At 71.9% G+C, this 56,027-nt stretch carries 54 protein-coding genes and 1 pseudogene (1 of these 55 running past the window's edge); 20 read left to right on the top strand and 35 right to left on the bottom strand.

Annotated features, from left to right (window positions below):
* The 4 genes in view from KBX34_RS15530 to KBX34_RS15515 are tightly spaced (at most 56 nt apart) and all read right to left on the bottom strand, a layout consistent with a single transcriptional unit that may run on beyond the window.
* Window positions 1-652, bottom strand: partial view of a tetratricopeptide repeat protein gene (locus KBX34_RS15530; RefSeq protein WP_210925556.1) — the 5' portion only. Its footprint begins 377 nt before the window's first position; 652 of the gene's 1,029 nt are visible here — the first part of the coding sequence; it begins with the start codon at window positions 650-652; its stop codon lies off the left edge, out of view.
* A 10-nt stretch (window positions 653-662) separates the two neighbouring features.
* A complete protein-coding gene (gene ispF, locus KBX34_RS15525) occupies window positions 663-1,148 on the bottom strand; it encodes a 2-C-methyl-D-erythritol 2,4-cyclodiphosphate synthase (RefSeq protein WP_210925588.1) in 486 nt (161 codons plus the stop codon).
* A 13-nt stretch (window positions 1,149-1,161) separates the two neighbouring features.
* Window positions 1,162-1,857: a 2-C-methyl-D-erythritol 4-phosphate cytidylyltransferase gene (ispD, locus tag KBX34_RS15520; protein ID WP_210925554.1), complete on the bottom strand. Its 696-nt coding sequence runs from the start codon at window positions 1,855-1,857 to the stop codon at window positions 1,162-1,164.
* A 56-nt stretch (window positions 1,858-1,913) separates the two neighbouring features.
* Window positions 1,914-2,399 (bottom strand): CarD family transcriptional regulator, encoded by a 486-nt coding sequence (locus KBX34_RS15515; RefSeq protein WP_088950500.1) that lies wholly within the window; start codon window positions 2,397-2,399, stop codon window positions 1,914-1,916.
* Between the two features lie 328 nt (window positions 2,400-2,727).
* On the opposite strand from KBX34_RS15515, the gene KBX34_RS15510 reads away from it, so the two are divergent.
* Complete coding sequence (locus KBX34_RS15510) at window positions 2,728-3,414, top strand: hypothetical protein (protein ID WP_210791268.1); 687 nt, start codon at window positions 2,728-2,730, stop codon at window positions 3,412-3,414.
* An 81-nt stretch (window positions 3,415-3,495) separates the two neighbouring features.
* Here KBX34_RS15510 and KBX34_RS15505 read toward each other — a convergent pair whose 3' ends face one another.
* The 4 genes from KBX34_RS15505 to KBX34_RS15490 form a co-directional block, all read right to left on the bottom strand.
* Complete coding sequence (locus KBX34_RS15505; RefSeq protein WP_210925552.1) at window positions 3,496-4,140, bottom strand: hypothetical protein; 645 nt, start codon at window positions 4,138-4,140, stop codon at window positions 3,496-3,498.
* Window positions 4,141-4,172: 32 nt separating this feature from the next.
* Window positions 4,173-5,222 carry a type III polyketide synthase gene (locus KBX34_RS15500; RefSeq protein ID WP_210791279.1) on the bottom strand — a complete coding sequence of 350 codons (1,050 nt, stop codon included), beginning with the start codon at window positions 5,220-5,222 and terminating at the stop codon, window positions 4,173-4,175.
* Window positions 5,223-5,316: 94 nt separating this feature from the next.
* Window positions 5,317-6,483 (bottom strand): acyl-CoA dehydrogenase family protein, encoded by a 1,167-nt coding sequence (locus KBX34_RS15495; RefSeq protein ID WP_210791282.1) that lies wholly within the window; start codon window positions 6,481-6,483, stop codon window positions 5,317-5,319.
* A 42-nt stretch (window positions 6,484-6,525) separates the two neighbouring features.
* Window positions 6,526-7,299, bottom strand: coding sequence for a bifunctional 2-polyprenyl-6-hydroxyphenol methylase/3-demethylubiquinol 3-O-methyltransferase UbiG (locus KBX34_RS15490; RefSeq protein WP_099849091.1), 774 nt, complete (start codon window positions 7,297-7,299; stop codon window positions 6,526-6,528).
* 46 nt (window positions 7,300-7,345) lie between these two features.
* On the opposite strand from KBX34_RS15490, the gene KBX34_RS15485 reads away from it, so the two are divergent.
* The 4 genes from KBX34_RS15485 to disA all read left to right on the top strand — a co-directional run bounded on the left by KBX34_RS15485 (window position 7,346) and on the right by disA (window position 11,963).
* Window positions 7,346-8,185: a UbiA family prenyltransferase gene (locus KBX34_RS15485; RefSeq protein ID WP_088950505.1), complete on the top strand. Its 840-nt coding sequence runs from the start codon at window positions 7,346-7,348 to the stop codon at window positions 8,183-8,185.
* Window positions 8,186-8,325: 140 nt separating this feature from the next.
* The gene (locus KBX34_RS15480; RefSeq protein ID WP_210791284.1) at window positions 8,326-9,105 is read left to right on the top strand and encodes a hypothetical protein; all 780 of its coding nucleotides are present in this window, start codon (window positions 8,326-8,328) and stop codon (window positions 9,103-9,105) included.
* A gap of 84 nt (window positions 9,106-9,189) precedes the next feature.
* Window positions 9,190-10,647, top strand: coding sequence for a DNA repair protein RadA (gene radA / locus KBX34_RS15475; protein ID WP_210791293.1), 1,458 nt, complete (start codon window positions 9,190-9,192; stop codon window positions 10,645-10,647).
* Window positions 10,648-10,778: 131 nt separating this feature from the next.
* Complete coding sequence (gene disA / locus KBX34_RS15470) at window positions 10,779-11,963, top strand: DNA integrity scanning diadenylate cyclase DisA (RefSeq protein ID WP_088952067.1); 1,185 nt, start codon at window positions 10,779-10,781, stop codon at window positions 11,961-11,963.
* Between the two features lie 7 nt (window positions 11,964-11,970).
* Here the strand turns inward: disA and KBX34_RS15465 are convergent, their stop codons facing one another.
* The 3 genes from KBX34_RS15465 to KBX34_RS15455 all read right to left on the bottom strand — a co-directional run bounded on the left by KBX34_RS15465 (window position 11,971) and on the right by KBX34_RS15455 (window position 13,896).
* Window positions 11,971-12,684: a hypothetical protein gene (locus tag KBX34_RS15465; protein WP_210791295.1), complete on the bottom strand. Its 714-nt coding sequence runs from the start codon at window positions 12,682-12,684 to the stop codon at window positions 11,971-11,973.
* 118 nt (window positions 12,685-12,802) lie between these two features.
* A complete protein-coding gene (locus KBX34_RS15460; protein WP_210925551.1) occupies window positions 12,803-13,387 on the bottom strand; it encodes a peptide deformylase in 585 nt (194 codons plus the stop codon).
* Window positions 13,384-13,896 carry a glycine cleavage system protein R gene (locus tag KBX34_RS15455; protein ID WP_088950510.1) on the bottom strand — a complete coding sequence of 171 codons (513 nt, stop codon included), beginning with the start codon at window positions 13,894-13,896 and terminating at the stop codon, window positions 13,384-13,386. The genes KBX34_RS15460 and KBX34_RS15455 overlap by 4 nt, the downstream gene beginning before the upstream one ends.
* Before the next feature lie 96 nt (window positions 13,897-13,992).
* On the opposite strand from KBX34_RS15455, the gene KBX34_RS15450 reads away from it, so the two are divergent.
* Window positions 13,993-14,904: an A/G-specific adenine glycosylase gene (locus tag KBX34_RS15450; protein ID WP_210925549.1), complete on the top strand. Its 912-nt coding sequence runs from the start codon at window positions 13,993-13,995 to the stop codon at window positions 14,902-14,904.
* 305 nt (window positions 14,905-15,209) lie between these two features.
* Here the strand turns inward: KBX34_RS15450 and KBX34_RS15445 are convergent, their stop codons facing one another.
* The 3 genes from KBX34_RS15445 to lysS all read right to left on the bottom strand — a co-directional run bounded on the left by KBX34_RS15445 (window position 15,210) and on the right by lysS (window position 20,241).
* Entirely contained in the window at window positions 15,210-17,759 is a 2,550-nt protein-coding gene (locus KBX34_RS15445; protein ID WP_088950512.1) for an ATP-dependent Clp protease ATP-binding subunit, read from the bottom strand.
* 517 nt (window positions 17,760-18,276) lie between these two features.
* Window positions 18,277-18,621, bottom strand: coding sequence for an Lsr2 family protein (locus KBX34_RS15440; protein ID WP_088952068.1), 345 nt, complete (start codon window positions 18,619-18,621; stop codon window positions 18,277-18,279).
* Window positions 18,622-18,732: 111 nt separating this feature from the next.
* Window positions 18,733-20,241, bottom strand: a complete 1,509-nt coding sequence (gene lysS, locus KBX34_RS15435) for a lysine--tRNA ligase (protein ID WP_210925547.1) — start codon at window positions 20,239-20,241, stop codon at window positions 18,733-18,735.
* Window positions 20,242-20,329: 88 nt separating this feature from the next.
* Here lysS and KBX34_RS15430 point away from each other — a divergent pair, with 88 nt between their 5' ends.
* Window positions 20,330-21,070 (top strand): class I SAM-dependent methyltransferase, encoded by a 741-nt coding sequence (locus tag KBX34_RS15430; protein ID WP_210925545.1) that lies wholly within the window; start codon window positions 20,330-20,332, stop codon window positions 21,068-21,070.
* Between the two features lie 33 nt (window positions 21,071-21,103).
* Here KBX34_RS15430 and KBX34_RS15425 read toward each other — a convergent pair whose 3' ends face one another.
* Window positions 21,104-21,862 carry a type III pantothenate kinase gene (locus tag KBX34_RS15425; RefSeq protein WP_088950515.1) on the bottom strand — a complete coding sequence of 253 codons (759 nt, stop codon included), beginning with the start codon at window positions 21,860-21,862 and terminating at the stop codon, window positions 21,104-21,106.
* A 118-nt stretch (window positions 21,863-21,980) separates the two neighbouring features.
* Here KBX34_RS15425 and KBX34_RS15420 point away from each other — a divergent pair, with 118 nt between their 5' ends.
* A complete protein-coding gene (locus KBX34_RS15420) occupies window positions 21,981-23,072 on the top strand; it encodes a hypothetical protein (RefSeq protein WP_141911562.1) in 1,092 nt (363 codons plus the stop codon).
* Between the two features lie 17 nt (window positions 23,073-23,089).
* Here KBX34_RS15420 and nadC read toward each other — a convergent pair whose 3' ends face one another.
* From nadC to KBX34_RS15390, 6 genes are all read right to left on the bottom strand, one after another.
* Window positions 23,090-23,986, bottom strand: a complete 897-nt coding sequence (gene nadC, locus KBX34_RS15415; RefSeq protein ID WP_210925544.1) for a carboxylating nicotinate-nucleotide diphosphorylase — start codon at window positions 23,984-23,986, stop codon at window positions 23,090-23,092.
* Complete coding sequence (locus KBX34_RS15410) at window positions 23,983-25,677, bottom strand: L-aspartate oxidase (protein ID WP_210925543.1); 1,695 nt, start codon at window positions 25,675-25,677, stop codon at window positions 23,983-23,985. The genes nadC and KBX34_RS15410 overlap by 4 nt, the downstream gene beginning before the upstream one ends.
* Before the next feature lie 108 nt (window positions 25,678-25,785).
* Complete coding sequence (locus KBX34_RS15405; protein ID WP_210925542.1) at window positions 25,786-26,679, bottom strand: septum formation family protein; 894 nt, start codon at window positions 26,677-26,679, stop codon at window positions 25,786-25,788.
* 98 nt (window positions 26,680-26,777) lie between these two features.
* The gene (gene panD, locus KBX34_RS15400) at window positions 26,778-27,206 is read right to left on the bottom strand and encodes an aspartate 1-decarboxylase (RefSeq protein WP_088950520.1); all 429 of its coding nucleotides are present in this window, start codon (window positions 27,204-27,206) and stop codon (window positions 26,778-26,780) included.
* Window positions 27,207-27,247: 41 nt separating this feature from the next.
* Entirely contained in the window at window positions 27,248-28,096 is an 849-nt protein-coding gene (gene panC, locus KBX34_RS15395; protein ID WP_141911571.1) for a pantoate--beta-alanine ligase, read from the bottom strand.
* Window positions 28,097-28,151: 55 nt separating this feature from the next.
* Entirely contained in the window at window positions 28,152-29,126 is a 975-nt protein-coding gene (locus KBX34_RS15390) for a Rossmann-like and DUF2520 domain-containing protein (RefSeq protein ID WP_210925541.1), read from the bottom strand.
* Window positions 29,127-29,380: 254 nt separating this feature from the next.
* Between KBX34_RS15390 and KBX34_RS15380 the strand changes: the two genes are divergently transcribed.
* Together KBX34_RS15380 and KBX34_RS15375 are read left to right on the top strand one after the other, a co-directional pair.
* Window positions 29,381-30,682, top strand: coding sequence for an SAM-dependent methyltransferase (locus KBX34_RS15380; RefSeq protein WP_247671856.1), 1,302 nt, complete (start codon window positions 29,381-29,383; stop codon window positions 30,680-30,682).
* Entirely contained in the window at window positions 30,679-31,866 is a 1,188-nt protein-coding gene (locus tag KBX34_RS15375) for an NADH-quinone oxidoreductase subunit D (RefSeq protein WP_172862124.1), read from the top strand. The genes KBX34_RS15380 and KBX34_RS15375 overlap by 4 nt, the downstream gene beginning before the upstream one ends.
* Before the next feature lie 18 nt (window positions 31,867-31,884).
* On the opposite strand, the gene KBX34_RS15370 is transcribed toward KBX34_RS15375, so the two are convergent.
* The 4 genes from KBX34_RS15370 to KBX34_RS15355 form a co-directional block, all read right to left on the bottom strand.
* Window positions 31,885-33,480, bottom strand: a complete 1,596-nt coding sequence (locus KBX34_RS15370; protein WP_210925540.1) for a hypothetical protein — start codon at window positions 33,478-33,480, stop codon at window positions 31,885-31,887.
* A gap of 108 nt (window positions 33,481-33,588) precedes the next feature.
* The gene (locus KBX34_RS15365) at window positions 33,589-34,593 is read right to left on the bottom strand and encodes a glycine betaine ABC transporter substrate-binding protein (RefSeq protein WP_210925539.1); all 1,005 of its coding nucleotides are present in this window, start codon (window positions 34,591-34,593) and stop codon (window positions 33,589-33,591) included.
* Window positions 34,594-34,794: 201 nt separating this feature from the next.
* Window positions 34,795-35,535, bottom strand: coding sequence for an ABC transporter permease (locus KBX34_RS15360; RefSeq protein ID WP_088950526.1), 741 nt, complete (start codon window positions 35,533-35,535; stop codon window positions 34,795-34,797).
* Window positions 35,532-36,218 carry an ABC transporter permease gene (locus KBX34_RS15355; RefSeq protein ID WP_099849114.1) on the bottom strand — a complete coding sequence of 229 codons (687 nt, stop codon included), beginning with the start codon at window positions 36,216-36,218 and terminating at the stop codon, window positions 35,532-35,534. The genes KBX34_RS15360 and KBX34_RS15355 overlap by 4 nt, the downstream gene beginning before the upstream one ends.
* Window positions 36,219-36,220: 2 nt before the next feature.
* Here KBX34_RS15355 and KBX34_RS15350 point away from each other — a divergent pair, with 2 nt between their 5' ends.
* Window positions 36,221-37,225, top strand: coding sequence for an ABC transporter ATP-binding protein (locus KBX34_RS15350; protein ID WP_210791309.1), 1,005 nt, complete (start codon window positions 36,221-36,223; stop codon window positions 37,223-37,225).
* Window positions 37,226-37,318: 93 nt separating this feature from the next.
* Here the strand turns inward: KBX34_RS15350 and KBX34_RS15345 are convergent, their stop codons facing one another.
* The 7 genes from KBX34_RS15345 to folP all read right to left on the bottom strand — a co-directional run bounded on the left by KBX34_RS15345 (window position 37,319) and on the right by folP (window position 41,920).
* Window positions 37,319-37,810 (bottom strand): hypothetical protein, encoded by a 492-nt coding sequence (locus KBX34_RS15345; RefSeq protein WP_141911579.1) that lies wholly within the window; start codon window positions 37,808-37,810, stop codon window positions 37,319-37,321.
* Window positions 37,811-37,875: 65 nt separating this feature from the next.
* Entirely contained in the window at window positions 37,876-38,184 is a 309-nt protein-coding gene (locus KBX34_RS15340; RefSeq protein WP_088952069.1) for a hypothetical protein, read from the bottom strand.
* A gap of 53 nt (window positions 38,185-38,237) precedes the next feature.
* The gene (locus KBX34_RS15335) at window positions 38,238-39,452 is read right to left on the bottom strand and encodes an ABC transporter permease (RefSeq protein WP_210925537.1); all 1,215 of its coding nucleotides are present in this window, start codon (window positions 39,450-39,452) and stop codon (window positions 38,238-38,240) included.
* A 117-nt stretch (window positions 39,453-39,569) separates the two neighbouring features.
* Complete coding sequence (locus KBX34_RS15330) at window positions 39,570-40,109, bottom strand: DUF3180 domain-containing protein (RefSeq protein WP_088950531.1); 540 nt, start codon at window positions 40,107-40,109, stop codon at window positions 39,570-39,572.
* A 19-nt stretch (window positions 40,110-40,128) separates the two neighbouring features.
* Window positions 40,129-40,656, bottom strand: coding sequence for a 2-amino-4-hydroxy-6-hydroxymethyldihydropteridine diphosphokinase (gene folK / locus KBX34_RS15325; protein ID WP_088950532.1), 528 nt, complete (start codon window positions 40,654-40,656; stop codon window positions 40,129-40,131).
* A complete protein-coding gene (folB, locus tag KBX34_RS15320) occupies window positions 40,653-41,021 on the bottom strand; it encodes a dihydroneopterin aldolase (RefSeq protein WP_099849121.1) in 369 nt (122 codons plus the stop codon). The genes folK and folB overlap by 4 nt, the downstream gene beginning before the upstream one ends.
* Entirely contained in the window at window positions 41,018-41,920 is a 903-nt protein-coding gene (gene folP, locus KBX34_RS15315; protein WP_210925535.1) for a dihydropteroate synthase, read from the bottom strand. The genes folB and folP overlap by 4 nt, the downstream gene beginning before the upstream one ends.
* A 356-nt stretch (window positions 41,921-42,276) precedes the next feature.
* Here folP and KBX34_RS15310 point away from each other — a divergent pair, with 356 nt between their 5' ends.
* From KBX34_RS15310 to KBX34_RS15280, 7 genes are all read left to right on the top strand, one after another.
* Window positions 42,277-42,591, top strand: coding sequence for a hypothetical protein (locus tag KBX34_RS15310; protein ID WP_074315118.1), 315 nt, complete (start codon window positions 42,277-42,279; stop codon window positions 42,589-42,591).
* 13 nt (window positions 42,592-42,604) lie between these two features.
* Window positions 42,605-42,967 carry a hypothetical protein gene (locus KBX34_RS15305; protein ID WP_007466101.1) on the top strand — a complete coding sequence of 121 codons (363 nt, stop codon included), beginning with the start codon at window positions 42,605-42,607 and terminating at the stop codon, window positions 42,965-42,967.
* A 70-nt stretch (window positions 42,968-43,037) separates the two neighbouring features.
* Window positions 43,038-46,427, top strand: coding sequence for an ATP-binding protein (locus tag KBX34_RS15300; protein WP_210925533.1), 3,390 nt, complete (start codon window positions 43,038-43,040; stop codon window positions 46,425-46,427).
* 1 nt (window position 46,428) lies between these two features.
* Window positions 46,429-48,384, top strand: coding sequence for an MFS transporter (locus KBX34_RS15295; protein WP_210925531.1), 1,956 nt, complete (start codon window positions 46,429-46,431; stop codon window positions 48,382-48,384).
* On the top strand, window positions 48,381-48,938 hold the full coding sequence (locus KBX34_RS15290) for a hypothetical protein (protein WP_210925529.1): 558 nt from the start codon (window positions 48,381-48,383) through the stop codon (window positions 48,936-48,938). The genes KBX34_RS15295 and KBX34_RS15290 overlap by 4 nt, the downstream gene beginning before the upstream one ends.
* A complete protein-coding gene (locus tag KBX34_RS15285; RefSeq protein ID WP_210925526.1) occupies window positions 48,935-50,095 on the top strand; it encodes a M23 family metallopeptidase in 1,161 nt (386 codons plus the stop codon). Before KBX34_RS15290 ends, KBX34_RS15285 begins: the two co-directional genes overlap by 4 nt.
* 13 nt (window positions 50,096-50,108) lie before the next feature.
* On the top strand, window positions 50,109-50,708 hold the full coding sequence (locus tag KBX34_RS15280) for a hypothetical protein (protein WP_088952070.1): 600 nt from the start codon (window positions 50,109-50,111) through the stop codon (window positions 50,706-50,708).
* Between the two features lie 3 nt (window positions 50,709-50,711).
* On the opposite strand, the gene KBX34_RS15275 is transcribed toward KBX34_RS15280, so the two are convergent.
* Entirely contained in the window at window positions 50,712-51,266 is a 555-nt protein-coding gene (locus tag KBX34_RS15275) for a hypothetical protein (RefSeq protein WP_210925585.1), read from the bottom strand.
* 195 nt (window positions 51,267-51,461) lie between these two features.
* On the opposite strand from KBX34_RS15275, the gene KBX34_RS15270 reads away from it, so the two are divergent.
* Window positions 51,462-54,023, top strand: coding sequence for an FtsK/SpoIIIE domain-containing protein (locus tag KBX34_RS15270; RefSeq protein WP_210925524.1), 2,562 nt, complete (start codon window positions 51,462-51,464; stop codon window positions 54,021-54,023).
* A 28-nt stretch (window positions 54,024-54,051) separates the two neighbouring features.
* The gene (locus KBX34_RS15265; RefSeq protein ID WP_088950541.1) at window positions 54,052-54,771 is read left to right on the top strand and encodes a hypothetical protein; all 720 of its coding nucleotides are present in this window, start codon (window positions 54,052-54,054) and stop codon (window positions 54,769-54,771) included.
* A gap of 90 nt (window positions 54,772-54,861) precedes the next feature.
* Here KBX34_RS15265 and folE read toward each other — a convergent pair whose 3' ends face one another.
* Together folE and KBX34_RS15255 are read right to left on the bottom strand one after the other, a co-directional pair.
* Window positions 54,862-55,521: a GTP cyclohydrolase I FolE gene (folE, locus tag KBX34_RS15260; protein WP_088950542.1), complete on the bottom strand. Its 660-nt coding sequence runs from the start codon at window positions 55,519-55,521 to the stop codon at window positions 54,862-54,864.
* 35 nt (window positions 55,522-55,556) lie between these two features.
* Window positions 55,557-56,027, bottom strand: a pseudogene (locus KBX34_RS15255) (cell division protein FtsH); the annotation flags it as partial.

Genomic DNA, 56,027 nt, shown 5'->3' with positions numbered 1-56,027 from the left:
AGTCGACTCGGCTCGGGCTGATCGACACCGCGTCCGCCACGTGCGCCAACGCCTCCGACCAGCGGCGCTGCTCCAGACGCATGACACCGACCTCGTGCCCGGCCTCGGCGAGGCGCGGGTCGAGCCGCAACGCCTCCCGGTAGGCCCGCTCGGCCAGGTCGAACAGGTCCAGCCGGGCGGCGACCAGGCTGAGCACCAGATGAGCCTGCGGCTCCTCCGGGGCAAGCTCGACCCCGCGCCAGGCCGCGTTCAGCGCCGGCTGCCCGTTACGGGCGCCGGCCAGGATCGCCGCCGCGCTGCGCTGGGCGTACGCGTCGGCCGGGCCGAGGGCGAGGATCCGGTCTGCGGTGGCAGCCGACTCGGCGTAGCGCTCCAGATCGGCCAGGGCCATGCCCCGGGCGACCAGCGGCGGGAGCGCCTCCGGTGCGGCGGCCACGGCCGTGTCCGCGGCGGTGAGCGCCTCGGCCGGACGGTCGGCGGCCAGGTGCACCCGGGCCAGCATGGTGAGGGCATCCACGTCGTCCGGCTGGAGGGCCAGCCCGTAGGTCAGCTCGCCGGCCGCCTCGTCGTGGCGGCCGAGCTCGGCGAGGAGTTGGGCGCGCTGGACGTAGCCGTCGGCGGCGGACTGGTCGGGAGCGGGATCGCTGGACATCGCGGCGAGCTTAGGCGGCCGGCGCGTTGTACACCAGAGCCACCGCGATGCCGGTGAGCCCTTCCTCGCGGCCGGTGAAACCGAGCCCGTCGGTGGTCGCGGCGGACAGGGTGACCGGGGCGCCGACGGCGGAGGAGAGCACCTCCTGCGCCTCCGCACGACGCTTGCCGATCTTGGGACGGTTGCCGATGACCTGCACGGACACGTTGCCGATCTCCAGGCCGGCGGCCCGCACCCGGCGGGCCGTCTCGGTCAGCAGCGCCACACCGGACGCGCCGGCCCACTCTGGTTGACCCACCCCGAAGACGGAGCCGAGATCACCGAGGCCGGCGGCGGAGAGCAGCGCGTTGCAGGCGGCGTGCGCGACCACGTCGGCGTCCGAGTGCCCGGCAAGGCCGTCCTGGTCGGGCCAGAGCAGCCCGGCCACCCAGCAGGGCCGACCCGGCTCGAACGCGTGCACGTCGGTGCCGATGGCCACCCGGGGAACGATCATGATCAGAGCGTACGCGTCAACCGCCGGCGGCAAGCAGATGCTCCGCCAGAGCCAGGTCGAACGGGCGGGTGATTTTCACTGCGTACTCCGAGCCCGGCACGCAGGTCACCGTCACGCCCTGCTTCTCGACGAGACCGGCGTCGTCGGTGAGGGAGTCACCGGCTGCGGCGTGCGCGGCGCTGAGCACCGCCCGGCGGAAACCCTGCGGGGTCTGCACCGCGCGCAGGGCGGAACGGTCGACGGTGCCGAGCACCACCTCGTCGGCGCCGACCTCCTTGATCGTGTCGACGACCGGCAGGACCGGGATCACCGCGTCACGCCCGTCCCGGACTGCCGCGGCGACGGATTCGACCAGCTCGGGCGGCGTGAGCGCGCGGGCGGCGTCGTGCACCAGGATGATCGTCGGGCCAGCGGGCACCGCGGCCAGCGCGGCGGCCACCGACGCCTGTCGCTCCGCGCCGCCGGCCACCACGATCACCGGCGCGACCGGGGCCAGCAGCTCACGGACGGCCGCCACCTCGGCGACCGGCGCGGCCACCACGATCGTGTGCACCGACGGTGCGGCGGCCAGCCGTCGCACGGCGTGCACGAGGAGCGGCTCGCCGCCGAGCAGGCGCAGTGCCTTGGGTCGGCCGGGGCCGAGACGTACGCCCGCACCCGCCGCAGGCACGAGGACCGCGACGTCACCGCGCGGATTGAGCTGCGCGGTCACGTCACGGTCCTCGGTGGTTTCTTTGCTACGAAGTGGGTACGACGATGCTGTGCGGACTAGGCCTCGGTGAGGACCTTGTCGAGCAGCGTCTCCGCCTCGTCCTTGGTGCTCTTCTCAGCCAGCGCGACCTCACCGACGAGAATGTCGCGGGCCTTGGCCAGCATCCGCTTCTCACCAGCGGAAAGGCCCCGCTCCCGCTCCCGGCGCCACAGGTCGCGAACGACCTCGGCGACCTTCAGCGGGTTGCCGGAGGCCAGCTTTTCCAGGTTGGCCTTGTAACGCCGCGACCAGTTGGTCGGCTCCTCGGTGTGCGGAGCCCGGAGAACGTCGAAGACCTTGCCCAGGCCCTCTTCGCCGACCACCTCGCGCACACCCACGATCTCGGCATTCTCGGCGGGCACCCGGACCGTCAGGTCACCCTGCGCGACCCTCAGGACGAGGTATTTCTTAGGCTCGCCCTTGATGATCCGAGTCTCGATTGCCTCGATGAGTGCGGCCCCGTGGTGGGGGTAAACAACGGTCTCGCCGACACTGAAAACCATAGGTTCGAAACCCCTTTCGCTGTGTCTAGGGTAACACGGTCAGGCACTGATGTCTCTCCGATGTCCTGACCATTGGCGCAGCTCAGGGGCCCTGTGAGAGGTCTTGCTTCAGCTTGACAGGCGGTCAAACCAATGGTTCGAACACGCTCCGTAACGAACGAATGACTGCCCGGTACGGGTGAACGGAACGTCGAGATCAAGGGCTACGCGCTCCTCCCATGGTAGCCCGGCCAGCGGGACTGCGCCCAGGTGTAGCGGGAGGAGCCCCTGGTGCGCGACCCTGGAGACCTAGCCGCACTCCGCTCTCGAGACGCTTCCAGGAGGTCCGATGGGCAAGCCGGACGCAGAGGGCCACGGGCCGACCGACGGCCTGCCCGGTCTGCCGCCCGAGTGGGGCCGTGTCGTGGTTCCCGACGACGCCTCCGCGCTCGCCGCCGAGGCCGCCCAGATCCGCCGTGAACTCCGCAGGGCCACCGGCCTGCCCCGCAGCCGCGCTCTGGGCCTACCGCTGCTGGTCCTGCTGGTGGCGGTCCTCACCACGCTGACCGGCCTGGTCGCGGTCACCTGGCCACGCGCCAGCCGCAGCGACCGTCCGACCCCGGCGCCCTACTCGCCACCCGCGACTCTCGCCGGGCGGGCCCTGCCCGCACTGGACCTGGTCGACGCGGGCCAGGCGCCGGTGCCACTGCGCGGCCTGCTGCCCGCCATGATCATCCTGCTGGACGGCTGCCCCTGCCCGGACCGCGTCGCCGACGCCCTGACGGCTGCGCCCGCCGGGGTTTCCGTGGTGACCGTCAGCGGCGGCCGGACGGCGCCAGCCCCACCGACCAACCGACCGCAGGTCCGGGCGCTGGCCGACCCAGCCGGAGGGCTGCGCTCGTTCCTGGGCCAACCGGCCCGCCCCGGCGTCGCCACCGCCCTGCTGGTCGACCGCGCCGGCACGGTGACCCTGGTGCTGCCCGACCTGGGGCCGGTGGACACCTACCGAGGTGAGCTGACCGCCCTCGGCGCCTGAGCGCAGCTCACCGCCTGGGCGGCCTGGTCGCGGCTCAGCGCGTTGAGTGCGGCGCGACGCGCCCGAGCGCAGCCTGGCGGCCTAGCGGGGCAGGAAGACGAGCTGCGCCTGCACGTCGATCTCCCGCTCACCCGTCGCCGACAGCGACACCCGGAACGGCCTGCCGTGCGCCAGCACCTCGGCGCTGGCGACCGTGCCGTCGCAGTCGATCTGGGACGGCCCGGCGAGCCCGGCCCCGGAGACGCTCACCAGCATGGCGCCCGGCCTGGTGCACCGGTATTGCAGGAGGTGACGGCCACTGTCGCCCGCTGCCTGCCGGACCACGCTCTGCCCCGGAGCGAGTGTCGCCCGCTCCTGCCAAACGGTGTCGCGGAACGAGGGCAGATCATCCCCGAAGAAGAGGGCAGCGAGATTGCCGTCGATGTCGACGATCTTGCCGGTCTCCGGGTCGATCTCCGTCCGTACGCCCTCCGGGATGCTGACGACCTCGCCGCTCGCGTCCACCCGCATCGTCAGCCGTTCACCGGGCGCCCCGGTGACCAGGGCGCGTTCCAGCGCCGTGCTCACACTCGGCCCGGTGGACGGGACGGTCTCCGAAGGAGCAGCCGACCTGGCCGTCGAGGCGGGCGCGGCGGCCTGCCACCACCAGCCACCAACGGCCAGCACGGCCACCGCGGCACCCACCAGGACGGCCGAGCGCAGTCGGTCGTCCGCCGTCGTATCCATTCAGCGAGCGTACCGGCCGGAGGAGGAGGTGATCAGTCCTGTCGATCGAGCAGAGCGGCGTACAGGGTGAGGCCGGGACCGAACGCCAACATGACGACACGTCGAGCCGCAGGAGTCGCACGGCCCAGCCGGTCCAGGATCAGCAGCACGGTCGGGGACGAGCAGTTGCCGTGCTCGTCGAGCGTCGCCCGGGACGCCGCCAGACCCTGCGGCGGCAACGCCAACTCACGCTCCACCACGTTGAGGATCCGCGGCCCGCCCGGATGCACCGCCCAGCCGTCCACCTCGGAACTGGTGAGACCGTGCCGGGCCAGCAGATCGTCGACCAGCGCACGGACGTGCCTCGACAGCACCTGCGGCACCTTCGGTGACAGCCCCATCCGGAAACCGGCGTCGGTGACGTCCCACGTCATGTGGTCCGCTGTCGAGGTGTCGGTGACGGACGTGACCTCGCGCAACGCGTACCCCGGGCCACTCGGCGTGACCACGGCGGCGACCGCCGCATCCGAGAAGAGCGCGTGGGAGACGATCTGCTGGGTGTCCACCCTGGCACTCGACGGTTGGATGTGCAGGCTGGTCAGCTCCGCGCAGAGCAGCAGCGCCGGTCGTCCTCGCGCGGTGACGAAGTCACTCGCCGCACCGAGGCCCGGCATCGCCGCGTAACAGCCCATGTGGCCGATGAACATCCGCTGGGTGTCCGCGGCCATGCCGAGGTCCCGGGCGAGCAGGATGTCCAGCCCGGGGGTGGCGTAGCCCGTGCAGGAGCAGACGATGAACAGCCCGATGTCGCCGGCGTCCAAGCCGGCTGCGGTCAACGCGCGGCCCACCGCCTCCTTGCCCAACGGCAGCGCCTCGACCTGATAGCGACGCATCCGGCGCTCGGTCGGCCAGTCCGACACGTCCTCCAACAGCGGGTTGACCGCAGCCTGACGCCGGGTCACCCCGGAGTGCGCGAAGATCCGCTGGGCCAACGACCTGGTGGTGCCGGTGAAGTGCCGGGAGAAGTAGCCCTCCCACAACTCGTCCTGCGAAGCGGACGGCGGCTGTGCAATCCCGAGCCCCGCGATCACTGGTACGGACACGATCCCCACCTCTCGTCAAATGCTGTCCTCCCCCTGGCCGTCCCACCAGCCGCCTCGGCTGGCCTATCTTGCGTGCGAGCCCCGCAGGGCCGGCTCACCAACGCGGTGCCGATCCGTCGCGGTCCGGGTCGCCGCCCAGGGCGGCGATGCCCAGCCAGTCGGCGCAGACATCCGAGGTGGCCGGGTGCAGCGAGCCGCAGCGGGCATCGCGGTAGAGCCGCTCCAACGGATGACCACGTCGGGTCGCCGAGGTGCCCGCCGCCTCCAACACCGACGCCGCGACCTCGGCGGCCGTGGTGCCGGCGAGCAGCTTCGCCCGCCACACCCAACGGTTGGTCTCCTCGTCACCCGGCGCCTCGTCCACCCGACGGGCCGCCTCGGCGACCACCAGCTGGGCGGCCGCCGTGGCCGCGTCCGCCCGGCCCAGTCGGGCCCGCACCGCCGGCAGACCGGCCAGGTTGCGGGCGTTGAGGTGCTCGGCCGCCGCGTCGATCGCCGCCCGGGCCACCCCCACGTACACCGCCGCGTAGCTGGCCACCAGCCAGTGCGGCATCAGTTGGGCGACCACCAGCGCCAGCCCTTCCACACCGCCGAGCAGCCGGTCCGCCGGAACCGTCACGTCCAGGTGCAGGTCGTGCGAGGAGGTGGCACGCATGCCGAGCGCATCCCAGGTCGGCTCCACTGTCAACCCGTCACCGGCCGGCACCAGGAACTGCGAGACCACCGACTGGTCGGCCGCGCTGCGCGCCGCCACCAGGTAACCGTCGGCATGCCCGGCGCCGGAGCAGAAGGTCTTGCTGCCCTTGAGATGCCAACCCTCGTCGGTCGTCTCGTACGCCGTGGTCAGCTGGGACAGCCGGGCACCGGCGCCACGCTCGCTCATCGCGACCGCGTACCAGGAGCCCTGAGCCGCAGCGGTGAGCAGCCGGTCCCGGGCGACCAGCGCCTCGTCCGGCACACCCAACGCCTCGGCCAACTCCTCGGTGACCGCGCCCAGGGCACCGGTCACCGAGGCGTGCATGTTGAACACCAGGGCCGTCGCGCCGTTGCCCCGGGCAAGCTCAGTGGCCACCGCGGCGTACTCGGCGAAGCTGGCCTCCATGCCGCCCAGTGCCCGGGGCACCATCAACCCGAAAAGGCCAGCCTCCCGCAGGTCACGGAAGTCCTCGACGGGGAAGGAACCGTCCCGGTCGTGGTCCGCCGCACGCGCGGCGAACCGCGGCGCCAACCGGCGGGCCGCCTCAAGCGCCTGCACCGTCATATCGTCTCCTCCTCGGCGTCCCATACCCCCGCCAGGCCCGGACTATCCTTTGCGGACCCCCCGGCCCTGATAGAGCACGGCGGTGGACCGGGTCGGCACGATGCGTGGCGCGCGGCCCGTGGACGTCGCACCGGACGTCCGGGTCGCGCGGGCCCGGCGCAGCAACCAGGCAAGCATGCCCCCGACCTGCGGACGGATGCCTCGCAGCCGCAGGTCGACACCGTGCCGGGCACACTCGGCCACCAGTGCCCGGGCGTCCACGAACAACCGTGGATCGTGGATGCCGCGTGGCACGGTCGGCAGCCGCTCGGCGATCCGTACCGCGACGAGCCGGGCCAGCGCCGTGTCGTTCAGGGTGTCCAACACCAGCAGACCGCCCGGACGCAGCAGACGGCACGCCTCGGCCACCGCACGCGGCCAGGCCGGCACATGCTCCAGCAGCTCACCTGCGGAGACCACGTCGGCGCAACCGCTCGGCAGCGGGACGGCGGTGACGTCGCCCTGGACCACGCGCACCCCGTGCTCGGCCGCCTGGACCAGCGCCGAGCGAGTCAGATCCACCCCGACATGGCGGTAACCCTTGCCGGCCAGGTGCGGCGCGAGCAGACCGGCGCCGCAACCCAGATCGACCAGCAGCGCGCCCGGACGGGTGGCCGGCGGCACCAGCGCCGCGCGGGCCTCCGCCAGCCAGTGCAGCATCGCGAACGCGCCATCGGGCCGCCACCACTCACCGGCCAGGTCGTCGTACTGGCGCGGATCGTTACGCGGCAGCACCCGGGGGCCGGTGGACGCCGCGGACGCAGCCACGTCTCGCATGGCACCGAGCGTGGCACGACTGCTCGGTAACGACCAGACTTCCCTTATGTCGTCGAGGGTGTTAGGGCTGGTCAGAGCGAGCCATCCGGAACCGGCCGCAGCGGTGACCGCGGTTTCCGGCCTGTTGGCCTGGGGAGTGGGTCACCGGCCGACCGGAATCGTGTCCGTCGTGCTCGCCGTTCTTGCCAGCCAGCTCGCCGTCGGCTGGACCAACGACGCGCTGGACGCCGAGCGGGACGCCACTGTGGGGCGTACCGACAAACCGGTCGCCGCCGGCGCTGTCGGTCGGCGCACCACGGCCTGGGCCGCGGCGGTGGCCGCGGTGGCCTGTCCGTTGCTGGCGCTGACCACGAACCCCACTGCGGCGTTCTGGTTGACCGTCGCACTGGTCTCGGCGCTGCTCTACGACTGGCCGCTCAAGGCCACCGCGTTCTCGGTGCTGCCGTACGCCGTCTCGTTCGGCGCGCTGCCCGCCTTCGTGGTGCTGGCGCTGCCCGGGCAGCCGACCCCACCCGCCTGGCTGCTGGTCGCGGCGGCCTGCCTGGGGGCCGGGGCGCACTTCGCCAACGTGCTGCCCGACCTGGCCGACGACGCACGGACCGGGGTGCGCGGCCTGCCGCACCGGCTGGGCGCCGCCGGCAGCCGGATCGCGGCCGCCGGCCTGCTCCTCGCGGCGACCGCGGCCCTGGTCCTCGGGCCACCCGGGCCGCCGTCGGCGATCGGGGTGGCGGCGGTCGTCACGGCCGCCGTGGTGCCACCGCTGAGCTGGTACGCCGGGCGCTCGGCGGTCCGGGCCGGCCGGCGGCCGGTGTCGGCCTTCCGGGCGGTGATGCTGGTGGCCCTCATCGACGTGGTCCTGCTGGTCGCGAGCGGTCGGGTGGTGTGAACGGCACCCGGGCAGGTGGCATTGCCGGGTCCGCGTGCGGGCCTCGATCAGTCCCAACTACCCTGGAGCGCGGTCTGCGCGGGTATGGCCACCGTGCCCGGCGTGCGGCCCGGGTGGGGATTGTGACGAGGAGGACCGACGTGACGCGCTCGATCAGGGGATCCCGGCGTGCGGCCCTGTTGCTGTCCGGAATTGCGGCGGCCAGTCTGCTGACGTCCGGCTGCGGCACCGGACAGATCGCCGAGACCGCCACCAAGGAGGCGTCGGTCCAGGGCGTCAGCCTCACCACCAACAACGGTTCCTTCTCCGTGCGTGGCCTGCTCGTGGACTACCCGGGCACCGAGGGCTACAAGGCCGGCCAGGACGCTGGGCTCAGCGCCGTGATCTACAACGACTCGAAGGAGACGGTGACGGTCACCGTCACCACCGAGAGCGCCCGTGAGCTGGTGATCAGCGGCGGCTCGGCGAGCCCGTCGCCGTCCGCCTCGGAGTCCGCCTCCACGAGCCCGTCTCCCTCCGGCTCGGCCAGCCCGTCGACCTCCGGGTCCGGCTCGGCCAGCCCATCGGCGACCCCCTCCGAGACCGGGTCGTCCTCGGCCACCCCGTCCGCCCCGGAGTCGGCGCGGGCGTCCGGTTCGGCCAGCCCCTCCGCTCCGGGCACGCCGGCCCGGATCGAGCTGGCCCCGCTGAGCTACGTGCAGTTCAACTCCGAGGCCACCACCCAGCTCCGGCTGGTCGGTCTGACCGAGGCGCTGCGCTCCGGGCAGAACGTCCTGGTGACCTTCGACTTCGGCAACGGCAACACGGTCACCGGCCAGGCGCCGATCGCGGTGCCGCTCACTCCGGCCGCACCCCCCTCGCCGATCATCGAGCGCGAGGGCGGCTACGAGGGCGACGAGGGTGGCACCACCCACGAGTGACCCGAACCCACATCGACAAACGCCCCGGCGTGGTGACCACCACGCCGGGGTGTTTTCGTCGTACGCGAGGGCTAGCGTCCTGATGTGACCACCTCCCGATCGACCCCTTCGCGCGGCGGCACCGCCGGCGCCGCCCGTGGCCGGTCCGCCGCCCGCGAGCCGCGTCCGGCCTACCAGTGCGACGCCTGCGGGCACCAGCCACCCAAGTGGGTGGGGCGCTGCCCGGAGTGCGGCGAGTGGGGCGCGGTGGTCGAGAGCACGGTGACCGGCCCGACCGTCTCCGGTCGCGTGGTCAGCTCCCGGATGCCGACCGAGCCGGCCCGGCCGATCGCCACCATCAGCGCCGCTCCGGCCCGCGCCGTGCCCACCGGGGTGAGCGAACTCGACCGGGTGCTCGGCGGCGGCCTGGTCCCCGGTGCCGTGGTGCTGCTCGCTGGCGAGCCCGGTGTCGGCAAGTCGACCCTCCTGCTCGATGTGGCGCAGCATTGGGCGATCGGTGCCGGCAGCCCCTCACTGGTGGTCAGTGGCGAAGAGTCGGTCAGCCAGGTGCGCCTGCGCGCCGAACGGATGGGCACCCTGCACGAGCAGCTCTACCTCGCTGCGGAGAGCGACCTGGCGTCGGTGCTCGGTCACCTCGACGCGGTCAAGCCGGGCCTGTTGGTGCTCGACTCGGTGCAGACCATCTCGACCACCGGCACCGAGGGCGTGCCCGGTGGTGTGACCCAGGTGCGCGCGGTGACCGCCGCGCTGGTCTCGGTCGCCAAGGAGCGGGGCATCGCCACCGTGCTGGTCGGGCACGTCACCAAGGACGGCCAGGTGGCCGGGCCCCGGGTGCTGGAGCACCTGGTCGACGTCGTGCTGCACTTCGAGGGCGACAAGCACTCGTCGCTCCGCCTGGTGCGCGGCGTGAAGAACCGGTTCGGCGCGGCCGACGAGGTCGGCTGCTTCGAGATGCACGAGGGTGGCATCAGCAGCCTGGCCGACCCGTCCGGGCTGTTCCTGACCCGCTACGCGGAGCCGGTCCCGGGCACCTGTGTGACAGTGGCCATGGAGGGGCGGCGGGCCCTGGTCACCGAGGTCCAGGCCCTGATCGGCGCGACCGTGGCGGGCTCTCCCCGACGCACCGTCTCCGGCCTCGACTCGGCGCGTCTGGCGATGGTGCTCGCGGTGCTGCAACGACGCACCGAGCGGCTGACCCTGCACGACCGGGAGGTCTTCGCCGCCACTGTGGGCGGGATCCGGGTGGTGGAGCCGGCCGCCGACCTGGCGGTCGCGTTGGCGGTCGCCTCCGGCGGGCTCAACCTGGCCATCGCGCCGCACCTGGTGGCGATCGGTGAGGTGGGTCTGACCGGCGAGGTGCGCCGCGTCGGGGCGGTGCCGCGCCGGCTGGCCGAAGCGGCCCGGCTGGGGTTCAAGGTGGCCCTGGTGCCGACCGGTTGCGGGCCGGCCAGCACCGGCGCCGGCCCAGAGCACATGCGGGTGACCGAGGTCACGGACGTCCGTTCGGCACTGCACCATGCGGCCCGCGCGTCCGCCGAGTGACGCACCGTGCCGACGGAGACGGCGATACCGGACAGCACGTCGCAAGCGGGAATCGGTTGGAAGGGCCGCATCGTGACACATCACAGTAACCACGACAGCACCCACCGCACGGCAGTCCGTAGACTGTGCCCGTGCCGATCGACCGCGAAACCACCAAGCCAGCCGGCGCGCCGCCCCAGGCCCGCACCGGCGCCGTGGGCTCGCCCGCCCGCCCGATCAGCGTGAGCGTGACTGCGGGAGCCGCCGGGAGCGCCGGGGACCCGTTGCGGGCCAATCTCGCCCTGATGGCCCCGGGCACCGCCCTACGCGACGGTCTGGAGCGCATCCTGCGCGGCCGCACCGGCGCGCTCATCGTGCTCGGCTACGACAAGGTCGTCGAGGGCCTGTGCACCGGGGGCTTCCCGCTGGACGTGGAGTTCTCCGCGACGCGCGTCCGCGAGCTGTGCAAGATGGACGGCGCGGTCGTGCTCTCCAGCGACGGCACCAGGATCGTCCGGGCGGCCGTGCACCTGATGCCCGATCCGTCCATCCCGACCGAAGAGTCCGGCACCCGGCACCGCACCGCCGAGCGGGTGGCCCGGCAGACCGGCTACCCGGTCATCTCGGTCAGCCAGTCGATGCGGATCATCAGCCTCTACGTCAACGGCCAGCGGCACGTGCTCGACGACTCGGCCGCCATCCTCTCCCGGGCCAACCAGGCGCTCGCCACCCTGGAGCGCTACAAGCTCCGGCTGGACGAGGTCTCCGGCACGCTCTCCGCACTGGAGATCGAGGACCTGGTCACCGTACGGGACGCGGTGGCCGTGGTGCAGCGACTGGAAATGGTTCGCCGGATCGCCGACGAGATCGCCGGCTATGTGGTCGAGCTGGGCACCGACGGTCGCCTGCTCGCCCTGCAACTCGACGAGCTGATGGCCGGCGTGGACGCCGACCGCACGCTGGTCATCCGGGACTACCTCCCGATCGGCCGCAAGTCACGCACCCTGGACGAGGCACTCGTCGAGCTGGACCTGCTCGGCGCCACCGAGCTGATCGACCTGGTGGCGGTGGCCAAGGCGATCGGCTACCCGGCCGCGTCCGACGCGCTGGACGCCGCGGTCAGCCCTCGCGGCTTCCGGCTGCTGGCCAAGGTGCCCCGGCTGCCGGTCGCGGTGGTCGACCGCCTGGTGGTGCACTTCGGCAGCCTCCAGCGCCTGCTGGGCGCGACAGTGGAGGATCTGCAGGCCGTCGAGGGCGTCGGCGACGCAAGGGCCCGAGGCGTCCGCGAGGGGCTGTCCCGGCTCGCCGAGGCATCCATCCTGGAACGGTACGTCTGACCCCGGCTCAGCCGGTGATGGTGAGCTTCACGGGTGAGCTGAGCTTCGTGCCCACCCGGGCGAACACCTGGTACGACCCGAGCGGCGGGAACGGCCCGCCGGCCAGCGCACCGTCGCACCGGCTGGTGTCCCGCCCGTTCCACGGCACCTGGTAGGCGCGCTCGAAGTTCGGCGTGAAGGTCTGCACGTCCGAGCCCTGGACCTTGCCGCAGGTGTCCGACGACCAGATCTTCTCCGCACCGGACTTGATGAAGATCTCCTGCAGGTCGGCGCCGACGTTCCGACTGCACGTGCGGTCCGACGTGTTCTTGATCTTGAGTTGCAGCTCGACCACTGCCCCACGCTGGACCGAGGTCGGGCTCGCCGACGAGACCACGCTGATCTCCGCGTCGGTGCAGGTGCCGTCGTCCTCCGAACCGGCCGCCGCGCCCAGCGGAGGTGTGTTGCTGGTGATCGCGGGACTCGGACTCGTCACAGCCGGATCGGCGGACGCGGGCGGCGGCGGAGCCCCGGTCTCCGGGGTCAGCACCGGGCCCTCAGGAGCGGGCGTGCCGGCGGAAGTCGGCGTCGAAGTCGCCCCCGCGGTCGGCTTCTCGCCGGAACGACCCGACTGGGTGCACGAGTAGAGCAGGACAATCAGGAAAAGTAGCCCCGCTCCGAGTACGACGACGCGACGCCGCCAGTACACGGCGGGTGGCAGGGGGCCGACCGTCAGACGCATGATGCCTCCCACCGTAGCCGCGCTCCCCCGGCCAGTACGGCGCGACGCGCCGGGGCCGCCCGCGGGCACCCGATCCACTCTCCACTCAGGACAAAACTGCCGACCGTCCGGCGACCGATCAGAGGTAGACCTTGCGCTGGTAGACGGCGTGCGCACCGGCCACCCGATCCAGGAAGAGCAACCCCGCGCAGTGGTCGATCTCGTGCTGCAACGCCCGAGCCTCGAAGCCGTCGGTCACCAACCGGACCGGCTCACCGGTGCCCGGCAGGTCACCCTCCACCACCAGCCGGCTGGCCCGCTTCACATCCCCCGTCAGGTCCGGCACCGACATGCACCCCTCCCGACCCGGCTTCCACCGCGTCGCCTCAACCACCCGGGCGTTGCAGAGCACGAAGGTGCCATGCACCGTGACCGCCTTCGGGTGCCCGGTCACATCGACGGCGAACACACGCGCACCCACCCCGACCTGCGGCGCGGCCAGCCCCACGCAGCCCGGCGACACCCGCATCGTCGCCACCAGGTCGGCCGCGAGCTGGACGGTCTCCTTCGCGGTCGGATCGACCCCCTCGGCGGCCCGACTCAACACCGGATGAGGGGCCGACACAACCGGCCGCACCTCACCGGGCACGACCAGCGACTCGGGTGTCCAGTCGCCCAGACCGACATACGCCTCGACGTCCGGCCCGTTCTCCTCGCTGCTCACAACAGATCCGGGTCCGCCGGCCGGAGGGTGACCTCCACGCCCAGCTCGGCAGCCGTCCGGTGCAACCGGTCGATCAGTGTGTCGGCCACACCAGCCGGCAACTCGACCTCGGCCAGCACCACGTAGAGCGACCCGGCCAACCGCGTACTCAGGTCGGTGACGTTTCCGCCGGCGTCGACCAGCACCCGGGTCATCGCCGCGACGATGCCCATCCGGTCCGAACCGTGCACGGCCATCACGTACGGCTCACCCGCCGCAGGCACCTCGCCGTCCGGCGTGACCGCGCGTACCGTCGCCAGCAGTTGCCCCTCGGCGGCCAGCGGCGCCAACGCGGCCTCGACCTCGGCGGAGGCCGGCCCGGTGCAGATCAGGGTCATCGCGAAATGCCCCCGCAGGCGCGTCATCGTGCTGTCGGTGAGGTTCGCACCCAGTCGGGCGAGGACCTCGGCGACGTCGGCCACGATGCCCGGCCGGTCCCGACCGATGACGGTGATCGCGAGCTCGTTCATCCGGGCATTCTCTCCGATCCGTCAGGCGCAGCCGCGGCACCCCGCCCGAGCCGCCCATCCAGCGGGATCGCCAGGCGTGACATCATCGACGGCGCCATGACTCAACCCGATTTCGCCCCCCTGGTCAGCCGCTGGTTCCAGCAACACGCCCGTGACCTGCCGTGGCGTGCACCCGGGGTCACCCCGTGGGCCATCCTGGTCAGCGAGGTCATGCTCCAGCAGACCCCCGTGGTCCGGGTGGTGCCGGCCTGGCAGGCATGGCTTTCCCGCTGGACGGACCCGGCGGCGCTGGCCGCGGACACCCCGGCCGAGGCGATCCGGATGTGGGGACGTCTCGGCTACCCCCGTCGGGCAGTTCGGCTGCGAGAATGCGCGGTCGCGATCGTGGACCGGCACGGCGGCCAGGTGCCGGACCGGTTGGAGCAACTGCTGGCACTGCCCGGGGTCGGCACCTACACGGCGCGGGCAGTGGCCACCTTCGCGTACGGGCAGCGGCACCCGGTGGTCGACACCAACGTTCGCCGGGTGGTCTGCCGGGCGGTGGCCGGCGAGCCGGACGCCGGACCGGTCACCCGGCCAGCCGACCTCGTCGCCACCGAAGAGCTGCTCCCGGTGGAACCGGCCGCCGCGGCACTCGCCAGCGCCGCGTTCATGGAACTGGGCGCGGTGATCTGCACAGCCCGGTCACCGCGCTGTACCGCCTGCCCGGTCGAGTCGGTCTGCGCCTGGCGGGCCTCCGGCCAGGAGGCGCCAGCAGGGCCAACCCGGCGACCCCAGCGGTACGCGGGCACCGACCGACAGGTACGCGGTCTCCTGCTCGGGGTGCTCCGGGAGACCACCGGGCCGGTCCCACACCAGCGCCTGGACCAGGTCTGGACCGATGACGTCCAACGTGCCCGAGCCCTGGCCGGCCTGGTGCAGGACGGGCTGGTCGAAGCGGCCGGAGCCGACAGCTTCCGCCTCGTCGGCGACGGCCCGTCCCACCCGACAGCCGAGCTGACCACCTGACCCACCCCGCCCTGACCCTGTCTTGTCCTGCCCCCGCCCGCCGCGGGGCCGCGCCCCGCCGCGCGGACGGCCCCGCGCCACGCCGGGCCGCCAGCCGCACTCCGCCCACAACATCAGGGAAGTTGCTGCCTCCGGACGTCGTGAGGCAGCACTTTCCCTGATGTTGCGCGGATCTTGCGTGGCGCGGCGCAGAGAGACACGGCAGGCACGGGCAGGCGCGGCGGGCTCGGGTGACCTGTGGGGGTAGCGCAAGAAAGGCGGGGCCCGGTGGCTCACGCCACCGGGCCCCGCCTTCTTACTGCTTGTTACGCCACCTCGTCCGTCGCCGCTGCCGCAGTGCCGGCGGCCGTGCCACCGAGGTCGGCCGGAACGGCGTCCGGAACCTCGACCGGCTTCTCGGCACCCCGGAAGACGAGCTTGGACTTGTCGATGTCGTTCGGGTCGCCCTCGCAGTCCACCACGACGATCTGACCCGGGGTCAGCTCGTTGAACAGGATCCGCTCGGAGAGGTTGTCCTCGATGTCGCGCTGGATCGTGCGACGAAGCGGACGTGCACCGAGCACCGGGTCGAAGCCCTTCGCCGCCAGGTACTTCTTGGCGTTGTCGGTCAGCTCCAGACCCATGTCCTTGTTGCGCAGCTGGCCCTCGATCCGCTGGATCATGATGTCCACGATCGAGAGGATCTCGGTCTGACGCAGCTGGTGGAAGACGATGGTGTCGTCGATCCGGTTGAGGAACTCAGGCCGGAAGTGCTGCTTGAGCTCGTCGTTGACCTTCTGCTTCATCCGGTCGTAGTTGGACTCGGAGTCCTCCGACTGCTGGAAGCCCAGCGACACCGCCTTGGCGACGTCACGGGTGCCCAGGTTGGTGGTCAGGATGATGACCGTGTTCTTGAAGTCCACGATTCGACCCTGACCGTCGGTGAGCCGACCGTCCTCCAGGATCTGGAGCAGCGTGTTGAACACGTCCGGGTGGGCCTTCTCGATCTCGTCGAAGAGGACCACCGAGAACGGCCGACGCCGCACCTTCTCGGTCAGCTGCCCGCCCTCGTCGTAACCGACGTAGCCGGGAGGGGCACCCACGAGCCGGGAGACCGTGTAGCGGTCGTGGAACTCGGACATGTCCAGCTGGATGAGGGAATCCTCGCTGCCGAAGAGGAACTCGGCGAGCGCCTTGGACAGCTCGGTCTTACCGACACCGGACGGACCGGCGAAGATGAACGAGCCCGACGGGCGCTTCGGGTCCTTCAGGCCGGCCCGGGTACGCCGGATCGCCTTCGAGACCGCCTTGACCGCGTCCTCCTGGCCGATGACGCGCTTGTGCAGCTCGTCCTCCATGCGCAGCAGGCGTGAGGTCTCCTCCTCGGTCAGCTTGTAGACCGGGATGCCGGTCCAGTTGCCGAGAACCTCGGCGATCTGCTCGTCGTCAACCTCGCTGACGACGTCCAGGTCACCGGCCTTCCACTCCTTCTCCCGCTGAGCCTTCTGACCAAGGAGCTGCTTCTCCTTGTCACGCAGCTGAGCGGCGCGCTCGAAGTCCTGAGCGTCGATCGCGGACTCCTTGTCGCGGCGCACCTGGGCGATGCGCTCGTCGAAGTCACGCAGGTCTGGCGGCGCGGTCATCCGACGGATCCGCATCCGGGCACCGGCCTCGTCGATCAGGTCGATCGCCTTGTCCGGCAGGAAGCGGTCGGAGATGTACCGGTCGGCCAGCGTCGCCGCAGCCACGAGAGCGGCGTCGGTGATGCTCACCCGGTGGTGCGCCTCGTAGCGGTCACGCAGGCCCTTGAGGATCTCGATGGTGTGCGCCAGCGACGGCTCACCCACCTGGATCGGCTGGAAGCGGCGCTCGAGAGCGGCGTCCTTCTCCAGGTGCTTGCGGTATTCGTCGAGGGTGGTGGCACCGATGGTCTGCAGCTCGCCACGGGCCAGCATCGGCTTGAGGATGCTCGCGGCGTCGATCGCGCCCTCGGCGGCACCCGCACCCACCAGGGTGTGGATCTCGTCGATGAACAGGATGATGTCGCCGCGGGTGCGGATCTCCTTGAGCACCTTCTTGAGGCGCTCCTCGAAGTCACCGCGGTAGCGGGAACCGGCGACGAGCGCACCCAGGTCGAGCGTGTAGAGCTGCTTGTCCTTCAGAGTCTCGGGCACCTCGCCCTTGATGATCTTCTGGGAAAGCCCCTCCACCACGGCGGTCTTACCGACGCCGGGCTCACCGATCAGGACCGGGTTGTTCTTGGTACGGCGGGAGAGCACCTGCATGACCCGCTCGATTTCCTTCTCGCGCCCGATGACCGGGTCGAGCTTGCCCTCGCGGGCGGCCTGAGTCAGGTTGCGGCCGAACTGGTCCAGCACGAGGCTGGTCGACGGCGCGGCCTCACCCGGCGTGGCGCCCGCCGCGGCAGGCTCCTTGCCCTGGTAGCCGGAAAGCAGCTGGATCACCTGCTGGCGGACCCGGTTGAGGTCGGCGCCGAGCTTGACCAGCACCTGGGCGGCAACGCCCTCGCCCTCACGGATCAGCCCGAGCAGGATGTGCTCCGTGCCGATGTAGTTGTGGCCGAGCTGCAGCGCCTCGCGCAGCGACAGCTCCAGCACCTTCTTGGCCCGCGGCGTGAACGGGATGTGCCCGCTCGGCGCCTGCTGGCCCTGGCCGATGATCTCCTCGACCTGCTGGCGGACGCCCTCCAGGGAGATGCCGAGGCTCTCCAGGGCCTTTGCCGCGACGCCTTCACCTTCGTGGATCAGGCCCAGCAGGATGTGTTCCGTACCGATGTAGTTGTGGTTGAGCATCCGGGCCTCTTCTTGGGCCAGGACGACAACCCGTCGCGCTCGGTCGGTGAACCGCTCGAACATGCCCTCGTGCTCCTCACGTGCCGTGCGCCTTGATGGTCAAGATCTTGGCGGGGCCGGTGCACGAACGTCCGGGACGGGCGTCCGTGCCTCCTTACTCTATCGTCGTTCACCGACTCAGCTGAGGTCGTGTGTCTCTGCTCTGGGTCGGTTCCACGTCGTTTTGGACAACCGTCCGCGCTCAGGAGGTGTTCCGGTAGCCCTGTCGCTACGCGCAGAGCGAAATCCGACTGGCGTGACAGAAGCCCGATCCGGGCTCTGGAAGCGCCGTGGAGGCGCTCCGAGGGCTCGGAGGGGGTGGGCCGGAGGTCGCGACGAACGCCGCGCCGGGCCCTGAGGAAGGTTGTCCACAGGTTGTGGACAGCTGTTCCACTGGTTGTGGACAACGCCGCCGGGTGCCGAATGCTTCCCGGTCCCCGGACGGGCGTCGGCGGATACGGCGACGCCGGCCCGGAGAGGTGCTCCGGCCCGGCGTCGGTGTCGCCTGCGGTGGCGGAAGAGCCACCAGGTCGCTGACGGATCAGCGCTTCGCGTGGTACTCGTCGACGATCTCCTGCGGGATACGACCCCGGTCCGAGATGTCCTTGCCGGACTTCTTGGCCCACTCCCGGATCGCCTTGTTCTGCTCCCGATCGGCGGTCGCGCCACCCCGACCGCGGGCGGCACGCCCACCGATCACGACGCCGCCGCGACCGACCTTGGTGCCAGCGCCCACGTACGCGGCAAAAGCGTCGCGCAATTTAGCGGCGTTGGCCTTCGACAGGTCGATCTCGTACTGAACGCCGTCGAGGGCGAACTTGACGGTCTCGTCAGCGTCCCCGCCGTCCAGGTCATCGACCAGCTTGTGAATGATCTGCTTGGCCACGTCCCACATTCCTTTCGAGCAGGGCGCTCCTGCTTAACGAGAGCACAATAACCCGCGCGCCGCTCGCCGCGTCAATAGGATGCCGTTACGGCCCGGCGGAGCCGGGCCCGACTACTCGGGGCGGACCAACGGGAAGAGGATCGTTTCCCGAATTCCGAGCCCCGTCAGGGCCATCAACATCCGGTCGATTCCCATTCCCATGCCGCCGGCCGGCGGCATTCCATACTCCATCGCCCGGAGAAAGTCCTCGTCGAGACGCATCGCCTCGTCGTCGCCCCGCGCGGCCAGCTGCGCCTGGGCCACCAGCCGCTCGCGCTGCACCACCGGGTCGACCAGCTCGGAGTACGCGGTCCCCAGCTCGAAGCCGAGCACGTAGAGGTCCCACTTCTCGGCCAGACCCGGCTCGCTGCGGTGGGCCCGGGTGAGCGGGCTGGTCTCCTCCGGGTAGTCGCGTACGAAGGTGGGCGCCACAAGGCCGGGGACGACCAGCTCCTCGAACAGTTCCTCGGCCAGCTTGCCCGGCCCCCACTTGGGGTCCACGGCCAATCCCACCTTGTCCGCGTACTCGACGAGGCGGGAACGATCGGTGCGGACCGTGACCTCCTCGCCCAGCGCTTCGGAAAGCACGCCGAACAGCGTCACGGATCGCCACTCGCCGCCCAGGTCGAACTCCCGACCGTCGGCGTGGGTCACCACCATCGAGCCGCTGACCGCGATCGCCGCCTGTTGCACGAGATTGCGGGTCAACTCGGCCATCGTGTTGTAGTCGCCGTAGGCCTGGTACGTCTCCAGCATCGCGAACTCCGGCGAGTGCGAAGAGTCGACACCCTCATTACGGAAGTTGCGGTTGATCTCGAAGACGCGGTCGACGCCACCGACCACAGCGCGCTTGAGAAACAGTTCCGGCGCGATTCGCAGATACAGATCGGTGTTCAACGCATTGCTGTGGGTCACGAACGGTCGGGCCGCCGCGCCACCATGCAGCAGTTGCAACATCGGTGTTTCCACCTCGATGAAGCCCTGCCCGTGCAGTGAATCGCGCAGACTACGTACGGCGGCGGCCCGGGTGCGAACCATCTCCCGCGCCTGCGGCCGGACGATCAGGTCGACGTAACGCTGCCGGACGCGCGCCTCCTCGGAGAGCGGCTTGTGCGCCACCGGCAGCGGACGCAGCGCCTTCGCGGTCATCTCCCATTCCTGCGCCAGCACCGACAGCTCACCCCGGCGGCTGGTGATCACCTCACCGGTGACGCCGACGTGGTCGCCGAGGTCGACCAGGCGCTTCCAGGCCTCCAGTCGCTCCGGGCCGACCCGGTCCAGCGAGAGCATCGCCTGCAACTCGGTGCCGTCGCCGTCCCGGAGGGTCGCGAAGCAGAGCTTGCCCGTGTTGCGTACGAAGATCACCCGGCCGGTGACCGCGACCGGGTCACCGGTCGCGGTGTCGGTCGGCAGGTCGGCGTAGCGCGCCCGGACCTGCGCCAGGGTGGTCGTGCGGGAGAAACCGACCGGGTAGGGCTCGACGCCCTCGGCGAGCATCCGGTCCCGCTTCTCCCGGCGGACCTTCATCTGCTCGGGAAGGTCGTCTGCGGGGTCCACTGGCACGGGGTTCTGCTCGCTCACGGCACGCTTCCTCGTCACGGGAGATACAGGGGTCAGGCCCGAGCGTACTCAAGCCCTCAGGGGGTCGTTACCGGATAACCTGCCCGGCATGGCGGATCACACCCACGCTCTCTCATTCGGTGCGGCGGCAGCCGACTACGACCGGTTTCGTCCCCGTTATCCGGAACCGGCAGTGCGGTGGGCGCTGGACGGGTTGGGGAGTTCCGCCCGCTTCGTCGACCTGGGCGCGGGCACCGGCATCCTCACGCGCGGCGTGCTCGCCCTGGGCCACGAGGTGACACCCGTGGAGCCGGACCCCGCCATGCGCGCCCAACTGGCAGCCGCCACCCCCGGACTCACGGCGTTGGCCGGTGGCGCGGAGTCGGTGCCCCTGCCCGACGAGGTCGCGGACGCCGTAATGGTGGGGCAGGCGTACCACTGGTTCGACCGGGAGCTGGCGCACATCGAGATCGCCCGGGTGCTGCGGCCCGGCGGGACGTTCGCCCCGATCTGGAACATGCGCGACGATCGGGTGGACTGGGTCGCCGAGCTGGGCCGGATCGCGCACCTGGGGGACAACGCCGGCAACGTGATCGAGAGGTACACCGACTTCGGCCCCGCGTTCGAGCCGATCGAGCTGGGCGAGTTCAACCACCACACCACGCTCACACCGGACGACATCGTCGCGATGCTGCACACCCGCTCATACTGGCTCACCGCCCCGGCCGAGCGGCGCGCGACGATCGACCAGGAGCTGCGGGAGCTCCTGGCCACCCACCCCGAACTGGCCGGTCGGGAGACCGTCGAGCTGCCGTACCGCACGATGGTCCTGCGGGCCCGGCGGCGCTGACACCACCGCGACCACCGAGTCCGCGTGGGCCGGTCAGAGGTTGCGCTCGTAGACCATCCGCAGGCCGATCAGCGTGATCATCGGCTCGTGGTGGGTGATGGTGTGACACTCGTTGATCACCAGGGAGGCCAGGCCTCCGGTGGCGATCACCGCCCGCACCTCGCCCAACTCCTCGGTCATCCGCTCGACGATCCGGTCCACCTGACCGGCGAAGCCGAAGTACAGGCCGGCCTGAAGGCACTCCACGGTGTTCTTGCCGATCACCGAGCGAGGCTTGGTGGCCTCGACCTTGCGCAGCTGCGCGGCCCGGGCGGCAAGCGCGTCGAAGGAGATCTCGATGCCCGGGGCGAACGCGCCGCCGAGGAACTCGCCCCGACCGCTGATCACGTCGAAGTTGGTGGTGGTGCCGAAGTCCACCACGATCGACGGCCCGCCGTAGAGGGTGTACGCGGCCAGGGTGTTCACCACCCGGTCGGCGCCCACCTCCTTCGGGTTGTCGATCGCCAACTGCACCCCGGTCCGCACCCCGGGCTCGACGACGACACTCGGCAGGTCGGCGTAGTAACGGCCGAGCATGGTGCGCAGCGACCGCAACGCGGCCGGCACCGTGGAGCAGGCGGCCACGCCGGTGATCTCGACGTTGTCCCCGGCGAGCAGGCCCCGGAACATCAGGCCCAACTCGTCCGCCGTCGAGCGGGCATCGGTCTTGATCCGCCAGGAGTGCACCAGCTTGTCGCCGTCGAAGGTCGCCAGCACGGTGTTGGTGTTTCCGATGTCGATGCAGAGCAGCACGCACGCAGCCTAGACAACGACCGTGCGGGCAGGTGCGGACCGGCCGGCGGACCGTATCCTTGGAGCATCGCGACATGAACATGGGTCAATCCACGGCGCGGCCGGACGGGGAGCGGACATGTCGGGGACGTGGTGGGTGCGGGGTCGTAACACCCTGCGCCGACGTCGACGACACGTGCTGGTGCTGGTCGCCTTGGCCGGCGGCGCGATCTGGATGATCGTGCAGGCGTGGCGGGCGTCCATTCGGGAGAGCGGCAGCTTCACCGGCGACCTCTACCTCAACATCGGCGCCGCTCTGATCATGACGCTGCTGACCTACGTGGTGCTCAACCCGCTCTTCCGCGAACTCCAGACGGTCAGCATCATCGAACACCCCCGACTGGACCGGGACGCCCTGATCGAACGGGTCGCCCAGTCCCGGGAGATCGTGGCCATCCTGGAAACCTGGACCAGCATGCTGGAGGGCCCGTACGCTGCCCGTTTCGTGGCCGCGCTGCGCTCCGCGCTCGTCAACGGCGCCGCCGTCAAGGTGCTCCTCCTCGACCCGGACTCACCGGCGGTCCGGCTGCGCGGCGAGGAGGTGCGCCGGCGGGACGCCTCGGTCGCCATCCTCAACAACCTGTGGCACTTCGCGCGGCTCAGCGAGGAACTGCCCGAGTCGGCCCGCGCCCGGCTCCAGGTCCGGGTCTACAGCGCCGCGCCCTCCGTGCAGATGTACCGCTGGGACGGCAAGGCGTTCATCTCGTTCTTCCCCGTGCAGGGCAGCACCTTCGACACCCAGCAGATCGAGGCGTTCGTGTCGACCCCGCTGGGCGAGTTCGTCGACGACCGGTTCGCCGAGCTGTGGGACACCGCCCCACTGGAGGACCTGGCGGCCTGCCTCACGCTGCGGCTCTGCCTGCGCCAAGCCGGTCGTGACCTGGAAACCTGCGACGCGCTCTACGTCCGCTCCGACGGTGAGTGGTACATCGCCGGCACCGACCTGGTGCGCAACGTGGCCCGGCACGGCCTGGCCGGGCTGACCGTCGTGCTGCAGCGGCCCGAGGCGGCCGGCGAGATCTTCGCCATCGGAGAGGCCGACGAGCTGCCGCCCGAGATCTACAACCGGGTGCTGGAGCTGTTCCGGGCCAAGTACGGCCTGGACGGCCGACAGGACACCGAGAACCGGGTGATCTTCAACCTCACCACCAGTTCGTTGACCACCGTCTGAGACGCCGACGCGCGCCGCTACTCGGTCCGCAGGTCCAGCGCGATGTCCAGGATCGGCGAGGAGTGGGTCAACGCGCCCACCGAGAGGAAGTCGACGCCGGTCGCCGCGTAGCGGCCCGCGACCTCCAGGGTCAGCCCACCGGTCGCCTCCAGCTCGGCCCGGTCACCCACCGCGGCCACCGCCTCGGCCAGCAGCTCGGGCGTCATGTTGTCGCAGAGCAGGAAGTCCGCCCCGGCCTCCACCGCTTCCACCGCCTCGTCAACGGTGGTCACCTCGACCTGCACCGGCACCTCCGGGAAAGCCTCCCGGACCCGCCGGTACGCCGCCGTGATGCCCCCGGCCGCCAGCTTGTGGTTGTCCTTGATCATGGCCACGTCGTAGAGGCCCATCCGCTTGTTGGTGCCCCCGCCGGCGCGCACCGCATACTTCTCCAGCGCCCGCAGGCCCGGCGTCGTCTTGCGGGTGTCCAGCACCATCGCCTTCGTGCCCGCCAGGGCGTCGGCCCAGGCGCGGGTGTGGGTGGCCACCCCGGACATCCGGCAGAGCAGGTTGAGCGCCGTCCGCTCGGCCGTGAGCAGCAGCCGGGTCGGGCCGGTCACCGTGGCCAGCACGTCGCCGCGGGCCACCCGCTCGCCGTCGCGGGCCAGCACCGACACCTCGACGGTACGACCGAAGCCCGTCACCTCGCCCACCAGCTCGAACACGGCGGCGGCCACGGCCATCCCAGCCAACACCCCGTCCGCGCGGGCCACCAGGTCGGCGGTGTCGGTCTGCTCCGCCGGGATGGTGGCCACGCTGGTGACGTCCAGGAAATCCGGGCCCAGGTCCTCGACCAGCGCATCCTCGATCACCTGTCGTACGTGCGCCGGGTCCAACCCAGCCGCCCGCAACGCCGTCTCCGTCGACTCGATCACGAGTTCCCCTCCCACTGTTGCGTCACCCGGCCCTGCGCTCCGACCGACCCGACCAGGTGGCCCAGCCACCGCTCGTCGGCCGTCGGGAAGTCCTCCCGCCAGTGGCAGCCCCGGGTCTCACCACGGGCGTACGCGGCGGCGACCAACGTCGACGCCACTGTGAGCAGGTTCGTCGCCTCCCAGTCGGCGGTCCGCGGCCGGCCCCGGGCCACGCCCAGCTCGGTCAGCGTCGCGGCCGTCTCCGCCAGCGTCGCCGCGGACCGGAGCACCCCGGCCCCCCGGGTCATCGCCCGTTGCAGGGTGGGCGTCACCTCCGCGGGCAGCACCCAGCCCGTACCACCACGCCAGGCGCCGGTGTCGGCCGGCTGAACCTGCTCGGGCAGGCCGGCCGCGATGTCCTCGGCGATCCGCCGGGAGAAGACCAGACCCTCCAGCAGTGAGTTGCTGGCCAGCCGGTTCGCGCCGTGCACACCCGTGCAGGCCACCTCGCCGCACGCGTACAGGCCCGGGATGGAGGTGCGGCCACGCAGGTCGGTGCGGACACCGCCGGAGGCGTAGTGGGCGGCCGGTGCCACCGGGATCAGGTCGGTCGCCGGGTCCACGCCGATCGCCAGGCAGGACGCCACGATGGTGGGGAACCGCCCGGCCAGGAAGTCCCCGCCCAGGTGCCGCGCGTCGAGGAAGACGTGGTCCGCCCCGGAGGCCAGCAGCACCCGGTGGATGCCCTTGGCCACCACGTCCCGGGGGGCCAGCTCGGCCAGCTCGTGCTGACCCACCATGAACCGCTTGCCGTCCGCGTCCACCAGGTAGGCGCCCTCGCCACGCAGCGCCTCGGAGACCAGCGGCTGCTGTGCGTGCCCGGCACCGGGCACCCCCGCGCCGGGCGGGGTGATCAGGGCGGTCGGGTGGAACTGGACGAACTCCACGTCGGTCACCGCCGCCCCGGCCCGCATGGCCAGCGCCACCCCGTCCCCGGTGGAGACCGCCGGGTTGGTGGTGGCCGAGAATATCTGCCCCATGCCGCCGGTGGCGAGCACCACCGCGCGGGCCAGCAGCGCGCCGACGCCGTCCTCGCTGCCCTCGCCGAGCACGTGCAGGGTGATCCCGCAGGCCGGGCCGAGCCCGCCCGGGCCGTCGCCCGGGGCTCGCAGCAGGTCCAGCACCAGAGCGTGCTCGAACAGCCGGATCCACGGGTCGCGCTGCACGGCGGCGTGCAGGGCCCGCTGCACCTCGGCGCCGGTGGCGTCCCCGCCCGCGTGCACGATCCGGTCCGCCCGGTGGCCGCCCTCACGGGTCAGCATCAGCGAGCCGTCGGGGTGGCGATCGAACTCGGCGCCGATCCGGATCAGTTCCCGCAGCCGGGTCGGGCCCTCGTCGACCAGCACCCCGACCGCCGCCGGGTCGCAGAGACCGACTCCCGCGATCTCGGTGTCCCGGGCATGGGCCGCCGGGGTGTCCGTCGGGTCGAGCACGGCGGCGATGCCGCCCTGCGCCCACCTGGTCGAGCCGTCATCGATGTTGACCTTGGTGACCACCGTGACGTGCAGACCCGCCTCACGCAGGTGCAACGCCGCGGTCAAGCCGGCCACCCCGGAGCCCACCACGATCACATCGGTGGTCTCGACCCAGCCGGGCGCGGGCGCGGCCAGTAACGCGGGCAGGGCCGGCAGGTCGACGGTCGGAACGTCCATCCTCCCAGTCAACCCGAACGGTCCTCGCTCGGGGCGGCGGGGGCGGGACGAGTGTTTTCGGCTACCCCGTCCGGCGCCGTCCGCGGCGCGTCAGCCGGGGCCCTGCGGTCACTTCGTCCGGACCGGAAGGCCGGCCGGGCCCGCGCCCTTCAGCGAGGCGGTCACCGTACGGTCGCTGAGCCACAGGTAGCAGCGGACGCCCCGGTCACCGACCCGCCAACGCCCCGCACCCGGCGGACGGACCACCACGCCGCTGCGGAAGCTCAGGTCGGCGTCGTCCGGCACGCCCACGTAACGGCCGAGGACGCTGCGACAGCCGTCGTACAGCGGGGACCAGTCGCTGTCCCTGGTCGGGTACGCCGTGTCCGGCGCGCGCCACACCCCGACGAACTCGGCGTCGTGCTGCTTGCCGCACTCCACCGGTGCCAGCGTCTGCACCCGGCTGGCGGTGCGGCCGGTCTGCTGGCACCCCAGCCGCAGCCCCGAGGCCCCCTTCAACGTGTCCCGCAGGCTGCCCGACCGGACGACCACGGTGGGCGCCGCCTCCACGGTGGTCAGCTCCGTCAGATCGCACCGGAACCAGCGGGAGCCAGCCGCCCAGCCCGGCCCGGAGGGCAACGCCACGGACAGCCGGAGCCGACCAACCCGCCATTCGTCGCCCACGTAGCCGGTCGCGCGGGTGTCGCACTCGGCGAACGCGCCCCGCAGCTCGGCCGAGCCACCTGCCGGGGCACTCGCCCGCTCGACGGGGAACGCCCCCACGTGCACGGTCTCCACCCGGTGCGGACCGGCGCAGTCCACCGGCTCATAGGCGGCGAGGGTGACCACGTCGGTGAAATCGGCGGCCTGACACACACCGGCGGCCGGGGTGAACGCCGACGGTGCCGGCAGGGCCGCCCAGTCGTCGGTCAGATCACCATCCAGGCCGCCGGAGCTGGCACAGCCGACCAGCAACGTTGCCGTCACGGCAGCGGCGAACAGAGTCGTCATGGCACTGCGCATATAGCGGCCTCCCCCAGCCACCCGCCGGCTTACGCCAGCGCGCCCAGGGTAACCGCAAATGACCTTCTGGTGACAGAGCGGAATCGGGCCGCTCGGAGTCAGACGGCGGACACCGCCAACGGGCTGGGCACCGGGTCACCGGCCATGCCGGGTGCCACGCCGGCCGGGTCCGCACCCAACTCGATCACCCGGTTGTCGGCGTCCACGTGCACCACCCGTGGCCGGTACGACCGGGCCTCGGCGTCGTCCATCTGCCCGTACGAGATCAGGATGACCAGGTCACCGGGGTGCACCAGGTGCGCGGCCGCACCGTTGATGCCGATCACGCCGCTACCCCGCTCACCCGGGATCACGTACGTCTCCAGTCGGGCACCGTTGGTGATGTCCACGATCGCCACCTGCTCGCCGGGGAGCAGGTCGGCGGCGTCGAGCAGATCCTCGTCCACCGTCACGGAACCGACGTAGTGCAGATCGGCCTGGGTCACGGTGGCTCGGTGGATCTTCGACTTGAGCATGGTCCGGAACATCGGGGTGGCCTTTCGCGGATTGGTGGAGGGTGGCGGCCGGGTCAGGGACGCGGGGCGAGGTGGATGGCCGCGTTGTCGATCAACCGGGTGGCGCCCACCCAGGCGGCGATCACCAGCCGGGCCGGCCCGGAAACCGGCCCCGGCTCCAGCTCTGGGTCGGTGAGCACCAGGTAGTCGAGGCGGGCGCCGGGCGTACCGGCTCCGAACGCGGCGTGCGCGGCGGTCAGCACCGCCCCCGCGTCGCGGCCGTCGTCGGCGGCCCGCGCACCGGCCCGCAGCGCGGCGGACAGGCTCAGCGCTGCGGCCCGCTCCGACTCGCTCAGGTAGCGGTTGCGGCTCGACAACGCCAACCCGTCCGACTCCCGGACGGTCGGCACGCCGACCACCTCGACTGGCACGTCCAGGTCCCGGGTCATCCGCCGGACCAGGGTCAGTTGCTGGTAGTCCTTCTCGCCGAAGAACGCCAGGTCCGGCCGGGTGAGCTGGAGCAGCTTCAACACCACGGTGAGTACGCCGTGGAAGAAGCCGGGACGACTCGCGCCCTCCAGCTCCGCGCCGAGCGGGCCCGGGTCGAGGCGTACGCGGGGCTGGCCGTCCGGATACATGTCGGCGACCGACGGGGCGAAGACCAGGTCGGCGCCCGCCCGGCGGCACACCTCCAGGTCCGCGTCGAGGGTGCGCGGGTAGCGGTCGAAGTCCTCGTTCGGCCCGAACTGCAACGGGTTCACGAAGATCGTCACCAGCACGTGGTCGGCCTGTTCCCGGGCCGCGCGCAGCAGCGTCTCGTGCCCGGAGTGCAGCGCGCCCATGGTCATCACCACCCCGACCGTGCCCTTCAGCGCGGCCCGAGCCTCGGCCAACTCGGCGCGCGTGTGCACGAGTTGCGTCATCGCTGCACCTCGGTTCGCGACTGCGGGACTCGCAAGATCGGCTCACTCCTCGCGCTCACGCGGCCACCTCCCTACCGTTGTCGGCCAGCACGCCGAGCAGCGACTGCGCGTCCACCGGCTGGAGCCGGCCGGCGGCGATCGCCCGGTCGGCGGTACGTCGGGCCAACGCCAGGTACGCGGGGACGGATTCCGGCGCGGTGGCGGCCAACCGGGCCAGGTGCCGCGCAACGGTGCCCGCGTCGCCCCGGGAGACCGGGCCGGTCAGGGCGTCGTCGCCGAGCCGCAGTGCGTTCTCCAGGGCGGCGCGCAGCAGCGGGGCCAGCACCTTCTCCGGCCGGTCCACCCCGGCGTCGCGCAGCCGGTCGGCCGCCTCGTTCACCAGGGTCACCAGGTGGTTCGCGCCGTGGGCCAGCGCGGCGTGGTACAGCGGGCGGTCCGACTCGGCCACCCACTCGGGCACGCCACCCAGGTCGGCGACCAGCCGGGCGGCCAGTGGACGCAACTCGGCCGGGGCGGTCACCCCGTACGAGATGCCGGCCAGCCGGGTCAGGTCGTCCGGCGTACCGGTGAAGGTCATCGCAGGGTGCAGGGCCAGCGGCCGGGCACCGACCTCGGCGGCCGGCGCCAGCACGGCGAGGCCGTGCGCGCCGGAGGTGTGCGCGACCACCTGGCCGGGGCGCAGCGCACCCCGGTCGGCGAGGTCGGCCACCACACTGGCCAGGGCATCGTCGGGCACCGCGATCAGCAGCAGGTCGACGGCGGCGTGGGCCACGGCGGCGACCGGGCGGCGCGGCACCTCGGGCAGCAGCAGCGCCAACCGGGCGCGGCTGGCGCTGGAGCCGCCGGCGACGGCGACCACCCGATGGCCGGCGGCGGTGAGTGCGGCGCCCAGCACGGCTCCGACGCGGCCGGCACCGATGACACCGACGGTCAGCAGACGGGGGGCGACAGGGGCGCCGGGAACGGCGCGATCCCGCGATGCGGCGGGCCCGTGAGGGGCTGCCGGACGCGGGCGCAGCGGTGCGCTCATGACGATGATCCAGTCCTCGAGAAGGGGTACCGGTCGATCGCAAGTATGCGCCCGCCCCGCCGAACCAGGACAAGCATGTGTGAAAACCTTCACCACCGAAACAAGGGTCCCCTGCCGACCCATCCGATTGCACAGGAGACCCCTACTAACAGGCGGAATCTCATGGTTCGGGGGCCTCCGGGGTGTTCGGTCCGCGTCGTAACCACTGACCGTAGGGTCGGCACCGTGACCCACGCTGACCCAGAGGTGATCTGATGCCGATCCGGTGGCGGGACGCGATGAGCCGAGCCCTCTACGGTCCGAACGGCTTCTTCGTCGCCGGCACCGGACCGGCCGACCACTTCCGGACCAGCGTGCACGCCTCCCCCGCCTTCGCCACGGCGCTGCTGCGGCTGATCTACGACGTCGACGCTGGTCTCGGCCACCCGTCCCGGCTCGATGTGGTCGACGTGGGGGCTGGGCGCGGGGAGCTGCTCCGCACTCTGCTGCTGACTGTGGGAGACGCCGCCGGGGTTGCGGTCGGGGTTTCCGGGGAGCCCACCCGCTCCGGGCGGTCAGGCTTGATCCCTACGCGGGCGGGCTCCCCGGAAACCCTGACTCCCACGGCCTCCGCCCGTCCACTGGGAGACGAGCCGTCGTCCGGCACGGCTCGACCGTCGCTTGCGGAACGCGTGCGCTTCACAGCGGTCGAGTACGCGAGCCGCCCCGAGAACCTGCCCGAAGAGATCACCTGGACCTCTGAGATCCCCGCCGAGATCAACGGGGTGTTGCTGGCAACCGAGTGGTTGGACAACGTCCCACTCGACGTGGCGGTGCACACCGCCGACGGCTGGCGATACGTGTTGGTCGACCCCGAAAGCGGCGCAGAAGAGCTCGGCGAGCGGGTGAGCCCCGCCGATCTCGACTGGCTCACCACCTGGTGGCCCAGCCCCACAAGCCCGCAGAGTGCTGCCAGTGAGCCGGATCTGGGGTTGACCTGGCCGGACGCGGCCAGCGCAAGCGAGTCGGGTTTCCGGGCAGCCCGGCCGGCGCAGGGATCAAGCCTGACCGCCCGTCGCGGGCGGGGCTGCCCGGAAACCCCCCACAGTGACTACCTACGAGCCGAGATCGGCCGCAGCAGAGATGAAGCGTGGGCCAACGCGGTACGACAGATCAGCCGAGGGCTCGCGGTGGCCGTGGACTACGGGCACCTGAGCGGCGACCGGCCTGTCGACGGGACGTTGACCGGGTATCGGGGTGGGCGGCAGGTGCCTCCGGTGCCGGACGGGTCGAGTGATGTGACAGCGCACGTGGCCATGGACTCGGTCGCCTCCGCTGGTTCTGAGGTCGCCCGGTGCGCGTACTCCCTGGTCCTTCAGCGGGAGGCGCTGCGGGCGCTCGGGGCCGACGGCGGCCGACCGCCGCTCAGCCTGGCCGGCACCGACCCGGCGGGGTACGTGCGGGCGTTGGCCGCGGCGTCGGCGGTGGCCGAGCTGACCGATCCGGCCGGGCTCGGCGGGCACTGGTGGCTGCGCCAACCGGTCGGCATCCCGCACGAGCCGGCCGTGGCACGATGACGGGCATGACCACCGACGCCGGGGACCTTCGTGAACTGACCGTCGGCACCGGGGCCGGGCTGGTCGCCGGCACCGGCGACCAGCAGCTCGGCACCGACATGGTGTTGAACATCGGCCCGCAGCACCCGTCCACGCACGGTGTGCTGCGGCTGAAGCTGGTGCTCGACGGCGAGCGGGTGGTCGCCTGCGAACCGATCATCGGTTACATGCACCGGGGCGCTGAGAAGCTGTTCGAGGTGCGTGACTACCGGCAGATCATCGTGCTGGCCAACCGGCACGACTGGCTGTCGGCGTTCTCCAACGAGCTGGGTGTGGTGCTCGCTGTGGAACGCCTGATGGGCATGGAGGTGCCGGAGCGGGCCACCTGGCTGCGGATGGCCCTCGCGGAGCTGAACCGGGTGCTCAACCACCTGATGTTCCTCGGTTCGTACCCGTTGGAGATCGGGGCGATCACGCCGATCTTCTACGCCTTCCGGGAGCGGGAGACGATCCAGGCGGTGATGGAGGAGGTCTCCGGCGGCCGGATCCACTACATGTTCAACCGGGTGGGCGGCCTCAAGGAAGAGGTGCCGTACGGCTGGACCGGTCGGGCCCGCGCGGCGATCGGCGAGGTACGTCGGCGGCTGCCCGACCTGGACCACCTGATCCGGCGCAACGAGATCTTCCTGGCCCGGACGGTGGGCGTGGGCGTGCTGTCCGCCGCGGACGCCGCCGCGTTCGGGGCGTCCGGGCCGGTGGCCCGCGCCTCCGGGCTCGACCTGGACCTGCGCCGCGACGACCCCTACCTGGCGTACGACGAGTTGGACGTGCCGGTGGTCACCCGCACCGCCGGCGACTGCCACGCTCGCTTCGAGGTGCTGCTGGACCAGGTGTACGCGTCGCTCGACCTCGCCGAGCAGTGCCTGAACCGGGTGGACCAGCTGACCGGGCCGATCAACACCCGGCTACCGAAGGTGCTCAAGGCGCCGGAGGGGCACACGTACGCCTGGACGGAGAACCCGCTCGGCATCAACGGCTACTACCTGGTGTCCCGGGGTGAGAAGACGCCGTGGCGGTTGAAGTTGCGCACCGCCTCGTACGCGAACGTGCAGGCGCTGGCGACCCTGCTCCCCGGCTGCCTGGTGCCGGATCTGATCGCGATCCTCGGCTCGATGTTCTTCGTGGTCGGCGACATCGACAAGTGAGCCGGGCGGTCTGACCGGTCAGCGCCAGCGGTCGCCGGGCGGGGTGCCACCGGCACGCGGCACGTCGTCCTGCGGCGGGTAGCCGTAGCGCTCGTCGACCCGGCGTCGACCGGCCCGTTCCGGGGCGGGTTCGGCCTGGTGGCCGCGCTGGCGCGGTGGACGCCACTCTTCCGGCACCGGGACGCCACCCGTCGGCAGCGCCGGCCGGTCCGTCGGCTCGGCCCGGTGGTACGACTCGCGCTCCTCGTGCCGGCGCGGCTCGTCGTAGCGGCGCGGCTCCTCGTGTTGGCGCGGCTCGTCGTAGCGGCGCGGCTCCTCGTGTTGACGCGGCTCGTCGTAGCGGCGCGGCTCCTCGTGTTGACGCGGCTCGTCGTAACGGCGCGGGTCCTCGTGCCGGCGCGGCTCGTCATGGCGGCGCGGCTCCTCGTGGCGGACCTCGGCCCAGCGGTCGGCCACCCGGTATTCGGTGCCGCTGGCGTCGGCGTGCACCTCGGCCCGGCGCTCGCCGACCCGCAGCTCACGGCCGTTCTCGTCGTCGCGGACGGCGGCCCACCGGTCGCCGGCCCGCAACTGCGACCAGTACTCGCCGGTGTCGTCGGCTCGCAGGGGCGGCCCGGGCTGCGGTGCGGCACCCGCCCGATCGCGCTGCTCGGACCAGCCACGATCGTCCGGGTCGTCCCAGGAGGGCGCGTCGGGACTCTCCGGTGTGCGATGCGACCGCGCCGCCGGGCTGGGCTCGTCGGGCTGGGCGTACGCGTCGCGCCGATCGGTCCACTCCTGCGCTGGCGGGGTCCACTGGCCCGCGTATCCAGCGCCGTAACGCCCAGCCGGCTCGGCCGGCCCGCCATCCACCACCGTGTGCCTTGTAGTGACGTGCACGGTTTCGGTGTGCCGGACCACGCCCGGCCGGTGCCCCGGTTCGGGGCGGTCGTGCTCCCGGGGGCGGGCTGAGCCGTACGCGGCGGCGGCCGGCCGTTCCGCGCCGTACATCCCGGAGGCAACCGGCGGGGTCGCGGTCTCCCGTGGGTACGCCGGCTCGTCATCCTCCCTGTGCTCGGAGCGAGCCCGCCGGGGTGCGTCGGCCGGGCCCGCGACCCGGGCGCGGCCCGCGGACGCCTCACCCGGTGCCTGGACCCGGCTACGGGCCACCGGCACGTCGTCCACTAGTGGCTCGACGGCTGGCACTCGTGCCCGCCCGGCGCCGGCCGGCTCGGCGGCGGGGGCGGCGCCGGCGAGGGCGGCACCGCTGGCGTCGAGACGGCGGCGGACCGCGACGATCCCCTCCTGGGCACGTTGCGCCTGGTCGAGTGCCTGGTTGCCGCGTTGCGCGGCGGCCACGATCTCGGCGCGCAACTCCCGCCGGAGTTCCTCGATCTCATCCAGCAGCTCGTCGGCTCGTGCCGAGGCGCCCTCCGCGTCGGGACGCAACGCGATGGAGAGACCGATCAGCACCACCGCGAGGATCGCGAGCACCGCGGCGAAGCGCAGCGGGCCGTTGCCGTCGGCGACCAGCAGGATCAGCGCCGCCACCGGCCCCAGAGCGACGCCCGCCCAGAAGAGCATGGTCAACAGCGGGGGCTGACGTCGGGCGTCAGAGGTGGCCGGGGCTGGCATGGATGTGCAGCCTACCGAGGAGATTCGCCGGAGGGAACGGGGTCCCCGGACGCACGGACGCCCCCGCCCGGGTCGGGGCGGGGGCGTCCTCAGCGCCTGGGGGAGAGGTCAGCTCGTGGCGAAGGCGCCGTCCGAGGAGAAGATCAGGCCCACGCTGATCGAACCGTCACGCAGGCCGCTCTTGGTCAGCGGTCCGCCCTGGTCCAGCGAGGAGAACTTGCCCACCGACAGCCCGTAGGTCTTCTCCAGACCCGGCTTGCAGAACGGACGCTGCTCGCACTCCGGCGGGCCACCCAGCACGGTCGCGCTGCCCGAGCACTTCGCGGCCAACTCGGACAGGGTCCGAACGCCGTACTTGTCGGCGAAGGCCTGGGTCACCGCGAAGGCGTTCTGGTCCTGAGCGGCGGCCGGGGTGCCGAAGGTGAGGCCGGCCTTGTCGCCCTCGGTCTTCAGCGCGGTCACCGTCGTGTTGATGTCGGGCGAGGAGATCGGCTGGGCGTTGGCGCCGTTGGCCTTGGTGTTGAGGAACTCGGCCATGGTCGCCGCGTACTCCGGGACGACCTGGATCTCGCCCTTCTCCAGCGCCGGCGCGTACAGCTCACGGTTGCCGATCTGCTGCACCTTGACCTGGTAGCCCGCGGCGGTGAGCGCGATCCGGTACAGCTCGCCCAGGATCTGACTCTCGGCAAAGTTGCCGGCACCCACCGTGATGTCGCCGCCCGGGCCCTTGGCGATGCCCGCGGTGAGGTTGTTGGCGCTGGCAAAATCCTCGGCCGCCACCTTGGGGGTCTTGCGGTCCTCGTTGACGGCCTTGTTGAGCTGGATCAACTTCGGGGTGTCGAGCGTGGTGGAGACCTTGTCCAGTGCGGCGATCAGCTGCGGGTTGGCCGCCTTGCTGTTGACCGCGGGAATGACGTTGTCGGAGTTCTGGAGCTTCTTGTCGTCCTGCAGAGCGATGAGCTGCTGACCGGCGACCGGGGCGCACCCGGCGCCGGAGGCGCTCGTCTGGGGTGCGTCGGTGCCGGACGAGCCGGCGCCACCGCATCCGGTGAGGAGTGCTGCCCCGGCGACGACGCCGACAGCACCGATCGCCAGACGTGAACCTGCGCGCATGTGCCCGCCTTCCGTGTCCCGGCGCGGCCCGTTCCGGGCCGGCCGCGTGTCCGACGGGCGATCCTGACTGTCGGTCGCCCGCGAATATCCACCCAACATGCTCCGGAACCGACCGACAACCTGAGGTGGACTTCGTCACCGCATCGTCACCGATCGGATGGATGCGGGTCGTCGGCTCGACGCAGGGCTCACCCGGACGGGTCAGGCGTTCCCGGTGGCGTCGGCGGGCCGGGGCCGTCCGAGGCGCTGCCGGCCGCGCCGCAGTGGCCGGGGGGTGACCAGTCGTTCGACGCCGCCGAGGACCACCTCGGCCAGAAGCGCGAGCCCGGCCACCAGCACACCGCCGGCGACGATCTGACCCCCGCCGACCGCGACACCCAGGCCGAACCCGGTGCGGATGATCTGGCCAAGGCCACCGCCGTTGACGAACGAGGCCAGCGCCGCGGTCGCGATCACCTGGACCGCCGCGGTCCGGAAACCGGCCGCCAGGTAGGGCACCGCGAGCGGCAACTCGACCCGGCGCAGCAGCTGCCCGCCGGACAGGCCCATCCCCCGGGCCGCGTCGCGGGCCTCCGGGTCCACCTGCCGCACCCCGGTGTACGCGTTGGCCAGCAGCGGTGGCACGGCGAAGACGGCCAACGCCACCACGACCGGCGTACGCCCGAAGCCGCTGGCGAAGACCACCGGCAGGATGGTCAACAGCGCCAGAGTGGGGATGGCCAGGGTGGCGTTGGACACCAGCACCACAAGGCCACCGCCCCGGCCGAGGTGCCCCAGCCAGAGCCCGACCGGCCAGGCCACCAGGCAGCCGAGCGCCACCGCCATCGCCGAGATCGTCAGGTGCTCACCGAGGCGGTCCAGCATGCCGCCGGGGTTGGTCCAGTTGAGTGGGTCGTTGATCCAGACGATCGCCTGGCCGATCGGGTTGTCCGCGACGCTCACCGTGCCCTCCGGGCGGACCAGGGGGTCACCAGCCGGGCGACCAGGACGAGCAGCAGGTCGAGCACGACCGCGAGCGCCACGCAGAGCAGCGCGGCGGTCATGATCTCAGCCTTGTAGAGGTTGTTCTGGAAACCCGCAAAGATCAACTGCCCGAGACCGCCGTGCCCGACCAGCACCCCGACTGTGACCAACGCCACGGTCGAGACGGTCGCCAACCGTACGCCGGTGACGATCCCCGGCAGCGCCAACGGCAGATCGATCCGGAACAGCCGCCCCCACCGGCCGTAGCCCATGCCCTCGGCGGCCTCGCCGACTTCCGGAGGCACCTGGTTGAGCCCGGCCACCACGTTGCGCACGATCAGCAGCAACGCGTAGAGGACCAGCCCGACCAGCACCGTGGTCGTCCCGGTGCCCAGGTAGGGGGCGATGAACGCGAAGAGCGCCAGCGACGGGATGGTGTAGACGACCCCGCTGACGGCGAGGATCGGGCCGGCGAGCGGGCGGAACCAGTACGCCAGAACGGACAACGGCAGGGCGATCAACACCGCGAACAGCACCGCTCGCCCGGTGAGGGAGGCGTGTTCGCGCACCGCGGCGAGGATCGTGTCAGAGTTGTCCCGCACGTACTGCCAGGAGAACCAGGGGTTACCCGGGTCGGCCCGGTAGCTCAGGCGGAAGGACATACGTGGACGTTACCCCGGAGGCCGCCGACGTGGCCGAATCCCCTCGCGCGGCGCCGATCCGCCTACAGGGCATCCAGAAGCGCTACCCGAACGGCACCGAGGCCGTCCGGGACCTCAGCCTGGACGTCCGGGCCGGCGAGCTGGTGGTGCTGATCGGCCCGTCCGGCTGCGGCAAGTCGACAGTGCTGCGCATGATCAATCGCCTGATCGAGCCGACCGCCGGCCGGATCCTGCTGGGCGACGAGGACGTCACCGACGTCGACCCGGTCCGACTGCGCCGCCGAATCGGTTACGTGATCCAGAACGTCGGCCTCTTTCCACACCAGACGGTCCGGGCCAACGTGGCCACAGTGCCGGGCCTGCTGCGATGGCCCAAGGACCAGACCCGGGCACGGGTCGACGAGTTGCTCGACCTCGTCGGGCTGGACCCGGCCGAGTTCGGCGGTCGCTACCCGCACGAACTGTCCGGCGGTCAGCGGCAGCGGGTGGGGGTGGCGCGGGCACTCGCCGCCGACCCGGTGGTGCTGCTGATGGACGAGCCGTTCTCGGCCGTCGACCCGATCGTGCGGGCGCGCCTCCAGGAGGAGTTCCTCCGCCTCCAGGCCGAGGTCCGCAAGACGATCGTGCTGGTCACCCACGACCTCGACGAGGCCGTCCGGCTCGGCGACCGGATCGCGGTGCTCTCCGAGGGCGGGCACCTGGAGCAGTACGACACGCCTGCCGCGTTGCTCGGCGCACCCGCCACCCCGTTCGTGCGTGAGTTCGTCGGCGCCGACCGGGGCATCCGCCGGCTGGCGGTCACTCCACTGGACCGGGAGTCGCTCGAACCCGTACCCGGGGACGCCGCGGCGGACCTGCCGACCGTCGCGCTGGACGGCTCCGCGTACGACGCGCTGGCCGTGCTGCTCACCTCGGGACGGGACCAACTCGTGGTGACCGACGGCGGCCGGCCGGTGGGCACGCTCAGCCGACAGCGGCTGCTCGACCTCGGCCGCCCGGCACACTGACCCGACGACGACCGGGCTGCCGCAGTCGGCGGCCCGGTCCCGCTGCCGGAGGCGGTCACGTCCAGGTGGCCGCCGGCCGTACGGGCGACCGGCTCAGGCGCGCCCGCCGAGGCTGGCGGTGCCGATGATCCACCCGGTCAGGAAGCCGTAGCCGGCGCCCGTGCTGGCATCCTGCAGGGCACCCAGCATCGACGGGTTCGGCCCGAGCAGCGCCGCGAGCACGGCGGCGAGCCCGCCAGCCAACACGTACGCGGCCCAGCCCGAGAAGAACTGGCTGACCGAGCCGGGCACCCGGGCGACCTGGGCGGCGGGCAACAGGTAGAGCAGGCCCACCGCGAGAACCACCAGCAGCACAGCCCGTACGTCGGCGGCGAACAACCCGCCGGCCTGCCCGTCCGCGTCGAGCCGCCAGGCCGGCCACGCGAGCAGGCGCACGTAGAAGGCGGCGGCCGAGTCCGGGTCGGTCTGCGTACCGGCCCAGCTGGTGAAGGCCGGGCTGCCACAGATGCCGACCAGCAGCAACACGGCGAGAGCACCGGTGCCGGCCGCCGTGCCGTAGCGCCCGACCGGGCCGGATCGGTGCATGAGCGACGTGATCCGCCCAGGCCCCGAACCGGTCGTTCGGGCGGACCTGGGCTGCCCCGAGCGGCTCAGTGCTTCATCAGGTAGTCGATGAAGGCGGCCCGCAGCAGTGGCGCGGACTCCTCATAACCGTGACCGGTCAGCTCCCGCCACAGCGCGTTGGCCTCGTCGATCGTCGGGCCGATCGAGTTCGGTGCGCCGTCCAGCACGGTGGCCTCGTCCGCGTTCGGCAGGTGCCGCAGCACCGACCAGTAGAACTTGACGTCGCGACGCTCCCGGGCCAGGGCGAACGCCCGCTCCCGCAACTCCTCGGTGGACAACGCGTCGAGTTCCTCGAACGAGGTTCCGCCGGGGGCGGCGGCAGGTGTGTCGGTCATGTCGCCGAGCCTAACGGTCGAGATCAGCCCCGGCCCGGCGGACGCGACGCGGCTCACCGCTCGTCGGTGTCCCACCGGCGTGGGCTGTCCTCCCAGCGCGGATCCCGCCACGGGTCGGCCGGTTGGGGCGCGGCGGGGGTCGGCAGCGTCGGGGGCCAGTTGTCGACCGGCCGGGACTGGGGCATGGTCCAACCCGTGCTGATCGTGCCGTCGCCGACCGGCTCGGGTCGGTCGGTGCTGCCCGGTCGGGGCCGCCCGAACGTCTCGACCAGCCTGGTGACCAGCAGGCCGACGCCGAGCGCCACCCCGCCGACCGCCCAGTTGCTCAACGTCCAGCCACGCTCCGGCGCGTACGTCTGGAAGAGGGTGACCACTCCGACCGCCAGCACCGTGCCGAACACCCCACCCCGACGGCCGTACGCGCTGGTGCCCGCGAGCATGGCCACCCCCACCGCCAGCACCGTCCAGTCCAGGCCCGAGGTGGGCGCAACCGCTTCGAGGCCGTTGGCGGCAAACAGCACGCCGGCGAGGGCGGCCAGCACGCTGGAACCGACCAACGCGACAGCGGTGACCACTGCGGCCAACGTGCCCCGCCGACGGGCCGGATCGGCGATCGGCCGGTACCGGCCGGCCAGCCGGCGAACAGCCCGGGTGGCGCCGAACAACCCGCCGAGGATGGCCACCGCGGCGAAGCCGGCGATGAGATAACCGGCGTTGTGCCCGGGGTCGTAGTCGCCCTGCACCAGCACGGGCGCCGACCGACGTTCGATGTACACCACCACACCGGCCGCGCCGGCCAGGCTGGCAGCCCAACCGGGCACGTGCAGCACCACCACGACCAGCGCCAGCGCCAGCCCACCCAGCGCGGCCACGCCCACGGCCGGGCCGACCGACGCCGGCAGGCCCCGATCGCCCTGCTCGGCGTAGTGCAGGGCGGCGGCGAGCGCGATCGGCCCGACGGCCAGGTTCGGTGCCGCCGTCCGCAGGCTCAGCCCGGCAGCCAGGGCGAGCAGCCCCAGCCCGACCGCGGCGACCAGCAGCGTCCGCAGGTTGTCGCCGCGCAGGGCAGCCGAGTCTTCCTGCCAGAGCAGCCAGCCCAGGGCCGCCAGCCCGGCCAGCAGCAGGAACTCCCAGCCCAGGTGCACGCCGATCCGGTCCCGGCCGGGCTCTCCGTGGGTGGGGTCGTCGAAGACGTTCTCCAGAACGGCGGCGGGCACCCCCGACGAGGGTTCCGCCGACCGGTCCCGGCCAGCTTCTTCGTACCCCATACGCCGCCTCCCCAGTGGCCGGCCGTCCCCGGTCCGGCGCGCGGACGAACAGGGGCGGCCCTTGCTCCCCGATCGCAGGCACCGTACCCGCGCCCGCAGCCGGGCGTAACCCCCTGCTCAGCGCTGGCCGGGGCGGCTCTCCCGTGGGTCCTGCTCGCGCTCGTCGTCGGGGCGTTCCGGCACCCGGCAGGAACGCTCCAGCCACAACGCGGCACCGACCAGAGCCAGCGAGGCGAGCAGGCCCCCGGCCGCCGCCGGACGGTCGTCGAGGGCGGCGCGGGTGGTCTCCACGAAGAGCCAGCCGGTCAGCCCGGCGTAGAACCCCGCGAAGATGGCCGCGGCCAGTGCCGACGCCTTGGCCAGCACCACGAAACGGGCGACCATCAGCGGGTTGACCGGCTCCCGGCCGGGCTTGCGCTCGATCCGACCCCGGGTGTTGATCGCGGCATACGCCTCGAGCACGGCGAGCCCGGCCAGCGTCACCACCGGCAGCCAGGGCAGCCGGGGGATGCCGCTGTAGTAGAGGGTGCTGATCAGCAGCCAGGCCACCGCCGCGGCGGCCAGGGCGGCCACGACCAGGGTCGAGATCCGGGTGGGACCCATCCGGGACCGGTCCGGGCCCGACCCGCCCGGTGGTGGGGACTTCGCCTGCGTCATGCCGGCTGGCTCCGCTCGGTCATGCCGTCGACTCTAACGCCAACTCCGGCCGAGGACGCAGTTCCAGCGCCTCGTCCGCAGCGGGGCCGGTGGTCAGCAGGTCGGTCAGCCAGCCGTGACCGGGCAGCCGACCGTACGGCTGGATGTCGATCCACGGTCGCAGCACGAAGGCGCGCAGGTGCGCCCGTGGGTGCGGCAGGGTCAGCTCCGGGTCGTCGCTGAGCACCGGCTCGTCGTCGTCGCCCCAGACGGCGATCACGTCCACGTCCAGGGTCCGCGGCCCGAACCGCCGCTGTGGGTCACGCACGCGACCGGCCGCGCGCTCCGCGTCGCGGGCCCGCTCCAGCCAGTCGCGCGGTGTCGCGCTCTCGTCCTGGACCAGCAGCACCGCATTGAGGTACGCGGGCTGGTCGGCGTCGCCCCACGGTGGAGTCTCGTACACCCCGGAGAGCACGAGCACGGCGTCGCCGAGCGTGGCGACAGCCGTGCGCAGGTGCTCCAAACGGTCGCCCAGGTTGCTGCCGAGCGACAGCACCGCCCGGGTCACCGGGCACGCGCCCGGGTCATGGTGACGGCCACGTCGCTGAAGGTGTGCGGCACCGGGGCCTCCGGTTTGTGCACGGTGATCGTGGCGACGCCGACCCGTTCGTCGGCCAGGCAGACCGCGAGGAGCCGGTCCGCGAGGGTCTCGATCAGGTTGACCGGCTCGCCGGTCACCACGGCGACCAGGCGTTCGGCCAACTCGCCGTAGTGGACGGTGTCGGTGACGTCGTCGCTGGCAGCGGCCGGGGCGAGGTCCAGCTCGAGGACGGCGTCGACCACGAAGTCCTGCCCCTGCGCCCGCTCGAAGTCGTACACCCCGTGCCGGCCGTGGGCCCGCAGGCCGGTCAGCTGGATCCGGTCCGTCGTCATCGTTGCACCTCTTGCCGGTGGTGGTGGCTGCGCGCGCCCTGCTGGCGGTCGTGGTGCGCGCCGGCCAGGCGCGGGCTGCCGGTCGCGGCCCAGACGGCGAGCGCGTCGGCGGTGGCCCGCACGTCGTGCACGCGTACGCCCCAGGCGCCCGCGGCCACCGCCAGCACGCTGGTGGCCACTGTGGCCGCCTCCCGCTCGGCGGTCGGCCGTGGGGTGCCGTCGGGGGCGGCCAGCAGCCCACCGAGATAGGACTTGCGGCTGGCCCCGAAGAGCAGCGGGTAGCCGAGGTCCAGCAGCTCCGGCAGTCGGGCGCTGAGCTCCCAGTTGTGCGCGGCCGTCTTGGCGAAGCCGAGGCCGGGGTCGACGACGAGACGGTCGGCGGCCACCCCGGCGGCGAGCGCCGCGTCGATGCGTTGGGCCAGCTCGGCTCGGACGTCGGCGACCACGTCGGTGTAGGTGGCCAGCTCGCGCATCGTGCGGGAGTGCCCCCGCCAGTGCATCAGCACCCAGGGGCAGTGCGCGTCGCGTACCACGCGGGCCATGTCCGGGTCGGCCAGCCCGCCGGAGACGTCGTTGACCACCGCCGCACCGGCGGCCAGGGCGGCTTCCGCCACCCGCGCCCGGCTGGTGTCGATGCTGACCATGACGCCCGCCGCGGTCAGCTCGCGGATGACCGGCAGGACCCTGTCGACCTCGGTCGCGGCGTCGATCCGCTCGGCGCCCGGACGGGTCGACTCGCCGCCGATGTCGACCAGGTGCGCGCCAGCGTCGCGCAGACGGACGCCGTGTCCGACGGCCGCTTCGAGGTCGGCGTACCGTCCGCCGTCGGAGAAGGAGTCCGGTGTGACGTTGAGGACGCCCATCACCACCGGGCCCGGAGCCCGCACCAGATCGGTCACGACTAGACGGTACCGGTCGCGGCAGCGGCGTTCGCCGGCCCGGGTCGGGCTCCCATCACCACCCCTGACGTGCTCGTTAGAACAGGTGTACGATCGGTCATTCGGGCAGCATCGGGCAGGGCCTTCGCGGCTTGTCGCAATCCGGGGCGGCCCGTACGCTTTGGAATTGGCCAGCATCGAGATGGCGAAGCTTGGAGGGAGGGCCGAAGCGGGGGAAAACCGCCCAAACCTCGCCACCCTCCGTGGTGAGTAACGAACGCAGGGTCAAGAACGCTGCGCCCTGTGGAGCACATTTCCCGCCAGGTTCGTCCATTGCACCGCCGCGGCACCGCCGGCCGCGCTATGGGGAGGTTCCAGTGATCGCCTTCGAGCTCATGGAGACGGCGTCTTCGGGCGTCGCCCACGCGCTCTCCACTCTGGCGTCGACTCCACTCGCGGAGCCGGCACCGAAGGGGATCGACACCAACAGTGTCGTCACCTTCTTCGCCAGCAAGATCGCGCCGATCCTGCTCGCCGTCCTGGGCGTCATCTTCATCGGTCGCGCCAGCCGGGGCGAGATCTCCAAGGTGCTGACCAGCTCCGCGATCGCCATCGTCGGGCTCGCGTTCATCGCTGGCGCGGCAACACTCTTCTTCGTCGGCGATTACCTGATCGACCTGATCTTCGAATAGGCGCGTTCACCAGATGCGGCTGCGCACCGACGACGACATCTACCGGGCCCGCCTGGTCTACCTCGGGCCGCCCGGTTACACCCTTCCGGTCCACCTGCCCTACGCCCAGTACGGGCTCTTCATGCTGCTGGTCCCCCTCTACATGTTCATCCACTGGCTGTTCACGTTGACGGTCGAGCTCTTCCCGGCCTGGGAGATCGCGCTCGCCATCGTGACCACGTCGTTCATCTTCCGGCACGTCGACCCCGATCGGCCGGCGCGGGTGGTCATCCGCACCGCGCTGACCGACTGGCGACGCACCCGGGAGCCGGCGATCGAGCAGCGCGATCCGCGGCTGGTCGGCAGCCGGATCAGGATTCGGGAGGAGCTGGCATGACCGGGCGTACGCCGATTGGTCCGTCGCACGACGCGGGCGACACTGTGCCCACAGTCGCTGAGGCGGTCGCATGAGCCGCTCTTCCACGCCGGGTTCTCCGGCCGGCCGCCCGGCCGGACCGGCAGGTCACCGTGCGCACTCGTTCGACTACACCGAGGATGAGGACGAGGTGGCGCTCGACCCCGCGCTGGTGACGTCACCCGGCCACGGCGCGGTCGGCGTGTTCCAGGCGCCCCGGCCGATTCCTCGCCGGACGCCCCCGGCCGAGCCCAGCGCGGTCTCGGCCGGCGAGAACGCCGACATCGACTCCCCTTTCCTGGACCTCTTCGGCGGCGCTCGGCCCGGCGGGGCACGGGCCGTCACGGCCGGCCCGAGCACCCGGGAGCAGCCGGCGATCCCGCAGCAGCAGCTCCCGGCACCAGCTCGACCGGCTCCCGAGCTGGAGCCACCGTGGACGCCCGACGACCAGGCCGGCGGCCGCAGTGTCGAGCCCCGACACGGCGGCGCTCACCTGGGCGGCGAGTCACGGGTGCCGCATCAGGCCGGCGATCGGCTGCCGATGGTCCGTCCGCCGCGCGAGCCCGACGTCACCGCCGACGGCACATCCGGGTCGCGGACCAACGGCCCGACGACCCGACAACCTGACACCGCGCCCACCGCACGGCCGACGGCACCGGTGGACCAGCCAGTGTCGCCGGTTGGCGGACCAACCGCCCCGGTGGATCGCCCGGCAGTCCGCGCGAGAGCGGCCCGGCCAGCTCTGGAGGGGACCCAGCGCCGCGCCGCCGACTCGGAGCGACCCAAGGGTGCCGGGAAAGAGGTCGCCCCACCCCGCGAACGTGGTGCGAGCCGCCAGGACCGGCCGACCAAGCCGACCCGGATCCGCGCCCCGAAGATCAAGTTCGGTGACCGGGACCCGTCGGTCGAGCTGGCAATCACCGAGATCGCCGGTCACCTGACCTTCACTCCCAACACGGTCACCGCCTGGTACTGGCTGCCCGAGGTTCGCTGGGCGTTCCGCCCGGACGCCGAACGCGAAGCGTTGTTGTCGGCGATCTCCGAGCAGTACGCCGGCCTGGCCGGCTTCCGGCTGCACCTGCGCCGCACCACCCGGCCGTTCCCCGCCGACGAGTGGGCGCGCACCATCGACGCCCACACCGCCGCACCGCTCGCCGACGTTCCCGGCACCACCGGCTGGGCGGACCACCTGGTCGCCGCCCAGCGGCACCTGATGGCGGTCAACCACGCCGAAGGCCAGACCTACCTCGGTGTCACCTTCGCCCGCCGATCCCTCGGTGACTCGCTCACCGAACGCCTGCTGCGCACCTTCGGTCGGGGCACTGCCGACGGCGAACGCCGCAAGCTGGGCCGCACCGTGGAGCAGTTCGACGAGGTGCTCGGCGCGTTTGGCATGCGCGGTCGACGGGTCACCGCACAGGAGCTCGAATGGCTGCTCTACCGCTCGGTGGCGCTGTGCATGGCACCCCCCGGGCGGCTCTCCCCGGTGACCAACGGGCAATGGGAGCGCGGTGACCTGCTCGCCCTGACCGAGCAGGTCGAGCGCTACCGCACCCCGTACGGCTCCACAGTCAAGCTGGTCAACCGGATGACCGGCGAGGAACGGCACGTGGCCGTGCTCGCGGTCGGCCGGATGGAGCCGCTGGAGATCCCGGAACGGCACGAGCCCTGGCTGCACTTCCACGAGCGTCTGCCCTGGCCGATGGAGATCTCCACCCGCGTCGACATCCTCGGCTCCGGCGACTCCTTCCGTAACCTGGAACACCGGCTACGGATGATCCGCTCCCAGCAGCTCGACTACGCCGAGCACGGCATCGACGCACCGCCGGAGCTGGAGCGACTGGCCAAGCGGGCGCTGGTGATCGGCGACGAGATGACCACCGGCCTGCCGGTCGACTCGGCCCGTGCGCACGGCTGGCACCGGATCGCCGTCGGCGGCCGGACCAGGGAGGAGTGCATGGAGCGGGCCCGCCGGCTCATCCAGCTCTACTCCCGGGAGCTGCGCATCTCGCTGCAACACCCGAAGAACCAGGACTGGCTGGCCCGCGAGTTCATCCCCGGCGAGCCGATCGCCAACACCGGCTACGTTCGCCGCATGCCGGTGCCGCTGCTGGCCGCCGCACTCCCCCAGGCCGCATCGAACGTGGGCGACCGGCGGGGCGACCTCATCGGCCGGACCGCTGGCACCTGCCGCCGCCCGGTCTTCCTCGACCTGCACTTCCCCATGGAGGTCCGGGAACGCTCCGGGCTCGCTGTCTTCGTCGCCGAACCGGGCGGTGGAAAGTCCACCCTGCTCGGCGCGCTGGGCTACCTGGCCGCCCGCAGAGGTGTCCAGGTGACCCTGCTCGACCCGTCCGGGCCGCTGGCCCGACTCTGCGCCATGCCCGAGCTGCGGCCGTACTCCCGGGTGTTGAACCTGACCGGCTCGGAGCACGGCACCCTGGCGCCCTACTCGCTCATCCCGACGCCACTGCGCAGCGAGTTCGGCGCCGGGGCCGCCGGTGACCGGGAGTTCGAGATCGCGGTCTCCAACGCGCGGGCCGAACGGCGAATGCTGGTCCAGGACATCTGCATGATGCTCGTTCCGCCGCAGGTCGCCCGGGAGGCGTCGACCGCCACCCTGTTCCGGCACGCGGTCCGTCAGGTCCCCGCCGAGGAGACGTCCACCCTGGACGACGTCGTGAGCTGCCTCGGGCGCCTCGACGACGACGCCGGCAAGGAGCTGGCCAACCTCCTGCTGGACACCGCCGAGATGCCCCTGGCCATGCTCTTCTTCGGCCGGCCACCGGAGGGGCTGCTCGGCGCCGACGCCGCACTCACCGTGATCACCATGGCCGGGCTGCGGTTGCCCGACCTCAAGATCGAACGGGAGTACTGGTCAGCCGAGGAGGCACTGGCGCTGCCGATGCTGCACACCGCGCACCGGCTCGCCGTACGCCGCTGCTACGGCGGCTCGATGTCGTCGCGCAAGCTCGTCGGCCTGGACGAGGCGCACTTCATGGAGGGCTGGCGGTCCGGGCGTTCCTTCCTGGTCCGGCTCGCCCGCGACTCCCGCAAGTGGAACCTCGCCGCGCTGGTCGCCTCGCAGAACCCCAAGGACATCCTCGGCCTCGACGTGCAGAACCTCGTCTCCACCGTCTTCGTCGGCCGGATCGCCGAGGACGCCGAGATCGCCTCCGAAGCACTACGACTGCTGCGGGTGCCCGTCAACGACGGGTACGAAGCCACCCTCGCCTCACTCTCCGCCGCCGACACCAGCTCGTCCAACCGGCTCGGCTTCCGCGAGTTCGTGATGCGCGACGTCGACGGGCGGGTACAGAAGGTCCGCGTCGACGTCTCGTACGTCGAAGGGCTCCTGGACCACCTCGACACGACGCCCGCCGCGATCGCCGCGGCGGCCGGAGTGCTGCCGAGCATCCCCCTGCCGGATCTGGAGGCGTGACATGGCGAGGGCCCGAGCGAGGATCGTGTCGTTCCTGCTCGCCCTCGGCGTACTGGCCGGGGCCTCACTCAGCTGGCCGCTGATCGGAGCGGAAGCCGCAGCCGCCGCACCGCCCGTGGCCCAGGCCCGCGCCGACCTCTGCACCACGGCCGAGTGGCAGGCCGACTTCCGGGCCTGCGTGGGAAAGCTCCAAGCGGTCAGTGAGGACGAGGTCAAGTGTCGTAACGCGCCGACCCCCGGCACGCCGGACTCTGGACTCGCCGGCTGGTTCGCCGCCGCGCCGCCAGCGGAGGGAACGAATGGCGTAGCTGGCCGATACAGCCTGTACGGCTACGGGGGCTACAGCTATTCCACCTACGACATTGAGGGTGGCTGCGCGTCGAGCGTGCTTCATCCGGACTACAAGTTCACCACCACTATTGCCAATGGCGAGTTCATGGCCGCCACCGCAATCATCGGCGCGTCCAACGCGCTGCGAGAGCGAGCCTGGGACCCGGGCTCCATGTGGGGCTGGGCCGACCCGCTGGTCGAGCAGGCAACCAAGGCCGTGTACCAGAAGGTCTTCAGCGTCTTCGGCATCGTCACCCTCTGCGTAGTGGGGCTTTATCTGCTCTGGCGGTCCCGCCAATCGGACATGAGCAACGCGATGACCACCGCAGGCTGGGCGCTGCTCGTGATGGTCGCGGTCACGGCCCTGGCCGCCTGGCCGGTCAAGTCGGCGAACATCGCGGACGGTGCGTTGGTCACCAGTCTCGGCGTGGTCCACGACGCCGTTGGACCGCAGGCGAAGGAGCCGGACCCGGGACGGTGCATCGATCCTGACCCGAACCGCTGCAAGGATCTCCGGACCCCGGCCGTACGGGCCAGTGACACCGCCACCGAGACCATGCTCTACCGGAACTGGCTCCGTGGGGTGCTTGGTTCGGCGGATAGCGAGACCGCCCGCAAATACGGACCGGCCTTGTACGACGCACGGTCTCTCACGTGGGGCGAGGCTCAATCCATGCGCGCCAACCCGGCTACCCGAAAGGCGACGATCCAGGCGAAGCAGCAGCAGTGGGCGCGGGTGGCCCAGCAGATCCAGACCGAGGACCCGGAGGCGTACGAGTATCTCCAGGGTGTGCGGGACATGGATCGGGTGGGCGCGGGATTCATCGCGATGCTGGCCGCGTTTCTGTTCGCGATGTTCGACCTGACTGCGTCGTTGCTGGTTCTGCTGGGCTTCCTCATCTTCCGTTGGGCGGTGATCGCGGCACCCATTCTCGGCACGGTCGGTCTGCTCCGGCCGGCCAGTGCTGGGCTGCGCCGGCTGGCGAACGCGGTCGTCGCCGCCGTCTTCAACATCGCCATCTTCGGCACCGGGGCTGCCGTCTATCTGTTCGCTGTCGACCTGGTCATGAGCACGCCCACCCTGCCGGGCTGGCTCCAGGTGGTGCTGGTCTGGCTCTGCGGCGTGGTCGGCTGGCTGCTGCTGCGGCCGTACCGGCGAATCACCCAACTCGGCGGCAAGGACAGCAGCGAAGCGGTCAGCTCCGCCGGGTCCTGGCACCGCCGGTTCTTCCGGGACATGCGGACAGCCGCGCGACTGGACGTGGCCGAGCCGGGTGGCACGGCCGAACCGGTGGGTGGGCGTCGACGGTCGCCGAACGCGGAGCAGACCCGGCTGCGCCCGGAGGCCCGCCGGGAGGACCCGGTCTCCACGCCGACGGTTGTTGCCGAGGGCCAGCGTGCTGGCGCCGGGCGACCCGACGGTCGGGAACGGCCCGACGAGGCACCGGCGGAGGAGACCAGAGGCCGAGGTCGTCCGGTCGCCCCCCAACCTCGTCGCCGGCAGCCGGCGACGTGGACCGAGCCGGACGTGCCGGCCGAGAACCCGTCGTTCGTGGTCTACCGTCCGGGCTCCACGGAGCGCACGCCGGACCGGACCGGACCGCGGGTGCGCTCAGAGGCACGGTGACGGCGATGCGACGGGCTCTGGAGTTTCTCTTCACCCGAGCGCTGCGGTCCCGGCTGGGAGTGGCACTGGTCATCGCGGTGATCGTCCTCGGTGTGCTCGGGGCGGCACGGCTGATCTCCGACCCGGCCGCTCCGGCGGACGGGTTGAGTAACCGGCCGAACCGGCCGATCACCACCGTGGACCCGACGGCTGGCGACGATGGCGTGCTCACCAGCCCGGCGCCACCGTCACCCGTGACGTCGCCCGGCGCCGGCACGCCGGAGCAGACCTCCGACCGTTTTGCCGCAGCCTGGCTCGGCCGACCTGGAATGACCGCTGAGCAGTGGCAGGACGGCCTCAAGCCGTTGTCCACACCGGCGCTGACCGAGAAGCTCGCCGGTGTTGATCCCGAGAGCGTCCCGGCCGAGAAGGTCAGCGGCGCACCGTCGGTGCGGGCGCGCACCGAGACGTTCGTCGAGGTACTACTGCCGCTCGACAACGGCCGACTGCGGCTGGAACTGGTGGCTGCGGCTGGGGGCTGGCTGGTCGACGTGGTGGATTGGGAACGGCCATGACCGGCGCCAGCCGGCGGTCAGTGCGGATCGGCGTGATCGCCAGCATCCTCACCGGTGTGCTTCTCCTTCTCTGCTGCACCGGGGGTACTGCGGCGTTCTTCCTCAGTGGGCTCGGCGGCGACGGTGAGGACGGGGACTCCTTGGCAGGCTTCGGCTGCGGCCCGATCCGCCCGGTGGACATCGTGGGCGAGCTGCCGCGGTTCACCGAGTACGGCGACGCACAGGTCCGCAACGCTGCCATCATCATCAAGGTCGGCCAGGACCTGGGGGTGCCCTCCCGGGGCTGGGTGATCGCGCTGGCGACCGCGATGCAGGAGTCCGCGCTGCGCAACCTGGCGAACAGTGACGTGCCCGAGTCCCTGGCCCTGCCACACGAGGGCGTCGGAGCGGACCACGACTCGCTGGGCCTGTTCCAGCAGCGGCCGGGGTGGGGCTCGGTCGCCGAGCGGATGACCCCCTCGTACACGGCTGGCAAGTTCTACGAGAAGCTCGTCAAGGTCCGGAGCTGGCAACGCCGACCGCTGACAGTGGTGGCGCAGCAGGTTCAGATCAGCGCCTATCCGGACGCGTACGCCAAGCACGAGGAGCTGGCCAGCAAGATCGTGGATGCGCTGGCCGGTGGGGCGGCCCGTACCGTCGAGATCAACGGCAAGGCGGTGTGCGACGCGGCCGAGCGTGGCGAGATTGCTGCCTCCGGCTGGACCGCGCCGATCCCTGGCGACGTCGGTTCCGGCTTTCGCACCGCCAGCCGGCCCAGCCACAACGGGGTGGACATCGGCGCGGCCAAGGGCACCGAGATTCGCGCCGCCGCAGCCGGTCGGGTGCTGGTCGCCCGCTGCGACCCGGACAACAGGGGCCGGCGGGACTGCGACGTGGACGGGTACCCCGACAAGGGCGGCTGCGGTTGGTACGTCGACCTGCTGCACGCTGGCGGCTACATCACCCGGTACTGCCACATGGTGGTTCAGCCGCGCGTCAGACTGCATCAGATCGTCCCGGCCGGTGAGGTCATCGGGCAGGTTGGCAGCAGCGGCAACTCGTCCGGGCCGCACCTGCATTTCGAGGTGCACCTGCGCAACGACCGGTCCAGCCGGGGCGCGGTCGATCCGGTCCCGTTCATGCGCGCACGGGGTGCCCCGCTGCGCGCCGCCGAGTGAGACCGCCACGGGGATGACCGGACCGCTGCCGGACCCGTTCGCCGACCAGCCCGACTGGGCACCACGGCCACCCCGTCCGCTGACCATCGTCCCCGCCACCGAGCGGGTGGAGCTCCGCGGGCGCCGGGTTCTCGTCGGGCTGCCGGGGCTGGGCTGGCGCGGCGACCTGCGCGCGGACGACCGGGTGGTGCAGAGCGCACGGACCTACGTGCCGGTGATCCCCGAGCACGAGTGGTACCGCGCCGAGGCCGACCAGGTCGAGGTGTTCGCGCCGCTGGTGCCGGTGGAGCGGGTCTGGGTGGAGACGGTCGGCAGGCAGGTTGATTCGGAAGGTGGTCGGGACACCGGAATCCGGCTGGTCTCGCTGGACGGTCCGGCACACCGGACCCCCACACCGGTCTTCGAGGCGGACGCCGTCACCGGGCGCCGGGTCGTGCACGTCGAGGGCGGTCTGGAGCACCGCGACCTGCGAGCGGTCACCGAAACCTACTCCGGTGCCGAAGGGGACATCTGCGTGCGGATCACGCCCGAGGTGGAGTGGTACCGCTGGGCTTGGCGCGGTCAGTCCCCAACCACGCTGGAGGTCCCGGTCCATCTGTTGTGGATCGAATAAGAGTCAGCTAATTCTCATGCCGGCGCAGACGCGCCACCCATCCCTGTCCCTCACCTCGAACCGCCAAGTGTCCGCCAAGCTCTGATGAACTCCGTCAATTGAGGCGCTGCGCCGGATGACAGCGATCACGGATGCGTCTGCAGCAGCGGTGTTAGAAACAGCAACATTCTCGATATTGATCGAGAATGAGACGCCCAGCTCTTGCTCTCGTCCGGCTATTTGGGCGGCGAGCTCGTCTACCGCAGAGACCGTGCCATCGCAGGTAAACAATTTTGCTCGGCTTGGATCGCGAGAGACGAGGGCTGCCTGAAGATAGTTGACCACAGCCACGTCCGGAGTGCTGCGATCCGGGGCTGCCGCTCGGTTGTACAGCACATATCCCGCAATGATCCCGCCCAGGCAGAGCAGCGCCAGCACCCCAGCCACGACCGTGAGCACCGTCCGCATTCGGCGGCGCGGCGGCTGCGGCGCCGGCGTTGGCGCGGCCGGCGGCAGCTGCTCGGACGGTGTCCGTTGGGCCGGTACGCGGGAGACCTGGGAACCGGCGGGGGGCTGCACTGATTCCACCTCCTGAAGTTATCGGCTGGACGCCTCGGAGCCAATAGCCTCAGATCCAGCGGATCGTGACGGACCCCTCCCCACCGGTGAGATCCACGACATCCCTGGCGCATCGCCGGGGCACCTCCCGGAGGAGCGGACCCGGCTGGGATACCGTCTCTGCTCGGGAGGGGTTGCCAACCTCGGGCAGAGGGGGTGGACGCGGTGGCCGGTCCGAAGGCACGTACGAACCGCGCCGCAGCTCTGCACCGCCGGGCGGCGGCCGTCGCCACCGCCGCTGCCGGGATCCTGGACGAGACCCGACCCGCTCCGGCCGATCAGCGCCGCCAGTACGAGGTGGCCGACCGCCTGCGGGAGGTTGCGGCACGACTGGCGCCGGGTTGGTCGGGCGCGGCACTGGACTCGCTCACCGTGGACACTCCGGCGGGTGACTGTCCGCCGCCGTTCGTCCGGGTCGGCACGGCGGCGCCGTTGGACGACGCCCGTTTTCCCGCGTTGGTGCCACTGGTCGGCACCGGGCATCTGAGCGTGGACGCTGACGCCCGGGAGCCGCGGGTGGCGGGGTTGCTCCGGGCCGTACTCCTGCGGTTGTTGGGCGCGGCACCGGCGGGTGCGCTGTTGATTCGCGCGGTGGATGCCACGGGTGTCGTGCTGACGCCGTTCGGTGCGCTCGCTGATGCTGGCCTGCTGCCGCCGCCGGCGGTGGACGTGACGAGTCTGCGTGCGGTGCTGACCGAGGCGGAGCAGTGGGTCACGCCGGGTGCGAGCGGGCGCCGCCGCCACGACCGGACGTTGTTGTTGGTGGTCGCGGCGCTGCCGGATTCGGCCGGTCCGAGTGATCTGGCGCGGATCGAGGCGCTGGCCGAGCAGGGGCCTGCGGCGGGGCTGCACCTGGTGGTGGCGGGCTGGCCGCCGGCCGGCCCGTATTCGGCCCGGGCGCCGCTGCCGCACACCACCTCATTGGTGCTGCGCAACGCGTACGCGTTGCTCGGTGATCCGCCGGGGGCGTCCTTCGCCGGGCCGGGCGCCGATCCGCCGGGTGGGTTGAATTCACCGGTCTTCGTCGAGTCGGACCCGCCGGCTGAGCTGGTCGATGCGGTCTGTCGGCGGCTCGCCGAGCAGGTGGAGGCGGGTTCCCGGTTGGGGTTGGCGGCCCTGTTGCCGGCGACGGGTGAGCGGCTGTGGGAGTCGAGTTCCGCGGACGGGTTGACGACCACGGTCGGTGACGCCGGGGGCCGGTCGGTGCCGTTGGGCTTCACCGAGCTGACTCCGCACTGGCTGGTGAGCGGCCGGTCCGCCGGGGGTCGCGCGGCGTTCCTGACCACCGCGTTGCTCGGTCTGGCCGCCCGGTACGGCCCGGAGGACCTGGAGCTCTACCTGGTGGATCTCGGTGACGGTGAGTCCTTCGTGGAGTTCCTGCAGACCGAGCGCGACCGGTCGTGGATTCCGCAGGTGCGCGCTGCCGCGATGGCCGCCGACCGGGAGTACGTCCGGGATCTGCTCGACGAGCTGATGGCCGAGGTGCAGCGGCGGACGGAGGCCGGTGCGCGGGCTGGCGGGCAGCGCTTCGCGGAGTTGCGTCAGCATCGGCAGCTGCCACGGATCGTCTGTGTGTTGGACAATGTGCCGCTGCTCTTCGCCGAACGGGACCGGTTGGCGGCCGAGGTGGCGGCGCAGTTGGACGGGCTGGCCCGGGCCGGTCGGGCGTACGGCGTGCACCTGGTGCTGGCCGGTGCGGGTGAGCTGGGGTTGAATGCCCGCGCGGATGCCGGTCACCGGGATTCGGTGCTCGGGCAGTTCCCGGTGCGGGTGGCGTTGCCGGGTGGCAGCCCGGTGTTGGAGCCGACGAATGATTCGGCGGCTGGTCTGCCGGTGGGCAGTGCGGTGGTCAACACCGCTGGTGGGCTCGGTGGTCCCCGGGGCGCGATCCGAGGTCACGAACGGTTGATCCGTCACCCCGACCCGCAGGACCACCCGGATGTGGTGGAGGCGCTGCGGCACGAGCTGTGGGCGGCCCGGCCGGCCGGTTCGGTGCCACCTGTGGTCTTCGCCGGTTACGCCCGACCCCTGTTGAGCAACGATCCGCGACACCGGGCGGCCCTGGCGGGGCAGGCCCACGGTCCGGCCGCTCTGCTGGGTCGTGCGGTGGACGTGACCCGCTCGACGGTCGCCGTGCCGTTGGGGCCTGCGGCCGGGCGCAACCTGGCGGTGCTGGGGTCGGGTGTCGCAGCGGGCGGGCTGCTGGTCACGGCGGCCCGGAGCACCGCGGACCATCACCCGCCGGGCACCGCCCGTTTCCTGGTGGCGGCACCGGACCCGGGCTCCCGAGCGCTGGCGGAGGCGTTGACGGCCGAGTTGGCGGCCCGGCATTCGGCCGAGATGGTGGATCTGCCGACGCTGCTCGCCGACCCGGCCGACGAGTTGCCGACGTACCTGGTGGTCTTCGGCCTGGACCGGCCGGGTCCCCGGGAGCTGCCGGTGGACCGGCTGCGGGCGCTCCTGCGGGACGGGCCGCCGGCCGGCAGACACCTGCTGGGCTGGTGGCGGGCGGTGCCGCCGTTCGCTGCGCTGTTCGAGCCGGCGGGCGAGGTCGACAAGCTTGCCGCCGTGGTCGTGTTGGACGTGCCGGTCGCGCAGCTCACTCCGGTCTTCGGGCGGCCGGTGGAGTGGCGGGCCCGCCCCGACCGGGCGGTGCTCTGGGACGGCCCGGACGAGCGGGGCCGGGTCCTGGTGCCGTTCGCCGACGAGGCCGGCTGATCCGGTGACGCGAGCGGGGGGTGTCGAGATGGGTCCGAACGCGACGGTGACCGGGCCGGGGCGGCAGCGCGCCGCCGCGGCGGGCGGAGACGCCACGCCGACGGCGGTCGAGCCCGGCGCGGCCTGGGGTGAGTATCTGGCCGCGGCACGTCAGCTGGACGGGGTACGCCGCAGCGCGGCTGCCGCAGCGGGTGAGCAGGCCCGGTCGGCGGAGGCTGCCCGGGAGGAGCTGACGGTGGTCCGTAGTGGGCTCGCGAGTCAGCAGGAACTTCTGCGGGAGCTGGGCGTGCCGGCGATCTCCCTGGTGCCGTCGCCGCCGGAGCTGACCGAGGCGGCCCGGTCGATGGCGGGCGGCCCGGCTGCGGTGTTGGCGGCGCTGCGGGCCGCGCGGGGTCGGGCCGAGGCGGCGGACGCGGCCCTGGCCGCGCGCGGCCGGTTCCGGCCGGGGTCGTGGCCGGCGCGGGCCCGCAACCTCCTGGTGTACGGGCCGTTCGCGCTGGTGGTGCCGCTGATCCAGGTCGCGGTTTACGCGGCCACGGGCATCGGGCCGGCCAGTGTGGCGGCGTTGATCTGCGGGCTGCCGATGCCGGCGGTCGCGTTCGTCGCCGGGTGGGTGGGCATCGGTCGGTTGTTCCGTGTGGGCCCCGCCGAGCGGCTGGACCGTACGGTGCGCTTCGGCGCGCTGGTGTGCCTGGTGCCGGCGGTGCTGGTCACGGCCGGCCTGTTGCTGGCCCTGCTGGCCGGCTGACCCACCGGGGTCTCCCGGGAGGACGGGCAGCAACGGAAACGGCCGGCCGTCCCGGGAGGGGGTCGGCCGGCCGTGGTGTGTCCAGGGGTGTCAGCGGGGGATGATCAGCGCCATCGCCTCGGCCCGCGACTTGGAGTCCGTCTGCAGGATGCCGCGCACGGCTGAGGTGATGGTCTTGGCACCGGACTTCTGGATGCCGCGCATCGCCATGCACATGTGCTCACACTCCAGCACGACGACGACGCCGCGTGGGGCGAGCTTGCTCATCAGCAGGTCGGCGACCTGCGAGGTGAGCCGCTCCTGCACCTGGGGTCGACGGGCGAAGACCTCGACCAGTCGGGCCAGCTTGGACAGGCCGGTGATCCGCCCGTCCGGGCCGGGGATGTAGCCGATGTGCGCGCTGCCGCGGAACGGCAACAGGTGATGCTCACAGAGGCTCATCACGTCGATGTCCCGAACGATCACCAGCTCTTCGTGGTTGGCCTCGAAGGTGGTGCTGAGCACCTGAGCCGGGTCGACCCGCAGGCCGGCGAAGAGTTCGGCGTACGCGCGGGCGACCCGGGCCGGGGTCTGCTGGAGCCCGTCGCGGTCCGGGTCCTCACCGACGGCGATCAGGATCTCGCGGACGGCCTTCTCGATCCGGCCGAGGTCGACGGCGTCCTCGACCGGGCGGCCGGTCAGCTTGCCGCTGATCAGCCGCGCGGCCACGAAGTCGAGCTCGTCGTCGGGTTCGGTCGCGGAGACGGCCAGCTCCCGGTGGGGGGAGCTGGCCGTCGGGTCGTTGCTCAGTGCGTGCCGTCCGAGTTGTTGGACGGCGCCCCGCCACCGACGGACGCCTGCGCGCCGTCAGCCTCGGCCTGCGCCTTGAGCTTGTCCTTCTCCGCGGGGGTGAGCACGGGCGGTTCGGTGGACGGCTGGCGCTTGCCAAAGCCGTTGTACGGAGCCAGCGGCGGACGCTTGACCACCCGGGAGCAGATCCGCGCCATGTCGGCCGTGGAGAGGGTTTCCTTCTCCATCAGCTCAAGCACGATGTTGTCCAGGACGTCCCGGTATTCCACCAGGATCTCCCAGGCCTCGTCGTGCGCCAGCTCGACCAGTGCCCGCATCTCGCCGTCGATCTCGGCGGCCACCGAGTCGGAGTAGTCCCGCTCGTGGCCCATGTTGCGACCGAGGAACGGCTCGTCTCCGCTGGTGCCGTACTTGATCGCACCGAGCTTGGAACTCATGCCGTACTGGGTGATCATCGCGCGGGCCAG

It is taken from the genome of Micromonospora sp. M61, from assembly GCF_018070245.1.
In the GTDB taxonomy this organism is placed as follows: Bacteria; Actinomycetota; Actinomycetes; order Mycobacteriales; family Micromonosporaceae; genus Micromonospora; species Micromonospora zamorensis.
This window is presented reverse-complemented; position numbering and strand designations above follow the sequence as displayed.

What these genes read in the sequence shown, in the direction of transcription:
- KBX34_RS15375 (WP_172862124.1), top strand. Translation starts at nt 30,679, where the DNA reads ATGACGGGCATGACCACCGACGCCGGGGACCTTCGTGAACTGACCGTC.
- KBX34_RS15510 (WP_210791268.1), top strand. Translation starts at nt 2,728, where the DNA reads ATGGGCAAGCCGGACGCAGAGGGCCACGGGCCGACCGACGGCCTGCCC.
- KBX34_RS15390 (WP_210925541.1), bottom strand. Translation starts at nt 29,126, where the DNA reads ATGAGCGCACCGCTGCGCCCGCGTCCGGCAGCCCCTCACGGGCCCGCC.
- KBX34_RS15280 (WP_088952070.1), top strand. Translation starts at nt 50,109, where the DNA reads ATGACCGGACCGCTGCCGGACCCGTTCGCCGACCAGCCCGACTGGGCA.
- panC (WP_141911571.1), bottom strand. Translation starts at nt 28,096, where the DNA reads ATGACGCAACTCGTGCACACGCGCGCCGAGTTGGCCGAGGCTCGGGCC.
- KBX34_RS15455 (WP_088950510.1), bottom strand. Translation starts at nt 13,896, where the DNA reads ATGAACGAGCTCGCGATCACCGTCATCGGTCGGGACCGGCCGGGCATC.
- KBX34_RS15405 (WP_210925542.1), bottom strand. Translation starts at nt 26,679, where the DNA reads ATGCGCAGTGCCATGACGACTCTGTTCGCCGCTGCCGTGACGGCAACG.
- KBX34_RS15505 (WP_210925552.1), bottom strand. Translation starts at nt 4,140, where the DNA reads ATGGATACGACGGCGGACGACCGACTGCGCTCGGCCGTCCTGGTGGGT.
- KBX34_RS15465 (WP_210791295.1), bottom strand. Translation starts at nt 12,684, where the DNA reads ATGCGTCTGACGGTCGGCCCCCTGCCACCCGCCGTGTACTGGCGGCGT.
- KBX34_RS15370 (WP_210925540.1), bottom strand. Translation starts at nt 33,480, where the DNA reads ATGCCAGCCCCGGCCACCTCTGACGCCCGACGTCAGCCCCCGCTGTTG.
- KBX34_RS15420 (WP_141911562.1), top strand. Translation starts at nt 21,981, where the DNA reads ATGTCGGGGACGTGGTGGGTGCGGGGTCGTAACACCCTGCGCCGACGT.
- panD (WP_088950520.1), bottom strand. Translation starts at nt 27,206, where the DNA reads ATGTTCCGGACCATGCTCAAGTCGAAGATCCACCGAGCCACCGTGACC.
- KBX34_RS15490 (WP_099849091.1), bottom strand. Translation starts at nt 7,299, where the DNA reads ATGCGAGACGTGGCTGCGTCCGCGGCGTCCACCGGCCCCCGGGTGCTG.
- KBX34_RS15485 (WP_088950505.1), top strand. Translation starts at nt 7,346, where the DNA reads ATGTCGTCGAGGGTGTTAGGGCTGGTCAGAGCGAGCCATCCGGAACCG.
- KBX34_RS15305 (WP_007466101.1), top strand. Translation starts at nt 42,605, where the DNA reads ATGCGGCTGCGCACCGACGACGACATCTACCGGGCCCGCCTGGTCTAC.
- KBX34_RS15365 (WP_210925539.1), bottom strand. Translation starts at nt 34,593, where the DNA reads ATGCGCGCAGGTTCACGTCTGGCGATCGGTGCTGTCGGCGTCGTCGCC.
- KBX34_RS15335 (WP_210925537.1), bottom strand. Translation starts at nt 39,452, where the DNA reads ATGGGGTACGAAGAAGCTGGCCGGGACCGGTCGGCGGAACCCTCGTCG.
- KBX34_RS15285 (WP_210925526.1), top strand. Translation starts at nt 48,935, where the DNA reads ATGACCGGCGCCAGCCGGCGGTCAGTGCGGATCGGCGTGATCGCCAGC.
- KBX34_RS15330 (WP_088950531.1), bottom strand. Translation starts at nt 40,109, where the DNA reads ATGACGCAGGCGAAGTCCCCACCACCGGGCGGGTCGGGCCCGGACCGG.
- KBX34_RS15265 (WP_088950541.1), top strand. Translation starts at nt 54,052, where the DNA reads ATGGGTCCGAACGCGACGGTGACCGGGCCGGGGCGGCAGCGCGCCGCC.
- KBX34_RS15430 (WP_210925545.1), top strand. Translation starts at nt 20,330, where the DNA reads ATGGCGGATCACACCCACGCTCTCTCATTCGGTGCGGCGGCAGCCGAC.
- KBX34_RS15295 (WP_210925531.1), top strand. Translation starts at nt 46,429, where the DNA reads ATGGCGAGGGCCCGAGCGAGGATCGTGTCGTTCCTGCTCGCCCTCGGC.
- KBX34_RS15515 (WP_088950500.1), bottom strand. Translation starts at nt 2,399, where the DNA reads ATGGTTTTCAGTGTCGGCGAGACCGTTGTTTACCCCCACCACGGGGCC.
- KBX34_RS15410 (WP_210925543.1), bottom strand. Translation starts at nt 25,677, where the DNA reads ATGGACGTTCCGACCGTCGACCTGCCGGCCCTGCCCGCGTTACTGGCC.
- KBX34_RS15450 (WP_210925549.1), top strand. Translation starts at nt 13,993, where the DNA reads ATGACTCAACCCGATTTCGCCCCCCTGGTCAGCCGCTGGTTCCAGCAA.
- folB (WP_099849121.1), bottom strand. Translation starts at nt 41,021, where the DNA reads ATGACGACGGACCGGATCCAGCTGACCGGCCTGCGGGCCCACGGCCGG.
- KBX34_RS15380 (WP_247671856.1), top strand. Translation starts at nt 29,381, where the DNA reads ATGCCGATCCGGTGGCGGGACGCGATGAGCCGAGCCCTCTACGGTCCG.
- KBX34_RS15445 (WP_088950512.1), bottom strand. Translation starts at nt 17,759, where the DNA reads ATGTTCGAGCGGTTCACCGACCGAGCGCGACGGGTTGTCGTCCTGGCC.
- KBX34_RS15355 (WP_099849114.1), bottom strand. Translation starts at nt 36,218, where the DNA reads ATGTCCTTCCGCCTGAGCTACCGGGCCGACCCGGGTAACCCCTGGTTC.
- KBX34_RS15345 (WP_141911579.1), bottom strand. Translation starts at nt 37,810, where the DNA reads ATGCACCGATCCGGCCCGGTCGGGCGCTACGGCACGGCGGCCGGCACC.
- KBX34_RS15300 (WP_210925533.1), top strand. Translation starts at nt 43,038, where the DNA reads ATGAGCCGCTCTTCCACGCCGGGTTCTCCGGCCGGCCGCCCGGCCGGA.
- KBX34_RS15495 (WP_210791282.1), bottom strand. Translation starts at nt 6,483, where the DNA reads ATGACGGTGCAGGCGCTTGAGGCGGCCCGCCGGTTGGCGCCGCGGTTC.
- KBX34_RS15340 (WP_088952069.1), bottom strand. Translation starts at nt 38,184, where the DNA reads ATGACCGACACACCTGCCGCCGCCCCCGGCGGAACCTCGTTCGAGGAA.